General features: G+C 50.8%; 54 protein-coding genes and 1 pseudogene (2 of these 55 cut by a window edge). 34 read left to right on the top strand and 21 right to left on the bottom strand.

Annotation, left to right across the window (positions count from 1 at the left end):
* Positions 1–980 carry the 3' portion of an alpha,alpha-trehalose-phosphate synthase gene (gene otsA, locus A7Z29_RS14655; protein WP_024212390.1) on the top strand. Its footprint begins 445 nt before the window's first position, so the window shows 980 of its 1,425 coding nt (coding positions 446–1,425); its start codon lies off the left edge, out of view; it ends in the stop codon at positions 978–980.
* A 6-nt stretch (positions 981–986) separates the two neighbouring features.
* Here the strand turns inward: otsA and uspC are convergent, their stop codons facing one another.
* Positions 987–1,415 (bottom strand): universal stress protein UspC, encoded by a 429-nt coding sequence (gene uspC / locus A7Z29_RS14650; protein ID WP_000122665.1) that lies wholly within the window; start codon positions 1,413–1,415, stop codon positions 987–989.
* Between the two features lie 776 nt (positions 1,416–2,191).
* On the opposite strand from uspC, the gene flhD reads away from it, so the two are divergent.
* From flhD to flhE, 14 genes are all read left to right on the top strand, one after another.
* The gene (gene flhD, locus A7Z29_RS14645) at positions 2,192–2,542 is read left to right on the top strand and encodes a flagellar transcriptional regulator FlhD (RefSeq protein ID WP_001516558.1); all 351 of its coding nucleotides are present in this window, start codon (positions 2,192–2,194) and stop codon (positions 2,540–2,542) included.
* A gap of 2 nt (positions 2,543–2,544) precedes the next feature.
* Positions 2,545–3,123, top strand: a complete 579-nt coding sequence (gene flhC, locus A7Z29_RS14640) for a flagellar transcriptional regulator FlhC (RefSeq protein WP_105290407.1) — start codon at positions 2,545–2,547, stop codon at positions 3,121–3,123.
* 123 nt (positions 3,124–3,246) lie between these two features.
* Positions 3,247–4,134, top strand: coding sequence for a flagellar motor stator protein MotA (gene motA, locus A7Z29_RS14635; protein ID WP_000906346.1), 888 nt, complete (start codon positions 3,247–3,249; stop codon positions 4,132–4,134).
* The gene (gene motB, locus A7Z29_RS14630; RefSeq protein WP_000788499.1) at positions 4,131–5,057 is read left to right on the top strand and encodes a flagellar motor protein MotB; all 927 of its coding nucleotides are present in this window, start codon (positions 4,131–4,133) and stop codon (positions 5,055–5,057) included. The genes motA and motB overlap by 4 nt, the downstream gene beginning before the upstream one ends.
* Before the next feature lie 4 nt (positions 5,058–5,061).
* On the top strand, positions 5,062–7,026 hold the full coding sequence (gene cheA / locus A7Z29_RS14625) for a chemotaxis protein CheA (RefSeq protein WP_105290406.1): 1,965 nt from the start codon (positions 5,062–5,064) through the stop codon (positions 7,024–7,026).
* A 20-nt stretch (positions 7,027–7,046) separates the two neighbouring features.
* Complete coding sequence (gene cheW, locus A7Z29_RS14620) at positions 7,047–7,550, top strand: chemotaxis protein CheW (RefSeq protein ID WP_000147302.1); 504 nt, start codon at positions 7,047–7,049, stop codon at positions 7,548–7,550.
* A 144-nt stretch (positions 7,551–7,694) separates the two neighbouring features.
* The gene (gene tar, locus A7Z29_RS14615) at positions 7,695–9,356 is read left to right on the top strand and encodes a methyl-accepting chemotaxis protein II (protein WP_024212391.1); all 1,662 of its coding nucleotides are present in this window, start codon (positions 7,695–7,697) and stop codon (positions 9,354–9,356) included.
* A gap of 148 nt (positions 9,357–9,504) precedes the next feature.
* Positions 9,505–10,365 carry a protein-glutamate O-methyltransferase CheR gene (gene cheR / locus A7Z29_RS14610; protein WP_000204525.1) on the top strand — a complete coding sequence of 287 codons (861 nt, stop codon included), beginning with the start codon at positions 9,505–9,507 and terminating at the stop codon, positions 10,363–10,365.
* Positions 10,366–10,367: 2 nt separating this feature from the next.
* A complete protein-coding gene (gene cheB, locus A7Z29_RS14605) occupies positions 10,368–11,417 on the top strand; it encodes a protein-glutamate methylesterase/protein glutamine deamidase (protein ID WP_000036399.1) in 1,050 nt (349 codons plus the stop codon).
* 14 nt (positions 11,418–11,431) lie between these two features.
* Positions 11,432–11,821, top strand: coding sequence for a chemotaxis response regulator CheY (gene cheY / locus A7Z29_RS14600; RefSeq protein WP_000763855.1), 390 nt, complete (start codon positions 11,432–11,434; stop codon positions 11,819–11,821).
* 10 nt (positions 11,822–11,831) lie between these two features.
* The gene (cheZ, locus tag A7Z29_RS14595; protein WP_000983593.1) at positions 11,832–12,476 is read left to right on the top strand and encodes a protein phosphatase CheZ; all 645 of its coding nucleotides are present in this window, start codon (positions 11,832–11,834) and stop codon (positions 12,474–12,476) included.
* A gap of 201 nt (positions 12,477–12,677) precedes the next feature.
* Positions 12,678–13,826: a flagellar biosynthesis protein FlhB gene (flhB, locus tag A7Z29_RS14590; protein WP_024212519.1), complete on the top strand. Its 1,149-nt coding sequence runs from the start codon at positions 12,678–12,680 to the stop codon at positions 13,824–13,826.
* Positions 13,819–15,897, top strand: a complete 2,079-nt coding sequence (flhA, locus tag A7Z29_RS14585; protein WP_000067001.1) for a flagellar biosynthesis protein FlhA — start codon at positions 13,819–13,821, stop codon at positions 15,895–15,897. Before flhB ends, flhA begins: the two co-directional genes overlap by 8 nt.
* Positions 15,897–16,289 carry a flagellar protein FlhE gene (flhE, locus tag A7Z29_RS14580; protein WP_001221459.1) on the top strand — a complete coding sequence of 131 codons (393 nt, stop codon included), beginning with the start codon at positions 15,897–15,899 and terminating at the stop codon, positions 16,287–16,289. Before flhA ends, flhE begins: the two co-directional genes overlap by 1 nt.
* A gap of 52 nt (positions 16,290–16,341) precedes the next feature.
* On the opposite strand, the gene argS is transcribed toward flhE, so the two are convergent.
* Positions 16,342–18,075: an arginine--tRNA ligase gene (argS, locus tag A7Z29_RS14575; RefSeq protein ID WP_001025326.1), complete on the bottom strand. Its 1,734-nt coding sequence runs from the start codon at positions 18,073–18,075 to the stop codon at positions 16,342–16,344.
* A 214-nt stretch (positions 18,076–18,289) separates the two neighbouring features.
* Between argS and A7Z29_RS14570 the strand changes: the two genes are divergently transcribed.
* The 4 genes from A7Z29_RS14570 (at position 18,290) to torZ (ending at position 23,560) form a co-directional block, all read left to right on the top strand.
* Complete coding sequence (locus tag A7Z29_RS14570) at positions 18,290–18,856, top strand: VOC family protein (protein ID WP_010345044.1); 567 nt, start codon at positions 18,290–18,292, stop codon at positions 18,854–18,856.
* 13 nt (positions 18,857–18,869) lie between these two features.
* Positions 18,870–19,616 (top strand): copper homeostasis protein CutC, encoded by a 747-nt coding sequence (gene cutC, locus A7Z29_RS14565; RefSeq protein WP_001185707.1) that lies wholly within the window; start codon positions 18,870–18,872, stop codon positions 19,614–19,616.
* 389 nt (positions 19,617–20,005) lie between these two features.
* Positions 20,006–21,106: a NapC/NirT family cytochrome c gene (locus A7Z29_RS14560; RefSeq protein ID WP_105290405.1), complete on the top strand. Its 1,101-nt coding sequence runs from the start codon at positions 20,006–20,008 to the stop codon at positions 21,104–21,106.
* A 24-nt stretch (positions 21,107–21,130) separates the two neighbouring features.
* The gene (torZ, locus tag A7Z29_RS14555) at positions 21,131–23,560 is read left to right on the top strand and encodes a trimethylamine N-oxide reductase TorZ (protein WP_105290404.1); all 2,430 of its coding nucleotides are present in this window, start codon (positions 21,131–21,133) and stop codon (positions 23,558–23,560) included.
* A 207-nt stretch (positions 23,561–23,767) separates the two neighbouring features.
* Here torZ and cmoB read toward each other — a convergent pair whose 3' ends face one another.
* From cmoB to A7Z29_RS14530, 5 genes are read right to left on the bottom strand one after another with little or no spacing between them, the layout of a single operon-like run.
* On the bottom strand, positions 23,768–24,739 hold the full coding sequence (gene cmoB / locus A7Z29_RS14550) for a tRNA 5-methoxyuridine(34)/uridine 5-oxyacetic acid(34) synthase CmoB (RefSeq protein WP_105290403.1): 972 nt from the start codon (positions 24,737–24,739) through the stop codon (positions 23,768–23,770).
* Positions 24,736–25,479, bottom strand: a complete 744-nt coding sequence (cmoA, locus tag A7Z29_RS14545) for a carboxy-S-adenosyl-L-methionine synthase CmoA (protein WP_000019591.1) — start codon at positions 25,477–25,479, stop codon at positions 24,736–24,738. Before cmoA ends, cmoB begins: the two co-directional genes overlap by 4 nt.
* A gap of 40 nt (positions 25,480–25,519) precedes the next feature.
* Positions 25,520–25,915 (bottom strand): MAPEG family protein, encoded by a 396-nt coding sequence (locus A7Z29_RS14540; protein WP_010345040.1) that lies wholly within the window; start codon positions 25,913–25,915, stop codon positions 25,520–25,522.
* Positions 25,916–25,967: 52 nt separating this feature from the next.
* Positions 25,968–26,786: a DUF72 domain-containing protein gene (locus tag A7Z29_RS14535; RefSeq protein ID WP_105290402.1), complete on the bottom strand. Its 819-nt coding sequence runs from the start codon at positions 26,784–26,786 to the stop codon at positions 25,968–25,970.
* Positions 26,783–27,349 carry a hydrolase gene (locus A7Z29_RS14530; RefSeq protein ID WP_085460798.1) on the bottom strand — a complete coding sequence of 189 codons (567 nt, stop codon included), beginning with the start codon at positions 27,347–27,349 and terminating at the stop codon, positions 26,783–26,785. Before A7Z29_RS14530 ends, A7Z29_RS14535 begins: the two co-directional genes overlap by 4 nt.
* Positions 27,350–27,659: 310 nt before the next feature.
* Between A7Z29_RS14530 and aspS the strand changes: the two genes are divergently transcribed.
* From aspS to ruvC, 4 genes are read left to right on the top strand one after another with little or no spacing between them, the layout of a single operon-like run.
* The gene (gene aspS, locus A7Z29_RS14525; RefSeq protein WP_001258665.1) at positions 27,660–29,432 is read left to right on the top strand and encodes an aspartate--tRNA ligase; all 1,773 of its coding nucleotides are present in this window, start codon (positions 27,660–27,662) and stop codon (positions 29,430–29,432) included.
* Entirely contained in the window at positions 29,425–29,877 is a 453-nt protein-coding gene (gene nudB / locus A7Z29_RS14520) for a dihydroneopterin triphosphate diphosphatase (RefSeq protein ID WP_077629663.1), read from the top strand. The genes aspS and nudB overlap by 8 nt, the downstream gene beginning before the upstream one ends.
* 29 nt (positions 29,878–29,906) lie before the next feature.
* On the top strand, positions 29,907–30,647 hold the full coding sequence (locus A7Z29_RS14515; RefSeq protein ID WP_000907234.1) for a YebC/PmpR family DNA-binding transcriptional regulator: 741 nt from the start codon (positions 29,907–29,909) through the stop codon (positions 30,645–30,647).
* Positions 30,648–30,681: 34 nt separating this feature from the next.
* A complete protein-coding gene (gene ruvC / locus A7Z29_RS14510; protein WP_001295503.1) occupies positions 30,682–31,203 on the top strand; it encodes a crossover junction endodeoxyribonuclease RuvC in 522 nt (173 codons plus the stop codon).
* A 1-nt stretch (position 31,204) separates the two neighbouring features.
* Here the strand turns inward: ruvC and A7Z29_RS14505 are convergent, their stop codons facing one another.
* Positions 31,205–31,807 (bottom strand): YebB family permuted papain-like enzyme, encoded by a 603-nt coding sequence (locus A7Z29_RS14505; RefSeq protein ID WP_000701081.1) that lies wholly within the window; start codon positions 31,805–31,807, stop codon positions 31,205–31,207.
* 271 nt (positions 31,808–32,078) lie between these two features.
* On the opposite strand from A7Z29_RS14505, the gene ruvA reads away from it, so the two are divergent.
* Together ruvA and ruvB are read left to right on the top strand one after the other, a co-directional pair.
* Positions 32,079–32,690 carry a Holliday junction branch migration protein RuvA gene (gene ruvA, locus A7Z29_RS14500; RefSeq protein WP_000580342.1) on the top strand — a complete coding sequence of 204 codons (612 nt, stop codon included), beginning with the start codon at positions 32,079–32,081 and terminating at the stop codon, positions 32,688–32,690.
* Positions 32,691–32,698: 8 nt separating this feature from the next.
* Complete coding sequence (gene ruvB, locus A7Z29_RS14495; protein WP_105281471.1) at positions 32,699–33,709, top strand: Holliday junction branch migration DNA helicase RuvB; 1,011 nt, start codon at positions 32,699–32,701, stop codon at positions 33,707–33,709.
* A gap of 87 nt (positions 33,710–33,796) precedes the next feature.
* On the opposite strand, the gene dsbB is transcribed toward ruvB, so the two are convergent.
* Entirely contained in the window at positions 33,797–34,327 is a 531-nt protein-coding gene (gene dsbB / locus A7Z29_RS14490) for a disulfide bond formation protein DsbB (protein ID WP_000943446.1), read from the bottom strand.
* 145 nt (positions 34,328–34,472) lie between these two features.
* Positions 34,473–36,014, bottom strand: coding sequence for a Na(+)/H(+) antiporter NhaB (gene nhaB / locus A7Z29_RS14485; protein ID WP_000406374.1), 1,542 nt, complete (start codon positions 36,012–36,014; stop codon positions 34,473–34,475).
* 221 nt (positions 36,015–36,235) lie between these two features.
* Between nhaB and fadR the strand changes: the two genes are divergently transcribed.
* Positions 36,236–36,955, top strand: coding sequence for a fatty acid metabolism transcriptional regulator FadR (gene fadR, locus A7Z29_RS14480; RefSeq protein ID WP_010350948.1), 720 nt, complete (start codon positions 36,236–36,238; stop codon positions 36,953–36,955).
* 144 nt (positions 36,956–37,099) lie between these two features.
* Here fadR and A7Z29_RS14475 read toward each other — a convergent pair whose 3' ends face one another.
* Entirely contained in the window at positions 37,100–38,632 is a 1,533-nt protein-coding gene (locus tag A7Z29_RS14475; RefSeq protein ID WP_000190825.1) for a SpoVR family protein, read from the bottom strand.
* A gap of 329 nt (positions 38,633–38,961) precedes the next feature.
* Here A7Z29_RS14475 and dadA point away from each other — a divergent pair, with 329 nt between their 5' ends.
* The 3 genes and pseudogenes from dadA to A7Z29_RS24055 form a co-directional block, all read left to right on the top strand.
* Complete coding sequence (gene dadA, locus A7Z29_RS14470) at positions 38,962–40,260, top strand: D-amino acid dehydrogenase (RefSeq protein ID WP_001266918.1); 1,299 nt, start codon at positions 38,962–38,964, stop codon at positions 40,258–40,260.
* A 9-nt stretch (positions 40,261–40,269) separates the two neighbouring features.
* Positions 40,270–41,340: a catabolic alanine racemase DadX gene (dadX, locus tag A7Z29_RS14465; RefSeq protein WP_105290401.1), complete on the top strand. Its 1,071-nt coding sequence runs from the start codon at positions 40,270–40,272 to the stop codon at positions 41,338–41,340.
* Positions 41,301–41,465, top strand: a pseudogene (locus A7Z29_RS24055) (hypothetical protein); the annotation flags it as partial. The gene dadX and the pseudogene A7Z29_RS24055, both read left to right, overlap by 40 nt.
* Here A7Z29_RS24055 and A7Z29_RS14460 read toward each other — a convergent pair.
* Together A7Z29_RS14460 and ldcA are read right to left on the bottom strand one after the other, a co-directional pair.
* Positions 41,394–43,136 (bottom strand): potassium/proton antiporter, encoded by a 1,743-nt coding sequence (locus tag A7Z29_RS14460; RefSeq protein ID WP_000338387.1) that lies wholly within the window; start codon positions 43,134–43,136, stop codon positions 41,394–41,396. The pseudogene A7Z29_RS24055 and the gene A7Z29_RS14460 overlap by 72 nt on opposite strands.
* Before the next feature lie 94 nt (positions 43,137–43,230).
* Complete coding sequence (ldcA, locus tag A7Z29_RS14455) at positions 43,231–44,145, bottom strand: muramoyltetrapeptide carboxypeptidase (protein WP_105290400.1); 915 nt, start codon at positions 44,143–44,145, stop codon at positions 43,231–43,233.
* 99 nt (positions 44,146–44,244) lie between these two features.
* Here ldcA and emtA point away from each other — a divergent pair, with 99 nt between their 5' ends.
* Complete coding sequence (gene emtA, locus A7Z29_RS14450) at positions 44,245–44,856, top strand: membrane-bound lytic murein transglycosylase EmtA (RefSeq protein WP_000776968.1); 612 nt, start codon at positions 44,245–44,247, stop codon at positions 44,854–44,856.
* Between the two features lies 1 nt (position 44,857).
* On the opposite strand, the gene ycgR is transcribed toward emtA, so the two are convergent.
* A complete protein-coding gene (ycgR, locus tag A7Z29_RS14445; RefSeq protein ID WP_000020172.1) occupies positions 44,858–45,592 on the bottom strand; it encodes a flagellar brake protein YcgR in 735 nt (244 codons plus the stop codon).
* Positions 45,593–45,792: 200 nt separating this feature from the next.
* On the opposite strand from ycgR, the gene A7Z29_RS14440 reads away from it, so the two are divergent.
* Positions 45,793–46,047: a GlsB/YeaQ/YmgE family stress response membrane protein gene (locus A7Z29_RS14440; protein WP_000511315.1), complete on the top strand. Its 255-nt coding sequence runs from the start codon at positions 45,793–45,795 to the stop codon at positions 46,045–46,047.
* Between the two features lie 139 nt (positions 46,048–46,186).
* Here A7Z29_RS14440 and A7Z29_RS14435 read toward each other — a convergent pair whose 3' ends face one another.
* Positions 46,187–47,878, bottom strand: a complete 1,692-nt coding sequence (locus A7Z29_RS14435) for an alpha,alpha-trehalase (RefSeq protein ID WP_105290399.1) — start codon at positions 47,876–47,878, stop codon at positions 46,187–46,189.
* Positions 47,879–48,208: 330 nt separating this feature from the next.
* Here A7Z29_RS14435 and A7Z29_RS14430 point away from each other — a divergent pair, with 330 nt between their 5' ends.
* Positions 48,209–49,564, top strand: coding sequence for a glycoside-pentoside-hexuronide (GPH):cation symporter (locus A7Z29_RS14430; RefSeq protein WP_105290398.1), 1,356 nt, complete (start codon positions 48,209–48,211; stop codon positions 49,562–49,564).
* Between the two features lie 52 nt (positions 49,565–49,616).
* On the opposite strand, the gene dhaM is transcribed toward A7Z29_RS14430, so the two are convergent.
* From dhaM to dhaK, 3 genes are read right to left on the bottom strand one after another with little or no spacing between them, the layout of a single operon-like run.
* Positions 49,617–51,035, bottom strand: a complete 1,419-nt coding sequence (gene dhaM, locus A7Z29_RS14425) for a dihydroxyacetone kinase phosphoryl donor subunit DhaM (protein WP_024212517.1) — start codon at positions 51,033–51,035, stop codon at positions 49,617–49,619.
* A 10-nt stretch (positions 51,036–51,045) separates the two neighbouring features.
* Positions 51,046–51,678 (bottom strand): dihydroxyacetone kinase subunit DhaL, encoded by a 633-nt coding sequence (gene dhaL / locus A7Z29_RS14420; RefSeq protein WP_105279374.1) that lies wholly within the window; start codon positions 51,676–51,678, stop codon positions 51,046–51,048.
* A gap of 10 nt (positions 51,679–51,688) precedes the next feature.
* On the bottom strand, positions 51,689–52,759 hold the full coding sequence (gene dhaK, locus A7Z29_RS14415; RefSeq protein WP_024212695.1) for a dihydroxyacetone kinase subunit DhaK: 1,071 nt from the start codon (positions 52,757–52,759) through the stop codon (positions 51,689–51,691).
* Between the two features lie 226 nt (positions 52,760–52,985).
* On the opposite strand from dhaK, the gene dhaR reads away from it, so the two are divergent.
* Positions 52,986–54,905, top strand: a complete 1,920-nt coding sequence (gene dhaR, locus A7Z29_RS14410) for a dihydroxyacetone kinase operon transcriptional regulator DhaR (RefSeq protein ID WP_085460793.1) — start codon at positions 52,986–52,988, stop codon at positions 54,903–54,905.
* A gap of 91 nt (positions 54,906–54,996) precedes the next feature.
* On the opposite strand, the gene ychF is transcribed toward dhaR, so the two are convergent.
* On the bottom strand, positions 54,997–56,088 hold the full coding sequence (ychF, locus tag A7Z29_RS14405; RefSeq protein WP_000505860.1) for a redox-regulated ATPase YchF: 1,092 nt from the start codon (positions 56,086–56,088) through the stop codon (positions 54,997–54,999).
* 116 nt (positions 56,089–56,204) lie between these two features.
* Positions 56,205–56,789 (bottom strand): aminoacyl-tRNA hydrolase, encoded by a 585-nt coding sequence (gene pth, locus A7Z29_RS14400; RefSeq protein WP_000152933.1) that lies wholly within the window; start codon positions 56,787–56,789, stop codon positions 56,205–56,207.
* A gap of 276 nt (positions 56,790–57,065) precedes the next feature.
* Between pth and ychH the strand changes: the two genes are divergently transcribed.
* Positions 57,066–57,344 (top strand): stress-induced protein YchH, encoded by a 279-nt coding sequence (gene ychH, locus A7Z29_RS14395; RefSeq protein ID WP_000823884.1) that lies wholly within the window; start codon positions 57,066–57,068, stop codon positions 57,342–57,344.
* Positions 57,345–57,403: 59 nt separating this feature from the next.
* Here the strand turns inward: ychH and dauA are convergent, their stop codons facing one another.
* Positions 57,404–57,671: the end of a C4-dicarboxylic acid transporter DauA gene (dauA, locus tag A7Z29_RS14390; protein WP_105290397.1), read on the bottom strand. It continues 1,412 nt past the right edge of the window; only the last 268 of its 1,680 coding nucleotides appear in the window; its start codon lies beyond the right edge, outside the window — the gene reads right to left on this strand; the stop codon is at positions 57,404–57,406.

Below are 57,671 nucleotides of genomic sequence, written 5' to 3'. Positions count from 1 at the left end.
GCATTGGTTTCTTCCTGCATATTCCTTTCCCGACGCCGGAAATATTCAATGCGCTGCCGACGTATGACACCTTGCTTGAACAGCTTTGTGATTATGATTTGCTGGGTTTCCAGACAGAGAACGATCGCCTGGCGTTCCTGGATTGCCTTTCTAACCTGACCCGCGTTACGACGCGTAGCTCAAAAAGCCATACGGCCTGGGGCAAAGCGTTTCGAACCGAAGTTTACCCCATTGGCATTGAACCAGATGAGATAGCCAAACAGGCTGCCGGACCATTGCCGGCAAAACTGGCGCAACTAAAAGCGGAACTGAAAAACGTACAAAATATCTTTTCTGTCGAACGACTGGATTATTCCAAAGGTTTGCCGGAGCGTTTTCTCGCCTATGAAGCGTTGCTGGAAAACTATCCGCAACATCACGGTAAAATTCGCTATACCCAGATTGCGCCAACGTCGCGTGGTGATGTGCAAGCGTATCAGGATATTCGTCATCAGTTGGAAAATGAAGCCGGGAGAATTAACGGCAAATATGGTCAATTAGGCTGGACGCCGCTTTATTATCTGAATCAGCATTTTGATCGTAAATTACTGATGAAAATCTTCCGCTATTCTGATGTTGGATTAGTGACGCCGCTGCGCGACGGAATGAACCTGGTCGCGAAAGAGTATGTTGCCGCACAGGATCCTGCCAATCCGGGCGTACTGGTACTTTCGCAATTTGCCGGAGCGGCAAACGAACTGACGTCGGCGTTAATTGTAAACCCCTACGATCGTGATGAAGTTGCGGCGGCGCTCAATCGGGCGTTGACGATGTCGCTGGCGGAACGTATTTCCCGCCATGCAGAAATGCTGGAAGTTATTGTGAAAAACGACATTAATCACTGGCAGGAGTATTTTATTCGCGACCTAAAGCAGATAGTTCCGCGAAGCGCGGAAAGTCAGCAGCGCGATAAAGTTGCTACCTTTCCGAAAATGGCGTAATGGCAGTTAATCTCCCTTAAGCGGAACCAGTAGTACATCGACCTCGCTTGAGGCAATCACACTTTTCGCTGAGCAGGATGCTCGCGAAAAGAAACTGTGGTTATGATTGCCGCAAATCACCAAATCGAATTTATGCTTACGGCACACTGCCAGAATATGTTCGCTTAACTCACCGTAAGCAATAAATGTCTCTTCTACCGGATATCCCGCATCCTTTATTAATTTATCAAGAAAGTTTTGTGTTTCTTCATGCATCACGCTGCGTAAATCTTCAAGCATCGGTGCGGCTAATTGATTGAAGATTTCCGGGTCGGAAGCGAGAGTGATCAAACTTATGCGCCCATTAACCGGACGGGCGATAGAGACCGCTTTTGTCAACAGTTGCTGGCTTTCTGGCGAGACAGCTACAGCAACAAGAACATTGGTATAGCTCATAACCTGCTCCTTATTCTGTGAACTTCAGGTGTTATTACAGCTTTACTCTGAATGAGGCATTGATGCAATAACAACTCAGTCAAAAAGGTAAATATTAGGCTGGTTACTAGTAAGAATAATTAATTAGTACCGCAATGTTATTATTCGATCGCCAGTATGGCTGTAAGAAGTAAAATTATCTATTTTCCTTATAAAACAAATGGTTAATGTTTGAAAAACATTTATATAACATTTAAGGGGGTCTCGGCTTTATTTTCACTTGAACTGGGTCATGTTATGTAACTCTCTGTTTGAAAATAAGTTATAGAGGGTAAATAAATTTATTTCATACATAACAGATGGTTATTTACGGTGATTTATATTAACAGTGCGCAACATAATAAATTTATGCCTCTACTTCATTTTTGAAGCCAGAGGCGCTGAAAAACTTTTTAACAGAATGAAATATCATCAAAACAAAAGTATGACTTATACATTAATGTTAAGTAATTGAGTGTTTTGTGTGATCTGAGTCACACATTATCGAAAATCGCAGCGTCGCTCCGTTGTATGTGTGAGTGGTGACGAGTACAGTTGCGTCGAATTAGGAAAAATCTTAGTTAAGTGTAAAAAACACTATTCTCTGTAAGGGATTGTTTCATCGCTTACGATGTTTGTGTTTTTTCGTTGATCGCAACTATTCCATGGTTATTTACTTTTTACCGGGATTTCCCGGCGACATCACGGGGTGCGGTGATACCGCATAAAAATAAAGTTAGTTATTCTGGATGGGAATAATGCATACCTCCGAGTTGCTGAAACATATTTATGACATCAATTTGTCATATTTACTTCTTGCACAACGTCTGATCGTTCAGGACAAAGCGTCCGCCATGTTTCGTCTCGGTATTAATGAAGAAATGGCAACAACGTTAGCGACGCTGACGCTTCCGCAAATGGTTAAACTGGCAGAAACCAATCAACTGATTTGTCATTTCCGCTTTGACAGCCACCAGACTATTAATCAGTTGACGCAGGATTCCCGCGTTGACGATCTCCAGCAAGTTCATACCGGTATCATGCTCTCTACGCGTTTGTTGAATGATGTTAATCAGCCCGAAGAAGTGCTGCGTAAAAAAAGGGCCTGATAATGAGCGAAAAAAGCATTGTTCAGGAAGCCCGGGATATTCAGCTGGCAATGGAATTGATCACTCTCGGCGCTCGTTTGCAGATGCTGGAAAGTGAAACACAATTAAGTCGCGGACGCCTGATCAAACTCTATAAAGAACTGCGCGGAAGTCCGCCGCCGAAAGGTATGCTGCCATTCTCCACCGACTGGTTTATGACCTGGGAACAAAATGTTCATGCGTCGATGTTTTGTAATGCATGGCAGTTTTTGCTGAAAACAGGGTTATGTCACGGCGTCGATGCAGTAATCAAAGCCTATCGTTTATACCTCGAACAGTGTCCACAAGCCGAAGATGGGCCGCTGCTGGCGTTGACACGCGCCTGGACACTGGTGCGATTTGTTGAAAGTGGTTTACTACAACTTTCCAGTTGCAAGTGCTGCGGCGGTAATTTTATCACCCATGCCCATCAGCCTGTTGGCAGCTTTGCCTGCAGCTTATGTCAGCCGCCATCACGAGCGGTAAAAAGACGTAAACTTTCTCAAGACCCTGCCGATATTATCCCTCAACTGCTGGATGAACAGAGAGTACAGGCTGTTTAACTCACGCGATATGGCGAAACATTCCAGCAGCGGCAACTGATTGTCGCTGCTTTTTTCCCCGACCGTAAGTTAACGCCTGACGACTGAACATCCTGTCATGGTCAACAGTGAAAGGATGATGTCGTGCTTATCTTATTAGGTTACCTGGTTGTTCTCGGTACAGTTTTCGGCGGTTATTTGATGACCGGCGGAAGCCTTGGAGCACTTTATCAACCCGCTGAACTGGTGATTATTGCCGGTGCAGGTATTGGGTCGTTTATTGTCGGCAACAACGGTAAAGCCATCAAAGGCACGCTTAAGGCGCTGCCGTTACTGTTTCGCCGCTCCAAATACACCAAAGCAATGTATATGGATCTGCTGGCGCTGCTTTACCGGCTAATGGCGAAATCACGCCAAATGGGCATGTTTTCGTTGGAGCGCGATATTGAAAATCCTCGCGAGAGCGAGATCTTCGCCAGTTATCCTCGCATTATGGCTGATGCCGTCATGCTTGATTTTATTGTCGATTATCTGCGCCTGATTATTAGTGGTCACATGAATACCTTTGAAATCGAAGCTTTGATGGATGAAGAGATCGAGACTCACGAAAGCGAGGCGGAAGTCCCGGCAAACAGTCTGGCGCTGGTCGGTGACTCGCTCCCGGCATTTGGTATTGTCGCGGCTGTGATGGGAGTGGTTCACGCGCTCGGTTCGGCTGACCGACCTGCCGCCGAACTGGGGGCGCTTATCGCACATGCGATGGTGGGGACTTTCCTCGGTATTTTATTGGCTTACGGATTTATTTCCCCACTAGCTAGTGTTTTACGTCAAAAAAGCGCCGAAACCAGCAAAATGATGCAGTGCGTCAAAGTCATACTGCTTTCTAATCTCAACGGTTATGCACCGCCAATTGCGGTTGAATTTGGTCGCAAAACGCTCTACTCCAGCGAGCGCCCGTCGTTCGTCGAACTGGAAGAGCACGTTCGTGCAGTGAAAAATCCGCAACAGCAGACGACAACCGAGGAAGCATGAAGAATCACGCGCATCCAATTATTGTCGTCAAGCGACGCAAAGCGAAAAGTCACGGCTCGGCGCATGGATCGTGGAAGATTGCTTATGCTGACTTTATGACTGCGATGATGGCTTTTTTTCTGGTGATGTGGCTGATCTCCATCTCCAGCCCAAAAGAGCTGATTCAGATTGCAGAATATTTCCGCACGCCGCTGGCGACGGCAGTAACGGGCGGTGATCGCATTTCTAATAGTGAAAGCCCAATTCCTGGCGGGGGTGATGATTACACCCAAAGCCAGGGAGAAGTGAATAAGCAACCGGACATTGAAGAACTGAAAAAACGCATGGAGCAAAGTCGGCTGCGGAAATTGCGGGGCGATCTCGACCAGCTTATTGAATCAGACCCGAAACTACGGGCGCTGCGTCCACATCTCAAAATCGATCTGGTACAGGAAGGTTTACGCATCCAGATTATCGACAGCCAGAATCGCCCGATGTTTAAAACCGGTAGTGCCGACGTCGAACCCTATATGCGCGACATTCTGCGGAGTATTGCGCCTGTGCTGAACGGTATTCCTAACCGTATCAGTCTCTCCGGTCATACCGATGATTTCCCTTACGCCAATGGCGAGCAAGGCTATAGCAACTGGGAGCTTTCTGCCGAACGCGCCAATGCGTCGCGCCGTGAGCTAATGGTGGGCGGTCTGGCTGATGGCAAAATTCTGCGCGTTGTCGGCATGGCAGCCACCATGCGTTTGAGCGATCGTGGACCTGATGATGCCGTCAACCGTCGAATCAGCCTGCTGGTTCTGAACAGACAAGCAGAACAAGCTATTTTGCATGAAAACGCTGAAAGCCAGAATGAGCCGGTAAGTGTTCTGGAAAAAACAGGGAGCGCACCGCAGGTCAGTGTTCCTACAATGCCATCAGCCGAACCGAGGTGACTGCGTGAGCATGGATATAAGCGATTTTTATCAGACATTTTTTGATGAGGCGGACGAACTGTTAGCCGATATGGAGCAGCATCTGCTTAATTTGCAGCCAGAAGCGCCAGATGCCGAACAGTTGAATGCCATCTTTCGTGCAGCTCATTCCATCAAAGGAGGGGCAGGAACGTTTGGTTTTACTGTGTTACAGGAAACCACGCATCTAATGGAAAATCTGCTCGATGAAGCCAGACGCGGTGAGATGCAGCTTAATACCGACATTATCAATCTGTTTTTGGAAACGAAGGACATCATGCAAGAACAGCTCGACGCTTATAAACAGTCACAAGAGCCAGATACCGCCAGCTTCGATTATATCTGCCAGGCCTTGCGTCAACTGGCATTAGAAGCGAAAGGCGAAACGGTATCCGCAGTGACCCGATTAAGTGTGGTTGCCAAAAATGAACCGCAAGATGGTCAGAATAGCCGCCAATCGCCGCGACGAATTATCCTTTCGCGCCTGAAAGCGGGAGAAATCGATCTGCTGGAAGAAGAGCTGGGACATCTGACAACGTTGACTGACGTGGTGAAAGGAGCCGATTCGTTATCGGCGACATTAGCGGGAGATATTGCGGAAGACGACATTACTGCGGTGCTTTGTTTTGTCATTGAGGCCGATCAGATTGCCTTTGAAAGCGTTGAGTCTACGGCGAAAGTATCTGCGCCACCGGTGCTTAAACTTGCCGCCGCAGAAGCGCCAGTTGTACGGACAGAACGGGAAAAACCGCCGCGCGGCAGCGAATCCACCAGTATCCGTGTGGCTGTAGAGAAGGTTGATCAACTGATTAACCTTGTCGGCGAACTGGTCATCACCCAGTCGATGCTGGCCCAGCGTTCGAGCGAACTGGACCCGGTTAATCATGGTGATTTGATTACCAGCATGGGGCAGTTACAACGTAACGCCCGTGATTTGCAGGAATCGGTGATGTCGATCCGCATGATGCCGATGGAATATGTCTTTAGTCGCTATCCCCGGCTGGTACGTGACCTGGCGGGAAAACTCAGCAAACAGGTAGAACTGACGCTGGTGGGCAGTTCCACTGAACTCGACAAGAGCCTGATAGAACGCATTATTGACCCGCTGACCCATCTGGTACGCAACAGTCTCGACCACGGAATTGAACTGCCGGAAAAACGCCTCGCCGCAGGCAAAAACAGCGTCGGAAATTTGGTTCTGTCTGCTGAACATCAGGGTGGCAACATCTGCATCGAAGTGACCGACGATGGCGCGGGGCTAAACCGTGAACGGATTCTGGCAAAAGCTGTTTCACAAGGTCTGACCGTCAGCGACAACATGACAGATGACGAAGTGGCAATGCTGATATTTGCTCCTGGTTTTTCTACAGCAGAGCAGGTTACCGATGTCTCCGGACGCGGCGTTGGTATGGATGTCGTCAAACGTAATATCCAGGAAATGGGCGGTCATGTCGAAATCAAATCGACGCCGGGCGCAGGAACTACGATCCGCATTTTACTGCCGCTGACGCTGGCGATCCTCGATGGCATGTCTGTACGTGTTGCAGATGAAGTTTTCATTCTGCCGCTGAATGCCGTCATGGAATCACTGCAACCCCATGAAGCCAATCTGCATCCACTGGCGGGCGGCGAGCGGGTACTGGAAGTACGTGGTGAATATCTGCCCATCGTCGAACTGTGGAAAGTGTTCAACGTCACGGGCGCGAAAACTGAAGCGACTCAGGGAATTGTGGTGATCCTGCAAAGTGGCGGTCGCCGCTACGCTTTGCTGGTGGATCAATTAATTGGTCAACACCAGGTAGTAGTGAAAAACCTGGAAAGTAACTATCGCAAAATCCCGGGAATATCCGCCGCAACGATTCTCGGCGACGGCAGCGTGGCACTGATTGTTGATGTTTCTGCCTTGCAGACGATAAACCGCGAACAACGTATGGCGAACACCGCCGCCTGAATGAGTAAAAAGGTAACAATATGACCGGTATGACGAATGTAACAAAACTGGCCAGCGAGCCGTCAGGCCAGGAATTTCTGGTATTTACCCTTGGTGATGAAGAGTACGGTATTGATATTCTGAAAGTGCAGGAGATCCGTGGCTACGATCAAGTGACACGGATTGCAAACACGCCAGCGTTTATCAAAGGCGTCACGAATCTGCGCGGCGTTATTGTGCCGATTGTTGACTTACGAATTAAGTTCAGCCAGGTGGATGTGGACTATAACGACAACACGGTAGTTATCGTACTGAATCTCGGACAACGGGTGGTCGGCATCGTGGTTGACGGCGTTTCAGACGTGCTTTCATTGACGGCGGAGCAAATTCGTCCGGCACCGGAATTTGCCGTGACGCTTTCCACAGAATATCTCACTGGATTGGGCGCACTGGGCGACCGTATGTTGATTCTGGTGAACATCGAAAAACTGCTGAATAGCGAAGAGATGGCGCTGTTAGATAGCGCGGCGTCAGAAGTGGCGTAATTCTCCTGATTTCCTCAATTGAAATGAACCCGATGATCTGCGCATCGGGTTTTTTATTTCAATTTCGCGGCGGGTGGCATCAGCAATAAAGTTTCCCCCTTCCTTGCCGATAACGAGATCAACTTGTTTTCAGGAAGGTGCCTTATGATTAACCGTATCCGCGTAGTCACGCTGTTGGTAATGGTGCTGGGGGTATTCGCACTGTTACAGCTAATTTCCGGCAGTTTGTTTTTTTCTTCGCTTCACCATAGCCAGAAAAGCTTTGTCGTTTCCAATGAACTACGGGAACAACAGAGTGAGCTAACCTCAACCTGGGATTTAATGCTACAAACGCGCATTAATTTGAGCCGTTCGGCGGTGCGGATGATGATGGATTCATCCAATCAACAAAGTAACGCCAAAGTTGAATTGCTTGATAGCGCCAGGAAAACATTGGCCCAGGCAGCGACTCATTTTAAAAAATTCAAAAGCATGGCACCGTTACCTGAAATGGTCGCCACCAGTCGTAATATTGATGAAAAATACAAAAACTATCACACAGCGTTAACTGAACTGATTGATTATCTTGATTATGGCAATACTGGCGCCTATTTCGCTCAACCAACTCAGGGAATGCAAAATGCGATGGGCGAAGCGTTTGCTCAGTACGCCCTCAGTAGTGAAAAACTTTACCGCGATATCGTCACTAACAATGCGGAAGATTACCGCTTTTCCCAGTGGCAACTGGCGGTTATCGCGCTGGTGGTGGTATTGATTTTGCTGGTGGCGTGGTACGGCATCCGCCGTATGTTGCTTACCCCGCTGGCGAAAATCATTGCTCACATTCGCGAAATTGCCGGTGGTAACCTGGCGAATAGCCTCATCATTGATGGGCGCAGTGAAATGGGCGAACTGGCGCAGAGCGTTTCGCATATGCAGCGTTCTTTGACCGACACAGTCACCCATGTGCGCCAGGGGTCGGACGCCATCTATGTCGGTACACGTGAAATTGCAGCGGGCAATACCGATCTTTCATCACGCACTGAACAGCAGGCATCCGCGCTGGAAGAAACTGCCGCCAGCATGGAACAGCTCACCGCGACGGTGAAACAGAACGCCGATAACGCCCGTCAGGCCTCGCAACTGGCACAAAGTGCCTCCGACACCGCGCTGCACGGCGGCAAAGTGGTGGATGGCGTGGTGAAAACCATGCATGAAATCGCCGACAGTTCGAAGAAAATCGCCGACATTATTAGCGTAATCGACGGCATTGCCTTCCAGACCAATATCCTCGCACTGAATGCCGCTGTTGAAGCCGCGCGTGCCGGGGAACAGGGCCGTGGTTTTGCCGTGGTGGCAGGCGAAGTGCGTAATCTTGCCAGTCGCAGCGCCCAGGCAGCAAAAGAGATCAAAGCTCTGATAGAAGACTCTGTTTCCCGCGTTGATACCGGTTCGGTGTTGGTCGAAAGCGCCGGTGAAACGATGACAAATATCGTTAATGCGGTTACGCGCGTCACCGACATTATGGGGGAAATTGCTTCAGCCTCCGATGAGCAGAGCCGTGGCATTGATCAAGTTGCGCTGGCCGTGTCGGAAATGGATCGCGTCACTCAACAGAATGCCTCGTTGGTGCAGGAGTCAGCCGCCGCTGCTGCCGCACTGGAAGAGCAGGCCGGTCGTTTAACGCAGGCAGTATCCGCATTTCGTCTGGCAGCCAGTCAGCTAAACCACAAACCACCACTAAAATCCCAGCCTGCCAGTGAGCAATCACCTGCGCAGTCGCGGCGGCGTATCGCTGAACAAGAGCCAAACTGGGAAACATTTTGATGGGTATTTACTCAAGCGCCATTGCCGCCAGATGAGGCTGATGATGCAACAGAACGTCGCGCTTATCGTTTCTGGTGGCGCTATTACAACACAATCGGTGCAGTTACAGGCTGTGCCAGTGGTTTCCTGAAGTGATTGAGAAGGCGCTATGACATCATCTCAGCCCTGTGGGCAAACGTCTTTATTGTTACAGATGAGCGAGCGCCTTGCGCTTTCCGACGTTCATTTTCGGCGGATAAGTCAATTGATCTATCAACGTGCGGGGATTGTTCTGGCCGACCACAAGCGTGACATGGTCTACAACCGGTTGATACGCCGTTTGCGCTCGCTAGGACTGGCCGATTTTGGTCATTATCTGAACATGCTGGAATCTAATCAGCTTAGCGGCGAGTGGCAGGCATTTATTAACTCGCTGACTACCAACCTGACGGCATTTTTCCGTGAAGGGCATCATTTCCCACTGCTCGCGGCTCACGCTCGCCGTCGTTCTGGGGAATATCGTGTATGGAGCGCGGCGGCGTCGACTGGTGAAGAGCCGTACAGCATTGCCATGACGCTGGCGGACACATTAGGCACCGCACCTGGACGCTGGAAAGTGTTCGCCAGTGATATCGACACCGAAGTGCTGGAAAAAGCCAGAAGCGGCATTTATCGCCATGAAGAACTGAAAAACCTGACGCCACAACAACTCCAGCGTTACTTCATGCGCGGCACGGGGCCGCATGAGGGGCTGGTGCGTGTGCGCCAGGAACTGGCGAGCTATGTCGATTTTTCCCCGCTGAATTTGTTGGCGAAACAGTACACCGTACCGGGGCCGTTTGATGCGATCTTCTGCCGTAACGTCATGATCTATTTTGATCAAACGACCCAACAGGAGATTTTGCGCCGCTTCGTGCCACTACTTAAACCTGACGGATTGCTGTTTGCGGGGCACTCTGAAAATTTCAGCCACCTTGAGCGCAGCTTCACGCTGCGTGGGCAGACGGTGTATGCGCTAAGTAAGGATTAACCATGAGCAAAATCAGGGTGTTGTCTGTCGATGATTCGGCACTGATGCGCCAGATCATGACGGAAATCATCAATAGCCATAGCGACATGGAAATGGTGGCAACGGCGCCCGATCCGCTGGTCGCGCGAGATTTGATTAAGAAATTCAACCCCGATGTGCTGACGCTGGATGTTGAAATGCCACGGATGGATGGACTGGATTTTCTCGAAAAATTAATGCGTTTGCGCCCAATGCCCGTTGTGATGGTTTCTTCTCTGACCGGCAAAGGTTCTGAAGTGACGCTGCGTGCGCTGGAGTTGGGGGCGATTGATTTTGTCACTAAACCGCAACTGGGTATTCGAGAAGGGATGCTGGCGTACAGCGAAATGATCGCTGAAAAGGTGCGTACGGCGTCGAGGGCGAGCCTCGCGGCGCATAAACCATTATCGGCTCCGGCAACGCTGAAGGCGGGGCCGTTGTTGAGTTCAGAAAAACTGATTGCGATTGGTGCTTCAACGGGGGGCACCGAGGCAATTCGGCACGTATTGCAGCCGCTGCCGCTTTCCAGCCCGGCACTGTTAATCACCCAGCATATGCCGCCTGGCTTTACCCGTTCTTTTGCCGACCGCCTGAATAAGCTGTGTCAAATCGGTGTTAAAGAGGCCGAAGACGGAGAACGTGTTTTGCCGGGACATGCCTATATCGCACCGGGCGATCGACATATGGAACTGGCGCGCAGCGGCGCGAACTATCAAATCAAAATTCACGATGGCCCGGCGGTTAACCGCCATCGACCGTCGGTGGATGTGTTGTTTCATTCTGTCGCCAGACAGGCGGGGCGCAACGCGGTTGGAGTGATCCTCACCGGTATGGGCAACGACGGTGCGGCGGGAATGTTGGCGATGCGTCAGGCGGGGGCATGGACCCTTGCGCAAAACGAAGCAAGCTGTGTGGTGTTCGGTATGCCGCGCGAGGCCATCAATCTGGGGGGCGTCTGCGAAGTGGTCGATCTTAGCCAGGTAAGCCAGCAAATGCTGGCGAAAATCAGTGTCGGACAGGCGATACGTATTTAAATCAGGAGTGTGAAATGGCGGATAAAGAACTTAAATTTTTGGTTGTGGATGACTTTTCCACCATGCGACGCATTGTGCGTAACCTGCTGAAAGAGCTGGGTTTCAACAATGTTGAGGAAGCGGAAGATGGCGCTGATGCTCTCAACAAGTTACAGGCGGGCGGTTATGGCTTTGTGATTTCCGACTGGAATATGCCGAATATGGATGGTCTGGAGTTGCTGAAAACCATTCGTGCTGATGGTGCGATGTCGGCGTTGCCAGTGCTGATGGTGACCGCTGAGGCGAAGAAAGAGAACATTATCGCGGCAGCACAAGCGGGGGCCAGTGGCTATGTGGTTAAGCCATTTACCGCCGCGACGCTGGAGGAAAAACTCAACAAAATCTTTGAGAAACTGGGCATGTGAGGATGCGACTATGATGCAACCATCAATCAAACCTGCTGATGAACATGCAGCCGGCGATATCATCGCGCGCATCGGCAGCCTGACACGTATGCTGCGTGACAGCCTGCGCGAGCTGGGACTGGATCAGGCGATAGCCGAAGCTGCGGAAGCTATCCCTGATGCCCGCGATCGCTTGTTCTACGTTGTGCAGATGACTGCGCAGGCCGCAGAGCGGGCGCTGAATAGCGTTGAGGCGTCGCAACCGCATCAGGATGAAATGGAGGAATCGGCAAAAGCATTAACCCAACGCTGGGATGACTGGTTCGCCGATCCGATTGACCTTGCCGACGCCCGTGAACTGGTGACAGATACGCGGCAATTTCTGGCGGATGTGCCCGCGCATACCAGCTTCACAAACGCGCAACTGCTGGAAATTATGATGGCGCAGGATTTTCAGGATCTCACCGGGCAGGTGATTAAACGGATGATGGATGTGATTCAGGAAATTGAACGCCAGCTGTTGATGGTGCTGCTGGAAAATATCCCGGAACAGGATGCGCGTCCGAAACGTGAAAACCAGAGTTTGCTTAATGGACCACAGGTCGATACCAGCAAAGCCGGTGTGGTTGCTAGTCAGGATCAGGTGGACGATTTGTTGGATAGTCTTGGGTTTTGATTTGTATTGCCTGATGTGACGTGACCGCGTCATATCAGGCGGTCGGATAAGGCGTTTACGCCACATCCGACAAACGTGCGCCCTGTCTGATGTACTGCGGTAAAAGCCCTAAAGCCCACCTGTTTTGCCACTTATTCCAGGCATTGAATGCTTTCCGCTCTGGCATTATTCACGCTTATTACCATTTCCAGGATTGGCGACGTGTCTGACGAGAGCGACGACAAAACAGAAGCTCCCACACCTCACCGACTTGAAAAAGCGCGGGAAGAGGGGCAGATCCCGCGCTCCCGTGAGCTGACCTCACTGCTCATTTTACTGGTGGGCGTGTGTGTTATTTGGTTTGGTGGCGCGTCTCTGGCACGGCGGTTGTCGGGGATGCTCTCCGCCGGGCTGCATTTTGATCACAGCATCATCAATGACCCCAACCTCATTCTCGGACAGATTATTTTGCTGATCAGAGAAGCCATGCTTGCACTGTTGCCGCTGATTAGCGGTGTGGTGCTGGTGGCGCTCATTTCGCCGGTCATGCTGGGGGGGCTGGTATTTAGTGGTAAATCATTGCAACCGAAGTTTTCCAAACTCAACCCACTACCGGGCATTAAACGTATTTTCTCGGCGCAAACTGGCGCGGAGCTGCTGAAAGCTATCCTGAAATCTACACTGGTTGGCTGCGTTACTGGCTTTTATCTCTGGCATCACTGGCCGCAGATGATGCGCTTAATGGCGCAGTCACCCATTACCGCAATGGCTAACGCGATGGATGTTGTGGGGTTGTGTGCACTTTTAGTGGTGCTTGGTGTCATTCCGATGGTGGGATTTGACGTCTTTTTTCAAATTTTCAGCCACCTGAAAAAGCTGCGTATGTCACGGCAGGATATTCGTGATGAGTTCAAACAAAGCGAAGGCGATCCGCATGTCAAAGGGCGAATTCGTCAGATGCAGCGTGCTGCCGCGCGGCGTCGGATGATGGCCGATGTGCCGAAAGCGGACGTCATTGTTAATAACCCAACTCACTACTCAGTGGCATTGCAGTATGACGAAAACAAAATGAGCGCGCCGAAAGTTGTTGCTAAAGGCGCGGGGCTGGTGGCGTTACGCATTCGTGAAATCGCCGCTGAAAATAACGTCCCGACTCTTGAAGCGCCGCCGCTGGCGCGCGCGCTGTATCGACACGCAGAAATCGGCCAACAAATTCCCGGTCAACTGTATGCCGCCGTGGCGGAAGTGCTGGCCTGGGTCTGGCAACTGAAACGCTGGCGTCTGGCCGGTGGACAACGTCCTGAACAACCCACTCATCTTCCGGTGCCGGAAGCCCTGGATTTTATCAACGAGAAACCGTCCCATGAGTAATCTGGCCGCGATGCTGCGCCTGCCCGCAAACCTGAAATCGACACAGTGGCAGATCCTTGCCGGACCTATTTTGATCCTGCTGATCTTGTCGATGATGGTGCTGCCACTGCCCGCATTCATTCTCGACCTGCTGTTCACTTTCAACATTGCCTTGTCGATTATGGTGTTGCTGGTGGCGATGTTTACCCAGCGCACGCTTGAGTTTGCCGCGTTTCCGACCATTCTGTTGTTTACCACGCTGCTGCGTCTGGCGCTTAATGTGGCTTCCACGCGTATCATTTTGATGGAAGGGCATACTGGCGCGGCGGCGGCAGGGAAGGTGGTTGAAGCATTTGGTCATTTTCTCGTGGGCGGTAACTTTGCCATCGGCATTGTGGTGTTTGTCATCCTCGTGATCATCAACTTTATGGTCATTACCAAAGGTGCCGGACGTATCGCGGAAGTGGGTGCGCGCTTTGTTCTCGACGGAATGCCAGGAAAACAGATGGCGATTGATGCCGACCTCAACGCTGGCCTGATTGGCGAAGATGAAGCAAAAAAGCGACGTTCAGAAGTGACCCAGGAAGCTGATTTTTACGGCTCAATGGACGGGGCGAGTAAGTTTGTCCGTGGTGACGCCATCGCCGGGATCCTCATCATGGTCATTAACGTTGTTGGCGGATTGCTGGTTGGGGTGTTGCAACATGGCATGAGTATGGGTCATGCAGCGGAAAGTTATACGCTGTTGACCATCGGTGATGGTCTGGTCGCGCAAATACCTGCGCTGGTTATTTCTACCGCTGCGGGGGTTATCGTTACGCGAGTCAGTACCGATCAGGACGTTGGCGAGCAGATGGTGAATCAGCTTTTCAGTAACCCCAGCGTCATGTTGTTAAGTGCCGCAGTGCTCGGTTTACTGGGGCTGGTGCCGGGAATGCCAAACCTGGTATTTTTACTGTTCACAGCGGGATTGCTGGGGCTGGCATGGTGGGTTCGTGGACGTGAACAAAAAGCGCCCGCTGAACCGAAACCAGTGAAGATGGCGGAAAATAATGCCGTTGTCGAAGCGACCTGGAACGATGTGCAACTGGAAGATTCTCTGGGAATGGAAGTGGGTTATCGGCTGATCCCGATGGTCGATTTTCAGCAGGATGGCGAGTTGCTTGGTCGTATTCGCAGTATTCGCAAGAAATTTGCTCAGGAGATGGGCTTTCTACCGCCAGTGGTGCACATCCGCGACAATATGGATCTACAGCCTGCCCGCTATCGTATCTTGATGAAAGGCGTTGAGATTGGCAGTGGTGATGCTTATCCGGGGCGCTGGCTGGCCATTAACCCAGGAACAGCCGCCGGGACGCTACCCGGCGAAGTGACTGTCGATCCGGCATTTGGTCTTAATGCTATCTGGATTGAAAGTGCGCTAAAAGAACAAGCGCAGATTCAGGGATATACGGTGGTTGAAGCCAGTACAGTGGTGGCAACGCATCTTAACCACCTCATTAGTCAACATGCCGCAGAACTGTTTGGTCGTCAGGAGGCGCAGCAGTTACTGGATCGCGTGGCGCAGGAGATGCCAAAACTGACGGAGGATTTGGTTCCTGGCGTTATCACGCTTACCACGCTGCATAAAGTGCTACAAAACCTGCTTGATGAAAAAGTACCGATCCGCGATATGCGCACCATTCTTGAAACACTGGCGGAACATGCGCCTATCCAGAGCGATCCGCATGAATTAACCGCCGTCGTGCGCGTGGCGCTGGGGCGGGCAATTACTCAGCAGTGGTTCCCCGGTAAAGATGAAGTTCACGTTATTGGTCTGGACACGCCACTGGAGCGTTTACTGTTACAGGCGTTGCAGGGCGGTGGCGGACTGGAACCGGGGCTGGCGGATCGTTTGCTGGCACAGACCCAGGAAGCATTATCCCGTCAGGAGATGCTGGGTGCGCCGCCAGTACTGTTGGTGAACCACGCGCTGCGTCCGCTATTGTCTCGCTTTCTGCGCCGTAGCCTGCCGCAACTGGTGGTGCTGTCGAATCTCGAACTCTCTGATAACCGGCAGATTCGGATGACGGCGACTATTGGGGGTAAATAATGAGGATCTTACTGGCGATATTGTTGTTTCCGCTGGTTGTACAAGCCGCCGGGGAGGGGATGTGGCAGACAAGTAGTGTGGGCGTTACGCTAAATCATCGCGGTGAGTCGATGTCGTCAGCGCCTCTTTCTTCGCGACAACCAGCATCAGGATTGATGACGCTGGTGGCGTGGCGTTATCAGCTTATCGGCCCGACACCATCGGGGCTGCGGGTACGCTTGTGTTCACAATCTCGTTGTGTCGAGTTAGACGGGCAGAGTGGGAGCACTGTGGCCTTTTCCGGTATACCGGCGGCAGAACCGTTGCGATTTATCTGGGAAGTGCCTGGCGGTGGGCGGTTAATTCCGCCGCTGAAGGTACAACGTAATGAAGTGATTGTGAATTACCGTTAGTGATAAAAAAGCCGATGTCTGCAACGACATCGGCCTTTGCGGTATAACGCGATTACATACGCTCTACCGTCTCAATACCCAGCGTATCCAGACCCAGTTTCAGCGTCTTCGCCGTCAGTTGCGCCAGTTTCAGACGGCTGTTACGCACTTCTTCGTTTTCTGCGCTAAGGATCGGGCAGTGCTCGTAGAAGCCAGAGAACAGACCGGCCAGATCGTACAGATAAGCACACATCACGTGCGGCGTGCCTTCACGGGCAACCACAGTGAGGGTTTCTTCAAACTGCAGCAGGCGAGCAGCCAATTGTGCTTCGCGATCTTCACGGATGATCACCGGAGCGGCAGCCAGTTGTTCTTCGTTAATTTCTGCTTTACGGAACACGGACAATACACGGGTGTAGGCATACTGCATGTACGGCGCAGTATTACCCTCAAACGCCAGCATGTTGTCCCAGTCGAAGATGTAGTCGGTGGTGCGGTTTTTGGAGAGATCCGCGTATTTCACCGCACCGATACCCACGGCATTGGCCAGTTTTTCCAACTCGTCGGCTGGCATATCCGGGTTCTTCTCTGCCACCAGACGACGTGCACGCTCCAGGGCTTCATCCAGCAGATCGGCCAGTTTCACTGTACCGCCAGCACGGGTTTTAAACGGTTTGCCGTCTTTGCCCAGCATCATGCCAAACATGTGGTGTTCCAGCGGTACGGATTCCGGCACGTAGCCTGCTTTACGGACGATCGCCCACGCCTGCATCAGGTGTTGATGCTGACGGGAGTCGATGTAATACAGCACGCGATCGGCATGTAGCGTCTCGTAACGGTACTTCGCACAGGCGATATCGGTGGTGGTGTAGAGATAGCCGCCATCTTTCTTCTGAATGATCACACCCATCGGTTCGCCTTCCTTGTTTTTGAACTCATCAAGGAATACGACGGTTGCGCCTTCGCTTTCTACTGCCAGACCTTTGGCTTTCAGATCCGCCACGATACCCGGCAGCATCGGGTTGTACAGGCTTTCGCCCATCACGTCATCACGGGTCAGCGTCACGTTCAGACGATCGTAGGTGATCTGGTTCTGCGTCATGGTGATGTCGACCAGCTTGCGCCACATCTCGCGGAAATATTCGTCACCGCTTTGCAGTTTTACCACGTAGTTACGTGCACGCTCGGCGAACTCTTCATCTTCGTCGTAATGCTTTTTCGCATCGCGGTAGAAACCTTCAAGGTCAGCCAGCTCCATTTCACCGGCGTTTTCCTGCTGCTGCTTTTCCAGCCATGCAATCAGCATACCGAACTGAGTGCCCCAGTCGCCGACGTGGTTAGCACGAATCACTTTGTGACCGAGGAACTCCAGAGTACGTACTGCCGCGTCACCAATGATAGTGGAACGCAGATGACCGACGTGCATCTCTTTCGCCACGTTTGGCGCGGAGTAGTCAACCACAATGGTCTGTTTTTCTGGCGTAGCAACACCGAGACGATCGGACGCCAGCGCCTGCTGAACATGTTCAGCCAGGAATGCCGGATCAAGGAAAATGTTGATAAAGCCAGGACCGGCGATCTCAACTTTGCTGGCGATACCGTTAAGATCCAGATGAGTCAGCACCTGCTCTGCTAATTGTCGCGGTGCCATACCCAGTTTTTTAGCAACTGCCATCATGCCGTTAGCCTGATAGTCGCCGAACTGAACTTTTGCTGACTGACGAACCTGCGGTTCGCAATCCGCAGGCGCGCCTGCCGCAATCATGGCCTGACGGACTTTTTCTGAGAGAAGAGCCTGAATATTCACCGGAATACCTTACATTGATGAAGCGAGCAAAAATTGCCCGCACCAGTTAAAGAAATTAGGGCGGGAGTATACTGCAAATGGCTGTTTTCGTCAGCAACGTGCGCGTGGCGTATTGCCGTTTTCACTATTGCATCAGGAGCGGCGTGAAATCAGCGGTTGGTTGGCGCAGGGCAACAGGGTAAATTAACGCTTTTACCGAAGACGAAGAGTGATTATGGCGAACTGGCAATCTATCGACGAGTTGCAGGATATTGCAACGGATTTACCGCGATTTATCCACGCATTAGACGAACTTTCACGGCGTCTGGGGCTGGATATTACTCCGCTGACTGCCGATCACATTTCTTTGCGTTGCCATCAAAACGCCACCGCCGAACGCTGGCGTCGCGGGTTTGAACAGTGCGGCGAACTCCTGTCAGAAAATATGATCAATGGTAGACCGATTTGCCTGTTTAAATTGCGTGAACCGGTACAGGTTGCTCACTGGCAGTTTTCGATTGTTGAGTTGCCGTGGCCAGGGGAAAAACGCTACCCGCATGAAGGTTGGGAACATATCGAAATTGTTCTGCCAGGAGAGCCGGAAACGCTGAATGCCCGCGCGCTGGCGTTGCTTTCTGATGAAGGACTAAGCCTGCCGGGGATCTCGGTTAAAACCAGTTCGCCAAAAGGTGAGCATGAACGATTACCGAATCCGACGCTGGCGGTCACCGATGGCAAAACGACGATAAAATTTCATCCATGGTCCATTGAAGAGATCGTTGCCAGCGAGCAGTCGGCGTAATTAAGGAGCAAAAATGGCATTACTGGAAATTTGCTGTTACAGCATGGAATGCGCGCTGACGGCGCAGCAAAACGGTGCCGACAGAATAGAATTGTGTGCGGCACCGAAAGAAGGGGGGCTAACGCCGTCACTGGGCGTTCTGAAGTCCGTGCGCCAGCATGTTACGATCCCCGTACATCCGATCATCCGTCCACGCGGTGGCGATTTTTGCTACAGCGACGGCGAGTTTGCCGCCATTCTTGAAGATATCCGCACAGTGCGTGAATTAGGATTTCCTGGACTGGTGACGGGGGTTCTGGATGTTGATGGTAATGTCGATATGCCACGAATGGAAAAAATAATGGCGGCTGCTGGTCCGCTGGCCGTCACTTTTCATCGTGCCTTCGATATGTGCGCTAACCCTTTAAATACATTGAATAACCTTGCTGAATTAGGCATTGCCAGGGTGCTGACATCGGGGCAAAAATCTGATGCACTGCAAGGTTTATCAAAAATTATGGAACTTATTGCCTATGGTGATGCTCCAATCATCATGGCCGGAGCAGGAGTCCGTGCAGAAAACCTGCACCATTTCCTCGATGCCGGGGTGCTGGAAGTCCATAGCTCTGCAGGAGCGTGGCAAGCCTCACCGATGCGTTATCGTAATCAGGGATTGTCCATGTCATCGGATGCACACGCGGACGAGTATTCGCGTTATGTCGTAGACGGGACGGCGGTTGCTGAAATGAAAGGAATCATTGAGCGCCATCAGGCCAAATGATTTTTACCGTTGCATCATGTCGCCCAATATGATGCTTGCTCGTACCAGGCCCCTGCCCATTCAACAGGGGCCTTTTTTTATCCTTGAGAAGTATGAAAAATGAACAGTTGCCGTGTCATATCGACTTCGTAATAGCGCGCCAAATCATGCTACTAAAAATGTTATATATATTCATATTAACTATGTAATTTAAATTATTAAAACTGCCAAATATATATTAAAAAATAACGGCTGGTTTCTTCTTTAATAATTAATGGTTAAATTGCAATAAATCATATTCTTTGTCGATTATTTCAGGCAGTGTTGTGCCGAATTTAGAGAGTTATTAATTCGTTGTATATTTATTTATACAGCTGGTTCGGTGTACTGGAATTTCATTAGAGGAATCTATGCGAGGGAAAAAACGCATTGGGTTATTTTTTCTGCTCATAGCAGTAGTGGTGGGTAGCGGTGGGTTATTGTTGGCGCAAAAAACGTTGCACAAAACGTCGGAAACGGCATTTTGTCTTTCCTGCCACTCAATGAGCAAACCGTTTGAGGAATATCAGGGGACTGTCCATTTCTCTAATCAAAAAGGTATTCGTGCTGAATGTGCCGATTGCCATATTCCAAAGTCAGGAATGGATTATTTATTTGCTAAATTAAAAGCATCTAAAGATATTTATCATGAATTTGTTAGCGGCAAAATAGACAGCGACGATAAGTTCGAATCCCATCGTCAGGAAATGGCCGAAATAGTGTGGAAAGAATTAAAAGCCTCAGACTCTGCAACGTGCCGTAGTTGCCATTCTTTTGATGCCATGGATATTGCATCGCAAAGTGAAGCTGCGCAGAAAATGCATACCAAAGCGCAAAAAGATGGCGAAACGTGTATTGATTGCCACAAAGGGATTGCCCATTTTCCGCCAGAAATAAAAATGGATGACAACGCGGCGCATGAACTGGAAAGTCAGGCCGCCACATCAGTAACTAATGGCGTGCATATTTATCCTTTCAAACCTTCCCGCATAGGTGAACTGGCTACTGTGAATCCAGGCACCGATCTCACGGTTGTTGATGCCAGTGGCAAACAGCCGCTCGTCCTGTTGCAGGGTTATCAGATGCAGGGCAGTGAAAACACGCTCTACCTGGCGGCAGGTCAACGACTGGCGTTAGCCACACTGAGTGAAGAAGGTATCAAGGCGCTAACGATAAATGGGGAATGGAAAGCTGACGAATACGGTAATCAATGGCGTAAGGCGTCATTACAGGGGACGCTTACCGATCCCGCATTAGCGGACCGTAAACCGCTATGGCAATACGCTGAAAAACTCGACGATACCTATTGCGCTGGTTGCCATGCACCTATTGCCGCCGATCATTACACCGTCAATGCATGGCCGTCCATTGCCAAAGGGATGGGGGCGCGAACCAGCATGAGCGAAAACGAACTGGATATTTTGACGCGGTACTTCCAGTACAACGCTAAAGATATTACCGAGAAACAGTGATCCTCGTTGATCAGGGAGGAAGTTATGACATTAACAAGACGTGAGTTTATTAAACATAGCGGTATTGCGGCAGGGGCGCTGGTGGTGACATCGGCTGTACCGTTACCTGCATGGGCAGAAGAGAAGGGCGGTAAAATTCTTACCGCAGGCCGTTGGGGAGCGATGAACGTAGAAGTGAAGGACGGTAAAATTGTTTCTTCTACAGGCGCGCTGGCGAAGACCATCCCGAACTCTTTGCAATCTACGGCGGCGGATCAGGTGCATACCACGGCGCGTATTCAGCATCCGATGGTGCGAAAAAGCTATCTCGATAATCCACTGCAACCGGCGAAAGGTCGCGGCGACGACAGTTACGTTCAGGTGAGCTGGGAACAAGCATTAAAACTGATTCATGAGCAACACGATCGCATTCGCAAGGCCAATGGACCATCTGCCATTTTTGCCGGATCTTACGGCTGGCGTTCTTCTGGCGTGTTGCATAAAGCGCAAACTTTACTGCAACGTTATATGAATCTGGCGGGTGGTTATTCAGGACATAGTGGCGATTACTCAACCGGAGCAGCGCAGGTGATCATGCCGCATGTTGTCGGTTCCGTGGAGGTTTATGAACAGCAGACCTCCTGGCCGCTGCTTCTGGAAAACAGCCAGGTGGTGGTGCTGTGGGGGATGAACCCGCTGAATACCTTAAAAATTGCCTGGAGTAGTACCGATGAGCAAGGGCTGGAGTACTTCCATCAACTGAAGAAATCCGGCAAACCGGTGATTGCCATTGATCCTATCCGTTCCGAAACGATCGAGTTCTTTGGCGACAACGCTACCTGGATCGCGCCGAATATGGGGACTGACGTGGCGCTGATGTTAGGGATTGAGCATACCCTTCTGACACAAGGCAAACACGATAAAGCGTTCCTTGAAAAATACACCACTGGCTATCCGCAGTTTGAAGAGTATCTGACAGGCAAGAAAGATAATACGCCGAAGAGCGCGGCCTGGGCGGCGGAAATTACCGGTGTGCCGGAAGCGCAGATAGTCAAACTCGCCGAACTGATGGCGGCGAATCGCACGATGCTGATGGCCGGCTGGGGAATCCAACGCCAGCAATACGGTGAACAGAAACACTGGATGCTGGTGACCCTGGCGGCCATGCTAGGGCAGATTGGTACGCCGGGCGGCGGCTTTGGTTTCTCTTATCATTACTCCAACGGTGGTAATCCAACACGCGTTGGCGGCGTACTGCCGGAAATGTCTGCGGCGATTGCCGGACAGGCCAGCGAGGCCGCTGATGATGGCGGAATGACGGCGATCCCTGTCGCCCGTATTGTCGATGCGCTGGAAAATCCTGGCGGCAAATATCAGCACAACGGTAAAGAACAAACTTACCCAAATATCAAAATGATCTGGTGGGCTGGCGGCGGTAATTTCACCCATCACCAGGATACCAATCGTCTGATCAAAGCCTGGCAGAAACCAGAGCTGATCGTCGTTTCTGAATGTTACTGGACGGCAGCAGCTAAACACGCGGATATCGTATTACCGATCACCACATCGTTTGAGCGCAATGACCTGACGATGACCGGCGACTACAGCAACCAGCACATCGTACCGATGAAGCAAGTGGTTGCGCCGCAGTTTGAAGCACGTAACGATTTTGACGTGTTTGCCGATCTTGCTGAATTACTGAAACCTGGCGGAAAAGAGATCTATACCGAAGGTAAAGATGAAATGGCGTGGCTGAAATTTTTCTATGATGCCGCTCAGAAAGGTGCGCGTGCGCAACGCGTCACTATGCCGATGTTTAATGCCTTCTGGCAGCAAAATAAACTACTTGAAATGCGCCGCAGCGAGAAGAACGAGCAATATGTTCGCTATGGCGATTTCCGCGCCGATCCGGTGAAAAATGCGCTGGGTACGCCAAGCGGCAAAATTGAGATTTACTCCAAAACGCTGGAAAAATTTGGCTATAAGGATTGCCCGGCACACCCAACCTGGCTTGCGCCTGATGAGTGGAAAGGTACCGCCGACGAGAAGCAGTTGCAGCTTCTGACCGCACATCCGGCACACCGTTTACACAGTCAGCTTAACTATGCGGAACTGCGTAATAAATATGCGGTTGCCGATCGTGAACCAATCACTATTCACACCGAAGATGCTGCTCGCTTTGGTATTGCGAATGGCGATCTGGTGCGTGTCTGGAACAAACGTGGTCAGATACTAACAGGTGCGGTGGTGACTGACGGGATCAAAAAAGGCGTGGTATGCGTGCATGAAGGTGCATGGCCGGATCTGGAAAATGGCTTGTGTAAAAACGGCTGCGCAAATGTGTTAACGGCGGATATCCCCAGCTCGCAGCTGGCGAATGCCTGTGCCGGTAACTCTGCGCTGGTGTATATCGAAAAATATACGGGTAATGCACCGAAGTTAACGGCGTTTGATCAGCCAGCTGTTCAGGCGTAAGAAGTGAATAGCGCCCGGAAACGGGCGTTAAAGTGCTGACAAAGTGTGCTTTGTTCATGCCGGATGCGGCGTGAACGCCTTATCCGGCCTACAAAATTGTGCAAATTCAATATATTGCAGGAGATTAGTAGGCCTGATAAGCGTAGCGCATCAGGCAGTTTTTGCGTGTGTCATCAATCTCAGCGCCCGGAAATGGGCGCTAAATTTTTACGGCTTACGCGCAATCAGCACCGCGCGTTTAGGCGCGGGATAACCTTCTACCGTTTTACCCGGATCATGCGGGGCGAGGAAATCGGACAGAGACTCGGTAACCATCCATTCAGTGCGACGCTGCTCTTCTGTTGTAGTGACGCTCACGTCCGCAATGCGGATATCAACAAAACCACACTTCTTCAGCCAGTTTTTCAGCGCCAGCGCCGAGGGAATAAAGTAGACATTACGCATTTGCGCGTAACGATCGCCCGGCACCAGCACCGTGTTCTCATCGCCATCAATAACCAGCGTTTCAAGCACCAGTTCACCCTCATTCACCAGTTGATCTTTCAACTGCCAGAGATGCTCCAGCGGTGAACGACGATGATAAAGCACGCCCATCGAAAAGACGGTATCAAAGGCTTTCAGTGCCGGAAGTTGTTCAATACCTAACGGTAACAAATGTGCGCGCTGATCGTTACCCAGCAGTTTGCGCACCGCTTCAAACTGGCAGAGGAAAAGTTGGGTCGGGTCGATCCCCACCGCGAGGTGCGCGCCTGCGCCGATCACGCGCCACATGTGATAACCGCTGCCGCAGCCGACATCGAGGATCGTGCGCCCGGTCAAATCAGAGAGATGGGGCAGAACACGATCCCATTTCCAGTCGGAACGCCATTCGGTATCAATGTTAACGCCATACAGCGAGAACGGCCCTTTGCGCCACGGCATCAGGTTGCGCATCAGGGTTTCAATGCGTTTAATTTGCCCGGCACTCAGCGGCTCTTCGCTTTCTGCCGTCACGCTATGCAGTAAATCAAGACGATACGGTTTAATTTCAGGCAGAAATTCCACCGCATTGGACCACTGTTTAAACAGACCGTGCTGCTGTTCACGCTGCCAGTTAGCAATCTGCGCAGGCAGTGTTTCCAGCCAGTGCGAAAGGTGATTTTTGGCAATCAGAGAATAAAAGTTACCAAAGTCGATCATGCAGCGTCCTCTGCTTTTAATGCCACCAGCGAACCAAAGTTAAAGCACTGGAACCATAGCTCGCTATGTTCAAACCCGGCTTGATGCAGACGCGCTTTGTGGGTTTCAACAGAATCGGTCAGCATTACGTTTTCTAACATGCTGCGCTTCTGGCTGATTTCCAGCTCACTGTAACCGTTGGCTCGTTTAAAGTCGTGGTGCATGTTGAAGAGCAGTTCACCAACTTTGGCATCTTCAAAACTGAATTTTTCCGAAAGCACCAGCGCGCCGCCTGGGTTCAGCCCTTGATAAATTTTATCCAGTAACGCCTGGCGCTCGGAAGGTTCCAGGAATTGCAGGGTAAAATTCAGTACCACCATTGACGCGTTTTCAATAGCGATATCGCGAATGTCACCTTCGATCACGTCTACAGGTGTCGGCGCTTTGTATGCATCGATATGGCGACGGCAGCGTTCGATCATCGCCGGGGAGTTGTCGATGGCAATAATTTTGCAATTATCATGATGAATGTTGCGACGCACCGAGAGCGTCGCCGCGCCCAGAGAACAACCCAGATCGTAAACCTGCGTACCAGGTTGAACGAAGCGTTCGGCTAACATACCAATCATGGAAATAATATTGGAATAGCCGGGAACGGAACGCTGGATCATATCCGGGAAGACTTCAGCTACCCGTTCATCAAAGGTCCAGTCGCCCAGTCTGGCGATAGGGGCAGAAAATAGCGTGTCGCGGTGAGACATAACGTAAAAATCCGGGAAAAAGAAAGTGGCGTATTGTGCGCTAACGCAGGGAGAAAACCAACTCCCAGGGCATATACCAAAGATTCGCCAGCACCATCAGCAACAGCGCACACCAGGTGGCGCTCATGCCGGAACGTCGCCAGCGGAACAGACGGTGATGAAAACCGTAATAATGCATCAGACGACCAGCAAGCAAAACGATGCCGCAAATATGCACCATCCAGGTTTCTGCGCCATTCATTTCCATAAACAGCATCAACACAATCGCGATGGGAATATATTCCACCGCGTTACCGTGAATGCGAATGGCGCTTTGCAGTTCGCTAAAACCGCCGTCGCCATAGGCAACGCGATATTGCAAACGCAGGCGAACAACATCGAAAGAGAACTTCATTAATAACAACGCACCTAAAACGGCATACAGCGCGCTTACCATACAAACTCCCTTTAAAATGGCCGATGGCACTTGTCTATGATAGGTGGCAATTTCAGAAAAGAGAAGATTGCTGTGGAATAGCCGGAACTGCTCCGATCTCTGGGAGTGTTTTACGCAAGTCTTCCCACAGAGTATGTACCAGTTCCGGTGCCTGGGCGATATCAGGTGTATGCAGGAAAAGATAAGGCGTGGTGGTCTGTTGCCATTGCGCTAATTTTTGCAACCAGACCTGAAATAATTCCCGGTTTTGTGTCATATCATCGCTACCGATAAAACGGATCAGCGGATTCTTTGCCGTCAACACGGCATGTACCGGAACTTTCGGTTTTTTCCGTTGCGCATCGCGAATGGCTTCATTATGCGGACGTGCTGCATGAACCGGACGGCTGTCTAAAATCACCCGATTAACGCTGCGTTGATGCAAACCTCGATTAAGCGTTTGTTCTTCTTCGCTTTTGGTGAAAAACTGCGGATGGCGGACTTCCACACCATAGGTAAATTCGCCAGGAAGAGAATCGAGAAAGTGCCATAGCGCAGGCAGATCCCGTGGAGCAAACGTGGCGGGCAATTGCAGCCAGTATTGGCCAATGCGCGGCGCTAACGGCGACATACGGGTCAAAAATTCAGTCACTAAATCATCGCAATGCCGCAATGCTGCCTGATGCGAAATGGTTGCCGGAAATTTAAAACAAAAACGAAAATCATCGGTGGTCTGCTCGCGCCAACGCAGAACCACTTCCTGCTTTGGCAGAGCATAAAGGGTGGTGTTGCCCTCCACACAGTTAAAGTGGCGGGCATACTCTTCCAGGCTGGAGATCCCCAAACGCACCCATTTTGAATGCGACCATTGTGGCAGACCGATGTAAATCATAATGCGTTGAGGATCTCTTCCACGCGACGCACGCGGGCAATGCGCGGGTAGATATGGTTGATGCTGTTATTGTGCTGTTCGGTGCTGGCTGCACTACAGGCGTCTTCGGCAATCACCAGATTAAAGCCCAGCTCCCAGGCATTGCGGGCAGTCGATTCGACACCGATATTGGTCGAGATCCCACATAAGACGATGGTGTCAATGCCACGACGGCGTAATTGCAACTCCAGATCCGTACCGTAAAACGCCCCCCATTGACGTTTGATGATTTCGATATCGCTGTCAGTTGCACCTAACGCCGCAGGATGTTGCCACCAGTTTTCCGGTAACGTTCTGGCAGGTGAGGGAGCATCAACTGGCTGTTTTAATGCTTCGGCGTAATCGGCAGACCAGCCGACGCGCACCAGAAACACAGGCTGACCGTTAGTTCGAAATTTCGCCGCCAGCTTCCCGGCGCGATTAACGACATCTTCAGCAGTGTGGGGACCACCGGCAAACGGTAAGATGCCTTCTTGTAAATCAATCACCACCAGCGCAGTGGTTTTAGCATTCAGTTCAAGCATGATGACTCCAGATAAAACAAAATCGAGCCTCTCACCTTAATGCGATTAGCCGATGGCAGAACGACAAATTTTGTTAATTTTTATGTGCTCAGGCAACACCTTTATAGCAAACAAGGGTAGAGTCTGATTTCAGGCCTGATATAAAGTGGTAACGAGTCGTTCCAGAGCGGGCCAGACTCTTACGGTGCGGCAGAATTTCCAGTATAATAGCCGCCTTTTTTCATTCAGTTGTGACATACAGCTAACGCTGCGACTTAGGTCACCTGCGCAGCAGGGGACGTCCGCCGGCAGCTAAGTTAAGGGATATCTCATGCGTACAGAATATTGTGGACAGCTCCGTTTGTCCCACGTGGGGCAGCAGGTGACTCTGTGTGGTTGGGTCAACCGTCGTCGTGATCTTGGTAGCCTGATCTTCATCGATATGCGCGACCGCGAAGGTATCGTGCAGGTATTTTTCGATCCGGATCGTGCGGACGCGTTAAAGCTGGCCTCTGAACTGCGTAATGAGTTCTGCATTCAGGTAACGGGCACCGTGCGTGCGCGTGACGAAAAAAATATCAACCGCGATATGGCGACCGGCGAAATCGAAGTGCTGGCGTCCTCGCTGACCATCATCAACCGCGCAGACGTTCTGCCGCTTGACTCTAACCACGTCAACACCGAAGAAGCGCGTCTGAAATACCGCTATCTTGATCTGCGTCGCCCGGAAATGGCTCAGCGCCTGAAAACCCGTGCAAAAATTACCAGCCTGGTGCGCCGTTTTATGGACGACCACGGCTTCCTCGATATCGAAACCCCGATGCTGACCAAAGCGACGCCGGAAGGCGCGCGTGACTACCTGGTGCCTTCTCGTGTGCATAAAGGCAAATTCTACGCGCTGCCGCAATCTCCGCAGTTGTTCAAACAGTTGCTGATGATGTCCGGTTTCGACCGCTATTATCAGATAGTCAAATGCTTCCGTGACGAAGACCTGCGTGCTGACCGTCAGCCAGAATTTACCCAGATCGATGTGGAAACTTCTTTCATGACCGCGCCGCAAGTGCGTGAGGTAATGGAAGCTCTGGTGCGTCATCTGTGGCTGGAAGTGAAGGGCGTGGATCTGGGCGATTTCCCGGTAATGACCTTTGCGGAAGCCGAACGCCGTTACGGTTCCGATAAACCGGATCTGCGTAACCCGATGGAACTGACCGACGTTGCCGATCTGCTGAAATCTGTTGAATTTGCGGTATTCGCGGGTCCAGCGAACGATCCGAAAGGCCGCGTTGCTGCTCTGCGTGTTCCGGGCGGTGCATCGCTGACCCGTAAGCAGATCGATGAATACGGTAACTTCGTCAAAATCTACGGCGCGAAAGGTCTGGCTTACATCAAAGTTAACGAACGTGCGAAAGGTCTGGAGGGTATCAACAGCCCGGTAGCGAAGTTCCTCAATGCTGAAATCATTGAAGCCATCCTGGATCGTACTGCCGCGCAAGATGGCGATATGATTTTCTTCGGTGCCGACAACAAGAAAATTGTTGCCGACGCGATGGGCGCACTGCGCCTGAAAGTGGGTAAAGACCTTGGTCTGACCGACGAAAGCAAATGGGCGCCGCTGTGGGTTATCGACTTCCCGATGTTTGAAGACGACGGTGAAGGCGGCCTGACGGCAATGCACCATCCGTTCACCTCACCGAAAGACATGACGGCTGCAGAACTGAAAGCTGCACCGGAAAATGCGGTGGCGAACGCTTATGATATGGTCATCAATGGTTACGAAGTGGGCGGTGGCTCTGTGCGTATCCATAATGGTGATATGCAACAGACTGTATTTGGCATTCTGGGTATCACCGAAGAGGAACAGCGCGAGAAATTCGGCTTCCTGCTCGACGCCCTGAAATATGGCACTCCGCCGCACGCAGGTCTGGCATTTGGCCTTGACCGTCTGACCATGCTGCTGACCGGCACTGACAACATCCGTGACGTTATCGCCTTCCCGAAAACCACAGCGGCAGCGTGTCTGATGACTGAAGCACCGAGCTTTGCTAACCCGACGGCTCTGGCTGAGCTGAGCATTCAGGTTGTGAAGAAGGCTGAGAATAATTGATATGACTTATAAGCGTCCCGTTTCGATCTTAGTGGTCATCTATGCACAAGATACGAAACGGGTGCTGATGTTACAGCGGCGTGACGATCCCGATTTCTGGCAGTCGGTAACCGGCAGCGTGGAAGAGGGTGAAACCGCGCCGCAAGCTGCCATGCGCGAAGTAAAGGAAGAGGTCACCATTGATGTTGTCGCTGAACAACTGACCTTAATTGACTGTCAACGCACGGTAGAGTTTGAAATTTTTTCACATTTGCGTCATCGCTATGCGCCGGGTGTGATGCGCAATACAGAATCATGGTTCTGTCTTGCGCTCCCGCACGAACGCCAGATTGTTTTTACTGAACATCTGGCCTACAAGTGGCTTGATGCGCCCGCAGCAGCGGCGCTCACTAAGTCGTGGAGCAACCGGCAGGCGATTGAAGAGTATGTAATTAACGCTGCCTGAACAGGCAGGGCTATTTGGAGATATTTTTTATGGCAGGTCATAGTAAATGGGCCAACACCAGACATCGTAAAGCCGCGCAGGATGCTAAGCGCGGTAAAATCTTCACTAAAATCATTCGTGAGCTGGTGACCGCAGCTAAACTGGGCGGCGGCGATCCGGATGCTAACCCGCGTCTGCGTGCGGCCATTGATAAAGCACTGTCTAACAACATGACCCGTGACACTCTGAACCGCGCAATTGCACGTGGTGTGGGCGGTGATGATGATGCGAACATGGAAACCATCATCTACGAAGGTTACGGTCCTGGCGGCACTGCAATCATGATTGAATGTCTGTCTGACAACCGTAACCGTACTGTTGCTGAAGTGCGTCACGCATTCAGCAAATGTGGCGGCAACCTCGGTACTGACGGTTCCGTAGCCTATCTGTTCAGCAAAAAAGGCGTGATCTCCTTCGAGAAAGGTGATGAAGACACCATCATGGAAGCGGCGCTGGAAGCAGGTGCAGAAGACGTTGTGACCTATGATGACGGCGCAATCGACGTCTACACTGCATGGGAAGAGATGGGTAAAGTACGTGATGCTCTGGAAGCGGCTGGTCTGAAAGCAGACAGCGCAGAAGTTTCCATGATCCCGTCAACCAAAGCCGATATGGATGCAGAAACTGCACCGAAACTGATGCGTCTGATCGATATGCTGGAAGACTGTGACGACGTGCAGGAAGTTTACCATAACGGTGAGATCTCTGATGAGGTTGCAGCGACCCTCTGATGAGGCCGGCTAAACAACAAAACGGAGACGCGTGATGGCTATTATTCTCGGTATTGACCCGGGTTCGCGCGTTACCGGCTACGGCGTTATCCGTCAGGTGGGCAGGCAACTGTCCTACCTGGGCAGTGGATGCATACGCACCAAAGTGGATGATTTACCGTCTCGTCTGAAGCTCATCTATGCGGGCGTGACGGAAATCATCACCCAGTTCCAGCCCGATTATTTCGCAATCGAACAAGTCTTTATGGCGAAGAATGCCGACTCTGCCCTGAAACTGGGGCAGGCACGCGGCGTGGCGATTGTGGCGGCGGTGAATCAGGAATTGCCAGTATTTGAATATGCGGCACGTCAGGTAAAGCAAACGGTGGTAGGTATTGGTAGTGCCGAAAAAAGCCAGGTGCAGCATATGGTGCGCACTTTGCTAAAACTACCCGCCAACCCACAGGCGGACGCCGCCGATGCACTGGCGATTGCCATCACCCACTGCCATGTCAGCCAGAATGCGATGCAGATGAGCGAATCGAGGCTGAATCTGGCTCGCGGGCGACTGCGTTAAGTTATACCGCCTCGGTCAGTTCTTGCTGAGGCGTTACTACTCCTTCTGCATGTATTAACGCCAGATCCGGATGATGCCACAAACTCGCTGGAGTGACCGTTTTACGCGCCCACGGAATCGAACCTAAAAACCAGAATTTCCAGAAGGTGAGTTTTGCATTCGGATTGCTGTTTAACAGTTCTTCAAATGTCTCTATTTCACCCACCGGGATACATAGCGCCTCTTTATAAATATCAAAAACGAATTTTGAACAGAACTGGCGGGAAGATTCGTATTTAAAACCGGTATGGTAGAGCTTGCGTAGCCGGGAGGGAACCTGTTCTACCAGCCGTTGTTTTTGCTGTTCTGTTAGCCCGGCACCTAATCGCTTTACTGCATAGCGTTGGTTAGCAGAGCGTTTAATAAAGCGGGACAGTGTGGTTATGGTGGAAAGGGGAACACGGCTTTCTGCGACCAGATAATCATCGCTGTCATGACCGATAATGATCCCGACGTGATTACTCCAGCAATTTGATGCGGCAGATATTTGACCAAATAATGCAGCACCTATACATGTAAATACAATATCGCCAACTTCATATTCAGAAGGGTAATTAATTTTCACTTTGTCATTCCATTGAAATAATATGAATATGCGTAATACCATAAAAAATATTTTTTTGCAGGAGCAGAAAGGTTTATTTTTTGTAGATTTATCCACTAAATATTTAACATTAAAATATTTATTATAAATATGGCTTAGCGGATCAATTATACTGCGCCATTTTTCAGTTCATCGAGACGACTCGCAATTTTTCTTCATCCTTCGCTGGATATCTATCCAGCATTTTTTTATCATACAGCCTTATCTTTGATTCATTACGCAGGAGCGTCATGTGATAGGCAGGCTGAGAGGCATCATTCTGGAAAAACAACCCCCGCTGGTGTTACTTGAAGTGGGCGGCGTAGGCTATGAAGTGCATATGCCGATGACCTGTTTTTATGAACTCCCTGAAGCGGGCCAGGAAGCGATTGTTTTCACCCACTTTGTGGTGCGTGAAGATGCGCAGCTACTGTATGGTTTTAACAACAAACAAGAGCGCACGTTATTTAAAGAGTTGATCAAAACTAACGGCGTGGGACCGAAACTGGCACTGGCTATCCTCTCGGGTATGTCAGCGCAGCAGTTTGTAAATGCCGTTGAGCGTGAAGAACCTGCGGCACTGGTGAAATTACCTGGCATTGGTAAGAAAACTGCTGAACGCCTGATCGTTGAAATGAAAGATCGCTTTAAAGGTCTGCATGGCGATCTGTTCACACCGGCTGCCGATCTGGTATTGACCTCACCGGCAAGCCCGGCAACCGACGATGCCGAACAGGAAGCTGTTGCTGCGCTGGTGGCGCTGGGCTATAAACCACAAGAAGCCAGCCGCATGGTGAGCAAAATCGCTCGCCCTGATGCCAGCAGTGAAACATTAATTCGCGAAGCCCTGCGCGCCGCGTTATGAGGTAAAGGATGATTGAAGCAGACCGTCTGATTTCTGCCGGTACGACTTTGCCGGAAGATGTGGCAGATCGCGCCATTCGCCCCAAACTACTGGAAGAGTATGTTGGTCAGCCGCAGGTTCGTTCACAGATGGAAATTTTCATCAAAGCGGCGAAACTGCGCGGCGATGCCCTTGATCATCTATTGATTTTTGGTCCTCCGGGTCTGGGTAAAACCACACTTGCCAACATCGTCGCCAATGAAATGGGCGTCAATTTACGCACCACGTCCGGCCCGGTACTGGAAAAGGCGGGTGATCTGGCGGCGATGCTCACCAACCTTGAACCACACGATGTGTTGTTTATTGATGAGATCCACCGTCTTTCGCCTGTGGTGGAAGAAGTGCTGTATCCAGCCATGGAAGACTACCAGTTGGATATTATGATTGGTGAAGGCCCGGCAGCGCGTTCAATTAAAATCGATCTCCCCCCGTTCACCCTGATTGGCGCGACAACGCGTGCTGGTTCATTGACATCGCCACTGCGTGACCGTTTCGGTATTGTGCAGCGCCTGGAGTTTTACCAGGTGCCTGATTTGCAATATATCGTCAGTCGTAGCGCACGGTTTATGGGGCTTGAGATGAGTGATGATGGCGCGCTGGAAGTGGCTCGCCGGGCGCGAGGTACGCCACGTATCGCCAACCGCCTGCTGCGTCGTGTGCGAGATTTCGCCGAAGTGAAGCATGATGGCACCATCTCGGCAGATATCGCTGCTCAGGCGCTGGATATGCTGAACGTTGATGCTGAAGGTTTCGATTATATGGATCGCAAGTTATTGCTGGCGGTGATCGATAAATTCTTCGGTGGGCCGGTTGGCCTGGATAACCTGGCAGCGGCCATTGGCGAAGAGCGTGAAACTATTGAGGATGTGCTGGAACCTTATTTGATTCAGCAGGGCTTTTTGCAGCGGACGCCGCGCGGGCGTATGGCGACAGTGCGTGCGTGGAACCACTTCGGGATTACGCCGCCAGAAATGCTGTAGGCCGGGCAAGGCATCTGCACCGCACCCAATATTAAGCTCTCGGCAAGGTGAAGCCAGACAGGCGCTCCCGCAGGAGCGCCGAATTGATTAGCGACCAAACAGGTCACGTTTTTTCGCTTTAAACGGCTGAGAGAGTACCACCAGCACTGCGACAATCAGGTAAGCAACAAAAATACCGAGCAGCCACTGCGGCATATCCAGGCCTAAAAAATCCCACTGACGCTCAGCGCAATCGCCAGAGGCGACAAACACTTGTGGCACCCATTTATCCAGCGGCAGCCAGTCCGGGAATCTAACCATGAAATCACAGGTCATAAACGGTGAAGGATAGAGCTGGAGCATGGTGTGCTCGTAAGTTAATTGCACGCCACGAAAAGCACTATACAGCCAGATGATCATCGCCACATAACGCAGCGGAGTTTTCGGGGCGATAGCGCCAATCAGCGCGGCGCCCAGAATGCCGAATAACGCACAGCGTTCATAAATACAGAGCACGCAAGGTTTAAGTAACATCACATGCTGGAACCACAGCGCCGTCAGTTCCAGAGCCAGAGCGGTAAACGCCATTAACAGCCACGCCCCCCGGCCTTGTGAACATTGGTTCAAAAATCGCAACATAATAATTTCCCTGCAATATGCATCGAATGCGCAGTTTAAACCAATTCATTCGTTGCGCCACCAGGAGGGAGTAAAAATAGGATGTAATTGAACAATTATCGGGCGGAAAGGCAAACCGGGCATAAATATGCCCGGTAAGTTGTTATCAAAGCGTTGCAATCCACCCCATTTGCATAAACCATTCAGTTACAGGAGCAAGCGTAAACTCTACGCAGAGTAATCCGACGAGGGTCAGTACGAGAGTGTAGGGCAGAGCCATCCACACCATGCGGCCATAAGAAAGACGTATTAATGGCGCGAGTGCTGAGGTCAACAGGAATAAGAACGCAGCCTGTCCGTTCGGCGTGGCGACGGAGGGCAGGTTGGTTCCGGTGTTAATGGCGACTGCCAGCAGTTCATATTGCTTCAGTGTAATCGCGCCGCTTTCCATTGCCGCTTTTGCTTCGTTGATATAAATCGTCCCTACAAAGACGTTATCCGAAATGGAAGACAGCAAACCGTTGAAGATATAGAACAGCGATAGCTGAGCGTGTTCTGATGCCTGCAATACAAACTGGATAATTGGGGAGAACAGTTGTTGGTCGATAATCACCGCCACTACCGAGAAAAAGACCGTCAACAGTGCGGTGAATGGCAGAGACTCGGTGAAGGCTTTGCCGATAGCATGTTCATCAGTTACACCGGTCAGTGATGTCGCCAGAATAATGACAGACAAACCAATCAAGCCGACCTCTGCCAGATGCAAAGCCAGCGCGGTGACCAGCCAGACGCCGATAATCGCCTGGACAATCAGACGAATTTTATCCTGACGTGTACGCTGGAGACGGCTTTGATCGTCAAACTGTTGCAGCACTTCGCGGACTTTCTCCGGCAGCGTTTCGCCGTAGCCAAACCAACGCAGCTTCTCCACCAGCAGGCAGGTTAACAGGCCGCAAATCAGGACAGGGACGGTCACCGGTGACATGCGCAGGAAGAAATCGCCAAAATGCCAGCCAGCAGCTTTGGCAATGATCAGGTTCTGTGGTTCGCCTACCATAGTCATCACGCCGCCTAATGCAGTGCCGACACCCGCATGCATCATCAGGCTACGCAGAAAGCCACGGAACTGCTCCAGAACCACTTTGTAATGCTTGTCGATATGGCTGTCGTCTTGCAGGTCGGTATCTTCGGTGCGGGAAGAAGCTACGCGGTGATAAATGCCATAAAAACCAACTGCAACACTGATCACTACGGCAACGACGGTTAAGGCATCGAGGAACGCAGAGAGAAACGCCGCCGCCATGCAAAAAGAGAGCGACAGCAGCATTTTGGAGCGAATGCTTAACAGTAAACGGGTAAATATGAACAGCAGAAGCTGTTTCATAAAATAGATGCCCGCCACCATAAACATCAGTAACAGCAAGACTTCAAGATTTGCCGCCACCTCTTCACGGACGTGTTCCGCACTGGTCATGCCGATGAAGACAGCTTCGATAGCCAACAGACCGCCGGGGAGCAGCGGATAGCATTTCAGAGCCATCGCCAGAGTGAAAATAAATTCCGCGACAAGCAGCCAGCCAGCAACAAAGGGGCTGATGAGGAAAATTAATGGGTTAACAATTAAGAAAATAATAAGGGCAAGTTTGTACCAGTCAGGTGACTGACCCAAAAAATTGCGCCATAACGCGCGGCCCCAGGAGATCTCCATGATGGTTTCCCTTACCTTACAAATAATAAATGATGTTTTTATGTTAGAACGCAAAGCTTAACGGTCAGGGGGGATCGAGGCAAGTCTTGATAGTCAAGGGGAAAGAGATACAGAAAATGAAGCCTTGATCCCTTTTTTCTTCTTTTTGTCTGCTATCAGCGTTGTTAGCCCTCTGGTATGATGAGTCCAACTTTGTTTTGCTGTGTTATGGAAATCTCACTATGGTCATTAAGGCGCAAAGCCCGGCGGGTTTCGCGGAAGAGTACATTATTGAAAGTATCTGGAATAACCGCTTCCCACCCGGGACTATTTTGCCCGCAGAACGTGAACTTTCAGAATTAATTGGTGTAACGAGAACGACGTTACGCGAAGTGTTACAGCGCCTGGCGCGAGACGGCTGGCTGACCATTCAACACGGCAAACCGACGAAGGTGAATAATTTCTGGGAAACCTCCGGGTTGAATATCCTTGAGACGCTGGCGCGACTGGATCACGAAAGTGTACCGCAACTCATAGATAATTTGCTGTCAGTGCGCACCAATATTTCGACCATTTTTATTCGCACCGCGTTTCGTCAGCATCCTGATAAAGCGCAGGAAGTGCTGGCAACGGCTAATGAAGTGGCCGATCACGCAGACGCCTTTGCTGATCTGGATTACAACATTTTTCGCGGTCTGGCGTTTGCCTCTGGTAACCCGATTTATGGTCTGATCCTTAACGGAATGAAAGGGTTGTATACGCGCATTGGTCGTCACTATTTCGCCAATCCGGAAGCGCGTAGTCTGGCGCTGGGCTTCTACCACAAGCTGTCTGCGTTGTGCAGTGAAGGTGCTCACGATCAGGTTTACGAAACAGTACGCCGTTATGGGCATGAGAGTGGCGAGATTTGGCACCGGATGCAGAAAAATCTGCCGGGTGATTTAGCCATTCAGGGGCGTTAATCCATCCATACTGATGACCAACGCATAGTTGCCTGATGCGCTATGCTTATCTGGCCTATTGAATTTGTGATGCTTTGCAGGCGGATAAAGCGTGTACGCCGCATCCGGCAAAAATGACCCCTCCTCAAATGAGGAGGGTTTTTTTTATAGATTCCCCATTCTTGGCGGGCAGCGTTCCAGCAACTCGACGCTGCCGTCTTCGTTTTGCTGTTCCAGCATCACATCAAATCCCCACAGGCGATGTACATGCTTCAGCACTTCTTTACGCCCCCGATCCAGCGGTGCGCGGTTATGTGGAATGTAACGCAGCGTCAGCGAACGGTCGCCGCGCAAATCCACGTTCCAGATCTGAATATTCGGCTCCAGATTACTTAAGTTATATTGCGACGATAAACGGTTACGGATCTCCCGATAACCTTCCTCATTATGAATGGCGGAAATCTCCAGATAATTATGCCGATCGTCATCCAGCACGGTGAAGAAGCGAAAATCACGCATTACCTTCGGTGACAGGAACTGGCTGATAAAGCTCTCATCTTTGAAATCACGCATCGCGAAATGCAGCGTTTCCAGCCAGTCGGAACCGGCGATATCCGGGAACCAGTATTTGTCTTCTTCCGTTGGCGACTGACAAATCCGTTTAATATCCTGAAACATAGCAAATCCGAGGGCATACGGGTTAATTCCGCTGTACCACGGGCTGTTATAGGGCGGCTGGAAGACCACATTGGTGTGGCTATGCAAGAACTCCAGCATAAAACGTTCGGTCACTTTCCCTTCATCATACAGATGGTTAAGGATGGTGTAGTGCCAGAAGGTCGCCCAGCCTTCGTTCATCACCTGAGTCTGTTTTTGCGGATAAAAATACTGGCTCACTTTACGTACAATGCGCAGGATTTCACGCTGCCATGATTCCAGCAGCGGTGCATTTTTCTCCATAAAATAGAGCAGATTTTCTTGTGGCTCGGACGGATAGCGGCGCGCTTCGGCAACGGTTTTCTCTTCCTCGCGCTTAGGCAGCGTTCTCCAGAGCATATTGACCTGGCTCTGCAGATACTCTTCGCGACTTTTCTGCCGGGCTTTCTCCTCTTGCAGCGAGATTTTTTGTGGGCGTTTATAACGATCCACACCGTAGTTCATCAGCGCATGACACGAATCCAACAGCTTTTCTACCTCATCAACGCCATAGCGTTCTTCGCACTCGGTAATGTATTTGCGGGCGAAAATCAGGTAATCGACAATCGAACTGGCATCGGTCCAGCTACGGAATAAGTAATTGTTTTTGAAGAAAGAGTTGTGGCCATAACAGGCGTGTGCCATCACCAGTGCCTGCATGGTAATGGTGTTCTCTTCCATCAGATAAGCGATACACGGATTAGAGTTAATGACGATTTCATAGGCCAGCCCTTGCTGACCGTGCTTATACAGACGCTCGGTTTCAATAAACTTTTTACCAAACGACCAATGCGGATAGTTAATTGGCATACCGACGCTGGAGTAGGCATCCATCATTTGCTCTGATGTAATTACTTCAATCTGGTGCGGGTAGGTATCCAGCCGGTAGAGTTTTGCCACCCGGTCTATCTCTGCCAAATAAATATCCAGCAGGTCGAATGTCCAGTCAGGTCCATCGCTCAAACGTGTGGAGTCCTTATTCATAGAATCGATCGTCGCCATACGCGCACCTCATTGTTGTCGGCGCTCTCTGTGTGGAACACCTCATTTCAAGCATAGAACACCAGTTAAAAACCGCGTCGCTGGAGAATTTTTTTCTTTGCGATTTCTTATTATCGGAGTGCCAATAATTAGCTTCTGAACGGAATTTTCTGCTGGATATAAAGCGCGACCAGCAGGAGATACCAAAGACGCCATATTCCCGCAAAGTCAGGGAGATGTGAGCCAGCTCACCATAAAAAAGCCATATGTTGAATAATATTTTCATCTGAGTTATCAAGATGTAATTAGATTATTGTTCTTTTACTGTATCTACCGTTATCGGAGTGGCTATGCGAGTTGTCATACTGGGAAGTGGTGTGGTAGGCGTTGCCAGCGCCTGGTATTTAAATCAGGCTGGACACGAGGTCACCGTCATTGATCGGGAACCTGGGGCAGCACTTGAAACCAGCGCAGCAAATGCCGGGCAAATTTCTCCTGGATATGCCGCGCCGTGGGCGGCGCCAGGCGTGCCTTTAAAAGCGATTAAATGGATGTTCCAGCGACATGCGCCGCTGGCGGTTCGTCTCGATGGTACGCAATTCCAGTTGAAATGGATGTGGCAAATGTTACGTAACTGTGACACCAGCCACTATATGGAAAACAAAGGTCGGATGGTGCGCCTGGCGGAATACAGCCGTGATTGCCTGAAAACATTGCGCGCCGAAACCAATATTCAGTATGAAGGACGGCAGGGCGGGACGCTGCAACTGTTCCGCACTGAACAACAGTATGAAAACGCTACTCGCGATATCGCCGTACTGGAAGATGCAGGCGTGCCATATAAGTTACTGGAATCCAGTCGCCTGGCGGAAGTTGAACCTGCGCTGGCGGAAGTAGCGCACAAACTGACTGGTGGCCTGCAACTACCCAATGACGAAACCGGTGACTGTCAGCTCTTTACCCAGAATCTGGCGAGCATGGCGGAACAGGCGGGGGTAAAATTCCGCTTTAATACACCAGTCGATCAGCTGCTTTGTGACGGCGAGCAGATTTATGGTGTGAAGTGTGGTGGTGAAGTAATTAAGGCCGATGCGTATGTTATGGCATTTGGCTCTTACTCGACGGCGATGCTCAAGGGCATTGTCGATATCCCGGTTTATCCGTTGAAAGGTTATTCTTTGACCATTCCGATTGCGCAGGAAGACGGTGCGCCGGTGTCCACCATTCTTGATGAAACCTACAAAATCGCCATTACCCGTTTCGATAACCGTATCCGCGTTGGCGGAATGGCGGAAATTGTTGGCTTTAACACCGAGCTGTTGCAACCGCGTCGTGAAACGCTGGAGATGGTGGTTCGCGACCTTTATCCGCGCGGCGGCCATGTTGAGCAGGCTACTTTCTGGACTGGCCTACGCCCGATGACCCCGGACGGTACGCCGGTTGTGGGGCGTACACGCTTCAAAAATTTGTGGCTGAATACCGGTCACGGTACGCTTGGCTGGACGATGGCTTGCGGTTCTGGTCAGTTGTTAAGCGATCTGCTTTCTGGCCGCACGCCAGCGATCCCGTATGAGGATCTAAGTGTAGCGCGCTACAGTCGTGGATTTACGCCATCACGTCCAGGCCATTTACATGGCGCGCACAGTTAAGGAATCGAGATGACTCGTCCGATACAGGCCAGCCTCGATCTGCAGGCATTAAAACAAAATCTGACCATTGTCCGCCAGGCCGCGCCGCATGCACGCGTCTGGTCGGTGGTAAAAGCGAACGCTTACGGGCACGGTATCGAGCGTATCTGGAGCGCGCTCGGGGCGACCGATGGTTTTGCGTTACTTAATCTTGAAGAGGCCATTATCCTGCGCGAGCGCGGCTGGAAGGGGCCAATCCTGATGCTGGAGGGTTTTTTTCATGCTCAGGATCTGGAAATTTATGACCAGTACCGTCTGACCACCTGCGTGCACAGTAACTGGCAGCTCAAAGCACTGCAAAATGCGCGGCTAAAAGCGCCGCTGGATGTTTACCTTAAGGTGAACAGCGGAATGAATCGGTTGGGGTTCCAGCCCGATCGCGTGCTTACTGTCTGGCAGCAGCTGCGGGCGATGGCGAATGTTGGCGAAATGACTTTGATGTCGCATTTTGCCGATGCGGAGCATCCTGATGGGATTTCTGGCGCGATGGCGCGTATTGAGCAGGCAGCGGAAGGTCTGGAGTGTCGGCGCTCGTTGTCTAATTCGGCGGCAACCCTGTGGCATCCGGAAGCGCATTTTGACTGGGTTCGACCTGGCATTATTTTATACGGTGCTTCTCCGTCCGGTCAGTGGCGCGATATCGCCAATACCGGATTACGCCCGGTCATGACGTTACGCAGTGAGATTATTGGTGTTCAGACGCTAAAAGCGGGTGAGCATGTGGGCTATGGCAGTCGCTATACTGCGCGTGATGAGCAGCGAATCGGCATTGTCGCCGCCGGATACGCCGACGGCTATCCGCGTCATGCACCAACCGGAACACCTGTTTTAGTGGACGGGGTGCGCACCATGACGGTGGGGACAGTCTCGATGGATATGCTGGCGGTCGATTTGACGCCTTGCCCACAGGCGGGGATTGGTACGCCGGTTGAGCTGTGGGGCAAGGAGATCAAAATTGATGATGTCGCCGCCGCTGCCGGAACGGTGGGCTATGAGTTGATGTGCGCGCTGGCGCTACGTGTACCTGTTGTGACGGTGTAACTTGTGGCAAGCCGGATAAGACGCACACGTCGTATCCGGCGATACAAACTCCATCAAATTTTAGATTCGGCTTCGTCCTCTGCCACCCGAACGCCGATCTTCAACACTGCATTATCTTCTTTCTCAGCCACCGTCCAGATCATCCCGGCAAACTCTACTTGGTCACCGACCACCGGTGCCGCGCCTAACAACTGCTGAACAATTTCACCCAGCGTTTGCTGTTTATCGCGATACTCCCGACCATCTTCCAGACCATAAATCAGCGCCACATCGGCATATTTCGCGCTGGCTTCGAGAATGAAGTCACCAAAGAAGCGTTGATCCAGCGCGACAGGCGGCGACTGGCTAAACAGTTTTCCGAGTGCCGGAAGATCGCGTTCCCGACCAATCACGCATAATACGTCGCCTTCACGCAGTCGGGTGCTGCCGGTGGGGTGAAGCAACTGGTTATCACGAAACAGTGCCGCAATGCGCGTCTCTTTTGGCATATGCAGGTCGCGCAGCGCCGCGCCCACGCACCATTTATCGGCACTCAATTGGTAAACAAACTGCTCCCACGGATTTTCCGGATGAATATCCAGTCCAACGCGTGACACCGGACGTCCCACTGGCGGAACCACCACTTTAGCTTTTTTCGCTGCCCACGACAGCGATGTTCCCTGCAATAGCAGTGAAACCAGAACTACGAAGAAGGCGACATTAAAGAACAGACGCGCATTATCCAGCCCCGCCATCATCGGGAACACCGCCAGGATGATCGGCACTGCGCCGCGTAATCCAACCCAACTAATAAACACGCGCTCGCGCAGATTGAAGCCACGGAACGGTAGCAATCCGGCAAATACCGAAAGAGGACGGGCGAAGAATATCATCCATGCGGACAAAATGAGCGCCGGAATGGCAATAGGCAGCAGGTCGCTTGGGTTAACCAACAGTCCCAGCACCAGGAACATGGCGATTTGTGCCAGCCAGGCGAGGCCGTCGAAATTTTGCAGAATGCCGTAGCGGTTGCGAATCGGACGATTACCCAGCAGGAAACCGCACAGATAAACAGCCAGAATGCCGCTGCCTTCCAGCGCCGTGGTTAAAGCAAAAATCAAAATACCGCCGCTTAATGCCAGCAATGGATACAAGCCCGCAGGCAGGGCGATGCGGTTAATCATCTGCAGCAGTAAATAACCACCGCCAAGACCGATTACGATCCCCAGGCCAAATTGCTGCAGAATATCGACAACGAACATCCAGCTAATAGTGCTTTCATGCTGCTGGATCATCGCAATCAAGGTAATTGTCAGAAAGACCGCCATCGGATCATTGCTGCCGGACTCTATCTCCAGCGTCGAGCCAACACGTTCGTTAAGCCCTTTGCCGCCAAGCAGAGAAAAGACCGCTGCGGCGTCGGTAGAGCCGACAATTGCGCCGATTAATAAACCTTCAATCAAATCAAGATTAAACAGCCATGCCGCCATCATGCCGGTTAAACCGGAGGTGATAAGCACGCCCAGCGTCGCCAGTGAAAGAGCAGGTCCTAACGCCACGCGAAATGAACTGGCCTGGGTGCGCATTCCGCCATCGAGCAAAATAATCGCCAGTGCCAGGTTACTTACCATGTAGGCAAAAGGATAATTATCAAACGGAATGCCGCCGACACCATCGACCCCAGCCAGCATACCGATCGCCAGGAAAATAACCAGAATCGGAATGCCAAGGCGGGAAGAAAATGAACTAAGTAAAATACTACTGGTGACAAGGATGGAGCCTAAGATGAAAAGGCTAATAATTGTTGCGGCATCCAACGGTCGGTTACTCCTGATTACGCTGTCTCGTACTATAAACCTACCATATTCACGGCAGAAACAGCGTTTTACTTAGCCCGGAAGCGTGATTTTTTTACGCTTTAAGAACAGGATGACCGCTAATCGTCAATTGTGTACCGTTTTTGGCGTTTTTGAGGATAGCATGTGCGCCCAACGGGAGGGTAACTGTGCGTTGTTCATGACCAAAGTCGAGGCCGGTAATCAGCGGAATCGACAGGCGGGAGCGCAAGAACGCGTACACCGACGCCAGGTTGTAACCCGCATCATAATCATTGGGCGTGCTGCCACTAAAGCTGCCGAGAATAATCGCCTTCTGGCGCTGTAAAATTCCAGCATGATAAAGCTGTAATAACATGCGTTCGACACGGAACGGATGTTCGTTGATGTCTTCCAGTACCAGAATACCGTTCTCAATTTGTGGCATCCACGGCGTACCGATAAGCGAAATCAGCATCGCGAGGTTGCCTCCCCACAGTGTTCCTTCTGTCTGACACGCCGGGCCTTCCCCTTGCCATTCAATGCTGAACGTTTCATTGCGTAACGCCAGCCAGAAGTGATGCTCGGTAAAGGTATTCAGCTCATCCGCGCCAAAATTTGCCACCAGCATCGGGCCGCTAAAGGTGATGACATTGCCTTGTGCCAGAAGACCGCACTGAATGGCCGTAAAATCGCTATGCCCGCAGATAAGCAACGGATCATTTTGTTGGCGAGCCACCAGAGCCTGCCAGTCAATATCCGCCAGTAAGCGACTGGCACCGTAACCGCCGCGTACTGCCAGCACGATGGTGTTGGGCGAAGTCAGTCTGGCAAGGGTATTGAGATCTTCCAGGCGCTCCGTTTCCGTACCAGCAAAACGCTCACAACGACGGGCGATAACCTCGACGTTATTGACCTGATGCCCCGCATCGGTAAGGCGCTGAATGCCGCGCTGTGCGGCGTGCTGATTAATGCAGTAACCCGACGGGGCAATTAAGTGAAACTGATACATGGCAATTCCTTGCTGACAACAGAAACGAAATGTATATCATGCCGCTTAGGTGTGCCGTTGTCACCTCAACGGCGATTCCAGGCGATAAGGATAGATGAAGTGAAATTGAGATGGTTTGCCTTTTTGATTGTGTTATTAGCGGGTTGTTCTTCAAAGCATGACTATACGAACCCGCCGTGGAATGCGAAAGTCCCGGTACAACGTGCGATGCAGTGGATGCCAATAAGCCAGAAAGCCGGAGCGGCCTGGGGTGTCGATCCGCAATTGATCACGGCGATTATCGCTATTGAATCAGGCGGTAACCCGAACGCGGTAAGTAAGTCGAATGCTATTGGTTTGATGCAGTTAAAAGCCTCAACCTCCGGACGTGATGTTTATCGACGCATGGGCTGGAAAGGTGAGCCGACGACCAGCGAACTGAAAAACCCGGAGCGCAATATCTCAATGGGGGCGGCTTACCTGAATATTCTGGAAACCGGCCCGCTGGCAGGCATTGAAGATCCGAAGGTCCTGCAATATGCGCTGGTGGTGTCATACGCTAACGGGGCTGGTGCGCTGCTACGGACTTTCTCATCAGATCGGAAAAAAGCGATCAGCAAAATCAATGATCTGGATGCTGATGAGTTCCTCGATCACGTAGCAAGAAATCATCCTGCACCGCAGGCACCACGCTATATCTACAAACTTGAGCAGGCGCTGGACGCGATGTAACTCAGTCGCGCACTTTGTCCGCTTTCTCCCGGGCTTCCCGTTCGAGTGAGAATATAATCCGCTGTAATTGCCGCTCCACCGTCGGGCTGACGTTAAGAAAACGAAAGCTCAGGCGGGGAGTGGAGATCGTTTCATTTCTGCTATCAATCACTTTGCGCTCGCTGATGGTCAGTAACTGGGCGTCAAAGTGAAAAACGCCCCATTGTCCCATGTTGACTTCAATCTGTGCGAAGCGCATACCTTCGTGCAACCCGCCAGGTTTTTCCGTTTCCAGTAATGCCCCCATGCCACCTAGCGATAAGTCACTCAGGCGAAAACGTAACGTACTGTTATCCGCCAGTTTGGTCTGACAATAATAAGGCGGATGAAGTGGGGCGGAGATGCGGAAATATCTGCGTCGTTGCACAAACCATAATGCGGGAGGGGGAGTGGCGATAAACGCCGGAAGCTGCAAATATTCACTTTGCTGTAATTGCGCAAGGGTAAATTCGATTTTGGCGCCTTGCGTTTCGGCGGTAATAGTGATTTGACGCGCTTTAAGCACGGCATTGTTGTCTTCTTGCTGACTACCAAAATCCAGCACCAGTTTATCAGGGCTTATCGCCAGTATATTGCTGATCAGCTGACCATCTGACCAACTGATACGCAGTGGCACTGCGGCTTTATGTAAATCGCGTAAAACGCCCAGGACTGCTAACGGATTTTGTTTCAGGAACTGCTCATGGTAATGACTCACGCGGAAAAACTCCTGACCGACAAACTGTCTTTGGTTTATCGGTAGGGACTAACAAAACTTAATACAAATGCGTGAATTTTTTTTACAACTTACGACTAATTCAACCGACAGCCTCCCTCCATTGATCCTGTGCTTGCCTATACTTAGAGCGTTGACGTAAGCATTTCTTGCGTCCGATTCATCGAAACGAGGGCCTGAACATGGGAATTATTGCCTGGATTATTTTTGGCCTGATAGCCGGCATTATCGCCAAGCTGATCATGCCAGGGCGTGATGGTGGTGGATTTTTCCTGACCTGCATTCTCGGGATAGTCGGTGCGGTTGTCGGCGGCTGGCTGGCGACCATGTTTGGCATTGGCGGCTCCATCAGTGGTTTTAATTTACATAGCTTCCTGGTGGCGGTGGTCGGCGCTATCCTGGTGCTGGGGGTATTCCGCCTCCTGCGAAGAGAATAACGTAATCTTTCTGGCGGATAGCGGTGCTGGCATCGCTATCCGCTTTCAAATTATGTGTAAACCTCACGGTGTTTGAAAACCAGATAAAACGGCAACGTCATCCAGATAAGCAGAATGACGCTGTCGGGAGAAGAAAAGATTAAGGTGTGGTTTCTGTGACTTTTGTTGGCTGCGTTGCGGAAGCACTGGTCGGGCGCGTTGCCGGAACGTTGTCACACGGTTTTTCTTTCGGGCAGATCAAATCCAACATTTTCAGCGTTACGCCGTTGGTCCAACCAAAACCATCCTGCAACGGATATTCGCCACCACCGCCGCCTGTTCCGGTGGTGCTGACATCATATTTCTCCACCAGCTTTTTCTCCCGGTCATAGGTGTGCTGAACATTGGTCAGAAAGTGCCAGCTAATGTCCATCGCTACATCTTCCTGCCCGTAGTTTTGCAATCCTTCAGTAGCGACCCATTGTAACGGCGCCCAGCCATTTGGCGCGTCCCATTGCTGCCCACTTTTCACCGAGGTGGTGTTCAGTCCGCCAGGTTGCAGCAGATGCGTTCTGGTCGCCGTTGCCATTTTACTGGCGCGATCTTTCGCTGCTGCATTAACGTACAACGGGAACAGGGCTGCGGCAGTTAACTGATTACGTACTTTATTACTCTTCAGATCGTAATCGGCATACCAGCCGTGTTGATCGTTCCACAAGTATTTTTCGATCCCTTTCTGACGGGAATTTGCCAGCGTTTCGTATTGACTGGCCATCGCGTTATCCCCGGCGGCTTTACTGGCGCTGGCAAGGATTTTTTCCATTTTATACATCAGGCTATTGAGATCGACCGGTACGATGCTGGTGGTGCGTAATGTATTTAACTGCTGAGGATTGTCCATCCAGCGCGAGCTGAAATCCCAGCCAGATGCGGCGGCGGAACGCAGGTCACGGTAAATTTCAGTGGCAGGGCGATTTGGATTGCTTTTCGCGGTGGCAATATCCTCTACCCATGACTCCGGACGCGGTGTATCGCGGTCGTCCCAGTAGCGGTTAAGAATCGTGCCATCCTTGAGCTTTACAACGCGCTTTTCCTGTTGCCCGGCTTGCAGATTTTCAACGCCGTCCATCCAGTAAGCATATTCTTTTTGTAGTTGTGGCAGATACTGTTTCAACGCGGCGTCGCCTTCATGTTGCGCCAGTAACTCCACCATCAACGCAAAGAAAGGCGGCTGCGAACGGCTTAAATAGTAGCTGCGGTTCCCGTTGGGAATGTGTCCATAAGTATCTATTTCATAACCAAAATTCGCCACCATATCCGCCACTTTATCCCAGTGACCGCTTTCGCCAAGCCCCAGCATGGTGAAGTAACTGTCCCAGTAATACACTTCCCGAAAACGACCTCCCGGCACGACATAGGGTTTCGGCAATGGCAACAGAGAGTCCCATTTTTCGGTGCTTTCCGTTGTGCGGGTTAATACCGGCCAAAGTCCATCAATATGTTCACGCAGCGACTGTCCCTTCGGCGGGACATGCTTCTCGCCTTCTTTTGGCAGGGTGAAATTAACTTTCACGAAGTGACGCAAATCAAACCCGCTCTGGTTCTGTTGCATCCGATAGTCAGCGAGGATCATTAGCGGGTCGCTGTTGGGCACGGCGTCGGCAAAAGTTTTTTGATCAGGAAAAAGTTTGGCGTTTTGAACATCGTCAAACAACGGTCCCAACAAAATATCAGGTGATTGTGGTGTGACGGCGATTTCTTCCGCCTGTGCCGATAGCGTGGCAAAACACAATAAAACGGTGGTGGGAATTAACGCCATTCTTTGCAGGTGACGAGGGACACGTGGTTTCATCAATCATTCTCCTTTGGCGATACCGAACAAAACGGTAATCAAGTATCAGAAAACCTTAGTTCAGGATCGCGGCAACTGCATGATTGAAATCTCATTCTGCGAAGTGTCAGGCATTATGGACGATGTAATTAACGGCCTAAATAGTGTTGCAATATATTCATAAAATATATGTTGTTTATTAAATGGGCAGTGACTTTTGTTGTGTGATCACAGAAGAAAAAAATCATAAGAATTTAATGAAAAAACATAATAGACCGACCAAAAACTTCCGTGAAGAATTGTGCCAGTGAAAGGTATTCCGTGAAGTAAATTTATAGATAAGGATAAAACATGTCTAATGTGGAAAAATTGCCAATAAAAGAAAAAATAGGCTATAGCCTGGGCGATGCCGCCAGCCATATCGTCTTTGATTCTTCTGTTGCCATCCTCGCTTATTTCTATACCGATATTTATGGTCTGCCGCCAGCCGTAATGGGAACCATGTTTTTACTGGTGCGTCTACTGGATGCAATTACCGATCCGATTATGGGGGCAATCGCCGATGCAACCTCATCTCGTTGGGGGCGTTTCCGTCCGTGGCTGTTGGCCATCTGTGTACCATTTGCGGTCAGTTGCGTGCTGGTTTACTCCATTCCTGATTTCTCTGATAGCGGCAAGGTTGTCTACGCGGTTGCTGCATATATATTTATGACATTAATGTATACGGCCATTAATATTCCTTACTGCTCATTGGGCGCGGCGTTGACATCCGATCCACGTGAAAACCTGTCATTGCAATCCTGGCGTTTTGCCATCACACCTATTGGCGGTGCGTTAGGTACAGCATTTATCCTGCCGGTCGCTGACTTCCTCTCGCCAGGCGATCGGGCTACTGGTATCCAGATTGCGATGGCGGTGTTTGGCGTTATTGGCTGCATTATGTTTTTAATCTGTTTCCTGACCACCAAAGAGCGGGTACAACCTATTCAGGAAGAAAATCTGAATATTGCGCGCGATTTGAAGATTCTTTTTAAGAATGATCAGTGGCGCATCCTCTCTGTTTATAATTTTATGATGCTGGTGGCGGTGGTTATCCGTGGCGGTGCTGTTGTTTATTATGTTAATACCGTTTTAAATAAAGGTTCAGATATTCTTACCTGGTTTATGCTCGGCGGAATGTTTGCTTCTATGTTAGGTTCTGTACTGGCGAAACCATTTGGTACTCGCTTTTGTAAAATTAAACTTTCATTCTGGGTTAATATTATTAATGCGGCGTTGGGCGTGCTCTGTTATTTCCTGCCGGTGGAATACTGGGTTATTCCATTACTGGCTCATCTGGCAATTCAGATTATTCAGGGCGGAAATGGCGCACTCCAGTGGTCGATGATTACCGATGCGAATAACTATGGTGAATGGAAAACGCGTCGTCGTATTACGGGGATGAACGTTGCTGCGAATATTTTTGTCATCAAACTGGGCGTTGCAGTAGGTGGGGCGGTGATTGGTTGGGTACTGGCTTATTATGGCTATGCAACCAGTAGCACAACTCAATCCGCTAATTCAGTACAGGGCGTAGTGTTACTGTTTACCCTCCTGCCGGCATTCTTCTACTTCCTGACTGCAATTTCTATTAAGTTTTATCTGTTGAATGAAGCGAAAATGAACAAAGTAGTAAAGGATTTACAACATGGTCAGTACGCTGGCTAATAGCGTAAGGCTTTCCCGGATGGCATCGTAACGACGCCATCCGGACACTGGTTTAGCCATCATGGCTAAAACGTTGTGTTTTGACGTCCAGAGTTAACGTCTCTTCAGGTTGTACCGCGTACAGTTTTTCACCCTGTAAGCAAACCCAGCCAATACCCAGTTCACGGGCAATTAAGGCGCTATGGGATACCGGACTTCCGGCACTAAGGCAGATGCCTTTAACGACCGTCGGATCCAGTTGCAGCACGGTGGAGGGGTAAATGTTCTCTGCCAGCAAAATGGTTGGTGCGCTAAATTGCGGTAGTTCTTCTTTTGTCTGTGTCAGATGGAGCAGGGTGCGATGCAGAAGATCATCCACATCGATATAGCGCGCCTGCAGATATTCATCATCAATCTGTTGATATTGCTGGCTAAGTTCTTTAAGAACCTGCTGCCAGGCATACTCTGCGGTGCAATGTTCATGCAGAAGAAGTTCGCTTGCTGCTGCCAGCAGTTCAGGATCGTCTAACAGAGTATGGTGACCGGAAAAGATCGCGGCGATATCGTTAAGCCCGCTTGCTTCTGCCTTTGCCGTTAACGTCATCAGGTCTAACAACGTAAAATCAATTGCCTGGCGTAATCGTTCCTGTTCTTGTTCCACCGTAAGGACTGATTTCGCCTGTACTGCGCATAAAACGGGTTGATAATAAAAGGCTTTCCCCGTAACAGGATTAACCTGGTGCAGCGTTGGCGGCGTAATATCTTCTGTTTCACCAAAGTTATCTTCAGCCAACTGGCGGAAAGCGGCCAGCGCCTCTTCAGCTTCTGGTCCTTTCACAATCAGGCGCAGAGTATCGTTATAGCGGACTTGTAATAGCGCAATCTGGTTAATACTTTCCGGCGTGACGCATTTGCCGTTTTTCTCCAGTAACATGTCTGCATTAAATACCGATAAGGTATAGACCAGTCGAGAGGCCGGGCGCACGTGGAGGCCGTTACGGTTTTTAATCACCACAGCCAGGGAACGGGCTTCTTCATCGTGCGGCGGGCATGTGTCAGATATCTCACTGGCGGATGACGGTAAACCCAGTTGTTCGCGTTTGGCTTCCAGCGCAGACATAGCATCATAAATAACTTTGTCGATATCGGCACCTGATGCCGCGCTAACTGTTGCCGCCAGAGTTCCTTCGACCAATGGCGCTGCGCACAAACGTACTTTTGCGGCGATCTCTGGCGCCAGCAATTCCAGAGCGGTTTCTGCACTCAATAACGCGCTCCCCATGTCCATCATAACCAGCACATGGTCGGCATCAGCAACGGATTCGATGGCTTCCATCACTTTGACGGCATCAGTACCAATGGGATTTTGCGGGTCATCAATCCCAGCGGCAATGGCGATTTTACAACTATCGCTCATTAACATCTGACGGGCTAATTCACCGACACCTTCACCCAGCCGGGCGCTATGTGAAACTATGACCAGGTTCACCATCACCAATTCCTTACTCTTTCGCGGCTAACGCCAGCATTTGCATCATAAACATCACGGAGGTCGCGCCAGGATCCTGGTGACCAATACTGCGTTCGCCGAGATAACTGGCACGGCCTTTGCGAGCTTGCATCGTAATCGTGCTTTGTGCAGCGGATTCAGCGACACTGCTGGCTGCGTCGAGCGCAGCCGGAACAGAGAGATTTTGCTCGCTGGACTGGCGTAACGACTCAACCACTGGTTCCCAGACATCGCACATGGTTTTATCGCCAGGTTCGGCTTTCCCCCGACTGATTACGCCGTCCACACCATCGCGAAACATCTGATAAAGCTCTTCCTGCGTCAGGCTCTGGCGCGCCTGAGTCGCCTGCGCGGCGCGAATAAAGAATGTACCGAATAGCGGACCACTGGCTCCACCGACGCTGGAAAGCAGTGTCATACCGGTATTTTTGAGGATGAAACCAATATCCTTGTCCTCAATGGCGGGTAGTTTTTCCACCACTTTGCTAAATCCTCGATTCATATTTAGCCCGTGGTCAGCGTCGCCAATTTCACGATCCAGCCCGGTAAGATAATCGCTCTCTTTGCTGAAGATTTCTCCACAGCGAGTAAGCCAGTTAACAATTTGAGTTCTGCTCAGTGACATCGTTATCTCCTTATTTACCCCAGTTCAGAGCCGGGGTGTGGACTGGGGCATCCCATAACGCCAACATTTCGTCATCAACTTTCAGTAAGGTGATGGAAAAACCGGTCATATCCAGTGAAGTGCAATACGCACCAATTAAATTGCGTTCGATAGTCAGCCCCGCTTGCTGACAACGCGTAGTCAGACGGTTATAGACGCCGTAAAGCTCAGAAAGTGGTGTGGCGCCAAGATTGTTGACCAGCGCAATCACCCGATCGCCAGACTGTAGCTGCTGTTTGGTTTGAATCTCTTCCTGCCAGTTTCCTTGTTGATAATTCCAGAAGCGCAGTGTGCGATGGTATGTGCCATTTTCCAGCAGCGTGTCGAACATTTCATCGACGGTTTGATCAAGGGAAGAGAAGGGGCGACGATCGATACCCGGCTCGCCATGAATGCCGACGCCAAACTCCATCTCATTATCTGCCAGCGTAAATGAGGGTTTGCCAGCGGCTGGAACGGTACAGGCACCGAGAGCGATACCAATTGAGTGACCCTGATTATTCAGCTTACGCCCCAGTTCCGCACAGGCATCCAGTGAGTCGCCACGTTCTGCCGCCGCACCCACAAGTTTTTCTATTAACACCGTATTGGCAACACCGCGCCGCCCGGCGGTATAAAGACTGTCTTTCACCGCGACGTCGTCATCAATGACCACCGTGGTCACTTTTACGCCGCTGTCATGGAGTAATTCGGTTGCTGTTTCGAAGTTAAGAATATCGCCGGTGTAATTTTTGATGATCAGCAGTACGCCTTCGCCGCCATCAATCTGCATGGCGCATTCAAAGATTTTATCGGGGGTAGGTGAAGTGAAAATTTCGCCCGGACACGCCCCCGAAAGCATCCCCTGACCGATATAACCGCAGTGCATTGGTTCGTGTCCGCTGCCGCCGCCTGACAGCAGGGCGACTTTTCCGGCAACCGGTGCATCAGCTCGTGTGACGTACAGCGGATCCTGATGCAATGTCAGCGAAGGATGCGCTTTCGCCAGCCCTGCCAGTTGTTCGTTCAGTACGTCTTGCACATCATTGATCAATTTTTTCATTATCTTGCTCCAGCAATTATCGTAGGGCATGGATGATGTTCAACGACACGGCGACCACTGACTGCCGATGAATCCATTGTGCATCAGACTTGGGAAAAGAAAATTCATACAAATTATGTTTCATGCTGAAACATATGTTTTAATAAATGTTCCATTATGGAACATAATAATGCCCTGATACTTAAAATTGCGAGTCAGAACACCTTTTGCCAGAAGTGAGCGGAATATGAGAGGCGGTTTTCACAACGATGACCAGGCTAACGCCCCCTGGATTGCAGCATCCTGGGAGCGATGCCGCAAACTGATGAAACGGGAGTCGTGGAGCGTACCGCACCAGGCCCAGGGCGTGACATTTGCTACCATCTGTCGGCGTAAAAAGGCGATGCTGACACTCGGGCAGGCGGCGCTGGAAGATGCCCTGGAATATATGGCGCCACGAGCGTGCGTTTTGCTTATTCTCGATGAAACTGCCTGCATCCTTAGCCGTTATGGTGATCCGCAGACTATGGAGCAGCTTAGTGCGTTGGGATTTAATGACGGCACTTATTGCGCCGAAGGAATCATCGGTACTTGTGCGCTATCGTTAGCGGCTATCTCTGGTCAGGCGGTGAAAACGATAGCCGATCAACATTTTAAACAGGCGCTCTGGAAATGGGCATTTTGTGCAACGCCGCTGTTTGACAGCAAGGGGCGATTGACGGGGACGATAGCCCTGGCGTGTCCGGCGGAACAATCGACCGCAGCCGATTTACCGTTGACGCTGGCAATTGCTCGCGAGGTGGGAAACTTACTGCTAACGGACAGTTTGCTGGCTGAAACTAATCGGCATTTAAATCAACGTAACGCTCTGTTAGAAAGTATGGACGATGGCGTGATTAGCTGGGACGAGCAGGGTAATCTGCAATTTATTAATGCTCAGGCGGCGCGTGTTTTGCGTCTGGACGCAACGGCCAGCCAGGGAAGAGCAATCACGGAACTGTTAACGTTACCTGCCGTGCTGCAACAGGCAATAAAACAGGCACATCCGCTCAAACATGTGGAAGCGACCTTTGAAAGTCAGCACCAGTTTATTGATGCGGTCATTACCCTTAAACCGATAATTGAACCCCAGGGAACCAGCTTTATTCTGCTGCTGCATCCGGTGGAGCAGATGCGGCAATTGATGACCAGTCAATTAGGCAAAGTTAGTCATACTTTTGCTCATATGCCACAGGATGATCCGCAAACCCGTCGCTTGATTCATTTTGGTCGTCAGGCGGCGCGCAGCAGTTTTCCGGTGTTACTTTGTGGAGAAGAAGGCGTTGGTAAGGCTCTGTTAAGTCAGGCGATTCATAATGAAAGCGAACGCGCTGCAGGTCCCTATATCGCCGTCAATTGCGAGTTATATGGTGATGCGACGCTGGTGGAGGAGTTTATTGGCGGCGATCGCACGGAGAATAAAAATGGTCGTCTGAGTCGTCTGGAACTGGCACACGGCGGCACGCTGTTTCTCGAAAAGATTGAGTATCTGGCGGTGGAGTTACAGTCAGCATTGCTTCAGGTCATCAAGCAGGGCGTTATCACGCGGTTGGATGCGCGGCGTTTAATCCCGATTGATGTCAAAGTGATTGCCACGACGACCGCAGATCTGGCAATGCTGGTGGAACAAAATCGCTTTAGTCGCCAGCTTTATTACGCGCTCCATGCATTTGAAATTACCATCCCGCCTCTGCGTATGCGGCGCGGCAGTATTCCGGCGCTGGTGAATAACAAATTGCGTAATCTCGAAAAACGCTTCTCAACTCGCCTGAAGATTGATGACGATGCGCTTGCTCGTTTGGTCTCCTGCGCATGGCCCGGTAATGATTTTGAACTGTATAGCGTCATTGAGAACCTTGCCCTGAGCAGCGACAACGGACGCATTCACGTCAGTGATTTGCCTGAGCATCTGTTTACCGAACAGGCGACAGAAGATATCAGCGCCACGCGTCTTTCCACCAGTCTGTCATTTGCGGAAGTCGAAAAAGAAGCGATTATTAACGCCGCCCAGGTGACAGGTGGGCGTATTCTGGAAATGTCGGCGTTACTTGGAATTGGTCGCACCACGCTTTGGCGAAAAATGAAACAATATGGCATTGATGCAGGTCAGTTTAAGCGTCGGGGATGATCGACAAAAACAAAAAAGCCATTATGTGCATCCACACATAATGGCTGATTTTTTGCGCCAGTACGGAGACTTCAGTACTGGTAGTAACGTATTAAACGTTAAACAGGAAGTTCATCACATCGCCATCTTTAACGATGTAATCTTTACCTTCTGCACGCATTTTGCCTGCTTCTTTCGCGCCTTGTTCACCTTTGTAAGTGATGAAATCTTCAAACGCGATGGTTTGTGCACGGATAAAGCCTTTTTCAAAATCGGTGTGGATTTTGCCAGCAGCCTGCGGCGCGGTTGCACCAACCGGAATGGTCCATGCACGCACTTCTTTCACCCCGGCGGTGAAGTAAGTTTGCAGGTTCAGCAGTTTATAACCGGCACGGATCACACGGTTCAGACCCGGCTCTTCCAGTCCCAGTTCCTGCATAAACTCGTCACGTTCTTCGTCGTCCAGTTCGGCAATGTCTGCTTCAACAGCAGCACAAACCGGAACGACAACAGAACCTTCTTTCGCCGCGATTTCACGCACCTGGTCCAGATACGGGTTGTTTTCAAAACCGTCTTCGTTGACGTTGGCGATGTACATTGTCGGTTTCAGCGTCAGGAAGCTCAGGTAACGAATAGCAGCTTTTTCTTCTGCGCTTAAATCCAGCGCGCGCAGCATACCTGCGTTTTCAAGTTGTGGCAGGCATTTTTCCAGTACCGCCAGCTCGGCTTTCGCGTCTTTATCGCCACCTTTGGCTTTTTTCTGTACCCGGTGAATTGCACGTTCACAGGTGTCGAGATCCGCCAGAGCAAGCTCGGTATTGATAACGTCAATATCGTCTGCCGGGTTAACTTTGCCGGAAACGTGAATGATGTTGTCATTTTCAAAGCAGCGAACAACGTGACCGATCGCTTCGGTTTCACGGATGTTGGTCAGGAACTGGTTACCCAGACCTTCGCCTTTCGACGCGCCTTTTACCAGGCCAGCGATATCGACAAACTCCATGGTCGTGGGAAGCGTACGCTGCGGTTTTACGATTTCAGCCAGTTGATCCAGACGCGGATCGGGCATTGGCACAACGCCTGTGTTCGGCTCGATGGTGCAGAATGGAAAGTTGGCCGCTTCAATACCGGCTTTGGTCAGCGCGTTGAACAGGGTAGATTTCCCGACGTTGGGCAAACCGACGATACCGCATTTGAATCCCATGATTTAAATCACCTTAATATCTTAATAATCAACCTGTTATCGTAAACAGATTGTAGAAATGGAAATAACTCTGCCTATTATACACGGCACGCGGCAAAAATGCCGCAGACAACGACTTATTGCGCTTTAAAGGCGTGCAATCGGTTCGTTGCTTTGGTCAAGCCATCTGTAAACCACATTTCAGTACAACGTGCCGCTTCGTCGATGGCTTCATCAATTAACTTCTGTTCACTAACAGGAGGTTTGCCTAACACAAACCCGACAACTTTGTTTTTATCGCCCGGATGACCGATTCCAATGCGTAAACGGTGAAAGTTAGGGTTATTACCCAATTTACTGATGATGTCTTTCAGTCCATTGTGACCACCATGACCGCCGCCCAACTTAAATTTGGCGACGCCAGGGGGCAGATCCAGCTCGTCGTGGGCGACCAGAATTTCGTCCGGATTAATGCGGAAAAAACTGGCCATCGCCGCGACGGCTTTGCCGCTGAGATTCATAAATGTGGTCGGGACTAACAGGCGGACATCTTCGCCTCCAAGGGTAACTCGCGAGGTATAACCAAAGAATTTAGCTTCTTCGCGCAAGGGAGCGCGCAAACGCTCCGCCAGTAAGTCAACGAACCAGGCGCCAGCATTGTGTCGCGTTGCGGCGTATTCAGCGCCGGGGTTCGCCAGGCCGACAATCAATTTAATCGTCACGTTTTTTGTCCTGAGTGAGTGCATAACTGGCGCGTAGTTTACTGGTTGTGGCCTCGCTTGACAAAAAACAGCACCTTATACGCAGACAACATAATAATTGCCTCTGCGAACTATTAGAAAGTCAGGATGTTCAGGCGTTTATTTGTAAAGTTTTGTTGAAATAAGGGTTGTAATTGTGATCACGCCCGCACATAACCTACAGGGTGTTGTCTATACTTTACACATAAGGAAGAGGGGTATTCCCTGTTACAACCCAGAAAGTTCCGGAGGTGACACATGAAACGCAAAAACGCTTCGTTACTCGGTAACGTGCTCATGGGGTTGGGTCTGGTGGTCATGGTGGTCGGCGTGGGGTATTCAATCCTCAACCAGTTACCACAGTTTAATATGCCCCAGTATTTCGCACATGGTGCAGTGCTGAGTATTTTCGTCGGTGCCATTCTCTGGCTGGCGGGTGCCCGTGTTGGCGGGCATGAACAGGTGTGCGACCGTTACTGGTGGGTTCGTCATTATGACAAACGTTGCCGCCGTAACGATAATCGTCGTCATAGTTAACGCATAATGCAGTTTGCTGACCAGTCAGTTTGTGCTGACTGGTCAATTTAATGCCTTTCTTACAGATCAGCCATTGCTGCGCTGCGATTCGGGAAGAATGCCAGGCGTCCAGGGATCGGTTGAATACCAGAACGAGCCATGGTGCGCAGTGGCTGGAACTCCACATTACACACCCGCAGTTCACATCCTTCAGGCAGGCGCTTCACAAAACGCTGGAACGCATCAAGGCCACCGGCATCAAGAACCGGAACTGCATCCCACTTCAGAATAACAATTCGTTTGCCTTCCAGACGTGATTCAAGATCGGTGAATAAGCCTTCAGCCGCA

It is taken from the genome of Escherichia sp. MOD1-EC6842, assembly GCF_002965705.1.
Classification (GTDB): domain Bacteria; phylum Pseudomonadota; class Gammaproteobacteria; order Enterobacterales; family Enterobacteriaceae; genus Escherichia; species Escherichia ruysiae.
Note: the sequence above shows the minus strand (reverse complement) of the source record. Positions and strands in the feature narration are given on the sequence as shown.

Bases quoted from the DNA above. Each gene is read 5' to 3' on its own strand.
- uspC (WP_000122665.1), bottom strand. From the start codon at position 1,415: ATGAGCTATACCAATGTTCTTGTTGCTGTAGCTGTCTCGCCAGAAAGC.
- flhD (WP_001516558.1), top strand. From the start codon at position 2,192: ATGCATACCTCCGAGTTGCTGAAACATATTTATGACATCAATTTGTCA.
- flhC (WP_105290407.1), top strand. From the start codon at position 2,545: ATGAGCGAAAAAAGCATTGTTCAGGAAGCCCGGGATATTCAGCTGGCA.
- motB (WP_000788499.1), top strand. From the start codon at position 4,131: ATGAAGAATCACGCGCATCCAATTATTGTCGTCAAGCGACGCAAAGCG.
- cheW (WP_000147302.1), top strand. From the start codon at position 7,047: ATGACCGGTATGACGAATGTAACAAAACTGGCCAGCGAGCCGTCAGGC.
- tar (WP_024212391.1), top strand. From the start codon at position 7,695: ATGATTAACCGTATCCGCGTAGTCACGCTGTTGGTAATGGTGCTGGGG.
- cheR (WP_000204525.1), top strand. From the start codon at position 9,505: ATGACATCATCTCAGCCCTGTGGGCAAACGTCTTTATTGTTACAGATG.
- cheB (WP_000036399.1), top strand. From the start codon at position 10,368: ATGAGCAAAATCAGGGTGTTGTCTGTCGATGATTCGGCACTGATGCGC.
- cheY (WP_000763855.1), top strand. From the start codon at position 11,432: ATGGCGGATAAAGAACTTAAATTTTTGGTTGTGGATGACTTTTCCACC.
- cheZ (WP_000983593.1), top strand. From the start codon at position 11,832: ATGATGCAACCATCAATCAAACCTGCTGATGAACATGCAGCCGGCGAT.
- flhA (WP_000067001.1), top strand. From the start codon at position 13,819: ATGAGTAATCTGGCCGCGATGCTGCGCCTGCCCGCAAACCTGAAATCG.
- flhE (WP_001221459.1), top strand. From the start codon at position 15,897: ATGAGGATCTTACTGGCGATATTGTTGTTTCCGCTGGTTGTACAAGCC.
- A7Z29_RS14570 (WP_010345044.1), top strand. From the start codon at position 18,290: ATGGCGAACTGGCAATCTATCGACGAGTTGCAGGATATTGCAACGGAT.
- cutC (WP_001185707.1), top strand. From the start codon at position 18,870: ATGGCATTACTGGAAATTTGCTGTTACAGCATGGAATGCGCGCTGACG.
- A7Z29_RS14560 (WP_105290405.1), top strand. From the start codon at position 20,006: ATGCGAGGGAAAAAACGCATTGGGTTATTTTTTCTGCTCATAGCAGTA.
- torZ (WP_105290404.1), top strand. From the start codon at position 21,131: ATGACATTAACAAGACGTGAGTTTATTAAACATAGCGGTATTGCGGCA.
- cmoB (WP_105290403.1), bottom strand. From the start codon at position 24,739: ATGATCGACTTTGGTAACTTTTATTCTCTGATTGCCAAAAATCACCTT.
- cmoA (WP_000019591.1), bottom strand. From the start codon at position 25,479: ATGTCTCACCGCGACACGCTATTTTCTGCCCCTATCGCCAGACTGGGC.
- A7Z29_RS14540 (WP_010345040.1), bottom strand. From the start codon at position 25,915: ATGGTAAGCGCGCTGTATGCCGTTTTAGGTGCGTTGTTATTAATGAAG.
- A7Z29_RS14535 (WP_105290402.1), bottom strand. From the start codon at position 26,786: ATGATTTACATCGGTCTGCCACAATGGTCGCATTCAAAATGGGTGCGT.
- A7Z29_RS14530 (WP_085460798.1), bottom strand. From the start codon at position 27,349: ATGCTTGAACTGAATGCTAAAACCACTGCGCTGGTGGTGATTGATTTA.
- aspS (WP_001258665.1), top strand. From the start codon at position 27,660: ATGCGTACAGAATATTGTGGACAGCTCCGTTTGTCCCACGTGGGGCAG.
- A7Z29_RS14515 (WP_000907234.1), top strand. From the start codon at position 29,907: ATGGCAGGTCATAGTAAATGGGCCAACACCAGACATCGTAAAGCCGCG.
- ruvC (WP_001295503.1), top strand. From the start codon at position 30,682: ATGGCTATTATTCTCGGTATTGACCCGGGTTCGCGCGTTACCGGCTAC.
- ruvB (WP_105281471.1), top strand. From the start codon at position 32,699: ATGATTGAAGCAGACCGTCTGATTTCTGCCGGTACGACTTTGCCGGAA.
- dsbB (WP_000943446.1), bottom strand. From the start codon at position 34,327: ATGTTGCGATTTTTGAACCAATGTTCACAAGGCCGGGGGGCGTGGCTG.
- nhaB (WP_000406374.1), bottom strand. From the start codon at position 36,014: ATGGAGATCTCCTGGGGCCGCGCGTTATGGCGCAATTTTTTGGGTCAG.
- fadR (WP_010350948.1), top strand. From the start codon at position 36,236: ATGGTCATTAAGGCGCAAAGCCCGGCGGGTTTCGCGGAAGAGTACATT.
- A7Z29_RS14475 (WP_000190825.1), bottom strand. From the start codon at position 38,632: ATGGCGACGATCGATTCTATGAATAAGGACTCCACACGTTTGAGCGAT.
- dadA (WP_001266918.1), top strand. From the start codon at position 38,962: ATGCGAGTTGTCATACTGGGAAGTGGTGTGGTAGGCGTTGCCAGCGCC.
- dadX (WP_105290401.1), top strand. From the start codon at position 40,270: ATGACTCGTCCGATACAGGCCAGCCTCGATCTGCAGGCATTAAAACAA.
- ldcA (WP_105290400.1), bottom strand. From the start codon at position 44,145: ATGTATCAGTTTCACTTAATTGCCCCGTCGGGTTACTGCATTAATCAG.
- A7Z29_RS14440 (WP_000511315.1), top strand. From the start codon at position 45,793: ATGGGAATTATTGCCTGGATTATTTTTGGCCTGATAGCCGGCATTATC.
- A7Z29_RS14435 (WP_105290399.1), bottom strand. From the start codon at position 47,878: ATGAAACCACGTGTCCCTCGTCACCTGCAAAGAATGGCGTTAATTCCC.
- A7Z29_RS14430 (WP_105290398.1), top strand. From the start codon at position 48,209: ATGTCTAATGTGGAAAAATTGCCAATAAAAGAAAAAATAGGCTATAGC.
- dhaM (WP_024212517.1), bottom strand. From the start codon at position 51,035: ATGGTGAACCTGGTCATAGTTTCACATAGCGCCCGGCTGGGTGAAGGT.
- dhaL (WP_105279374.1), bottom strand. From the start codon at position 51,678: ATGTCACTGAGCAGAACTCAAATTGTTAACTGGCTTACTCGCTGTGGA.
- dhaK (WP_024212695.1), bottom strand. From the start codon at position 52,759: ATGAAAAAATTGATCAATGATGTGCAAGACGTACTGAACGAACAACTG.
- dhaR (WP_085460793.1), top strand. From the start codon at position 52,986: ATGAGAGGCGGTTTTCACAACGATGACCAGGCTAACGCCCCCTGGATT.
- ychF (WP_000505860.1), bottom strand. From the start codon at position 56,088: ATGGGATTCAAATGCGGTATCGTCGGTTTGCCCAACGTCGGGAAATCT.
- ychH (WP_000823884.1), top strand. From the start codon at position 57,066: ATGAAACGCAAAAACGCTTCGTTACTCGGTAACGTGCTCATGGGGTTG.